Genomic DNA, 48,206 nt, shown 5'->3' on the forward strand with positions numbered 1-48,206 from the left:
CTGAAAAAGCGCCACTCTGCGTTGCTCGTCACTTATTTAGAATAACTACAAAAACGTCAGGAACGTTTTTGAGCGCAAGCCCCAATGGGGTGAGATACATGGATGTATCTCACAAAAGGCGCTCCTCGTGCCTTGATTGACGCTTTTTCAGCTCACAACAGAGGCGGAGATGAAAGATAAACACGCCCTAGCCAGTTTATTGCAGCCACATTTGTCAGAACATAAATGTATTCGTCATATTTAACTGCATCGAAGATACCTAAAACCTAAGAACAAGCCATCAGGTGTTTGCTACAATAAGCCATTGATTTTTCGCTGTTGTTGATCTGAGGTTGTATGCAAGCCGCTCCCGATATTTTTTCTTACCGCAAATTCTGGGCTCACCGCTTTGGTGTTGCGCCACAATTGCCAATGTCACGCAGTGAAATGGAAGCTCTGGGTTGGGACAGTTGTGATGTGATCATCATTACCGGGGATGCCTATGTGGATCATCCCAGTTTCGGCATGGCATTAATTGGTCGATTACTGGAATCGCAAGGTTTTCGGGTCGGAATTATTTCGCAGCCCGACTGGAACAGCACTGAAGATTTTCAGCGATTAGGTAAACCGAATCTGTTTTTTGGCGTCACTGGCGGCAATATGGATTCGATGGTCAATCGTTACACCTCAGATAAAAAAATTCGTCGTAATGATGCTTACACTGCCGATGGAGAGGGTGGTAAACGCCCTGATCACAGTGTTGTTGTATACAGTCAGCGTTGTCGTGAAGCTTACAAGGGTGTGCCAATCGTTATTGGGGGTATTGAAGCCAGTTTACGTCGTATTGCTCACTATGATTACTGGTCCGAAAAAGTACGCCGCAGCGTGATTATGGATTCCAAAGCCGATTTACTGGTTTACGGAAATGGTGAGCGGCAGGTAGTTGAAATAGCTCATCGTCTCGCGCAAGGTGAAGCGGTTAGTGAACTGATCGATGTTCGAGGCACGGTTTATACAAGGCGTCATGGGCGACGTGATGACTGGTGGGAAAAAGATTCCACCAGTATTGATAAACCGGGTCAGCTTAATCCTCCTATTGATCCATACCAGATGCAGACAGAAGAAAGCTGCGAGCAATCAAAGGCTGAAACTGCTGAGCAAAATGCTGTGCCAGTTGAACCCGCTACCAACGTAATCAAAATTCATCGCGTTTCTCCGCGTAATGCTGAGAAAACCGTTATTCGCCTGCCGCGTTACGAAACCGTTAAAGACGATCCAATAATCTATGCACATACCTCACGGATCCTGCATTTAGAGACTAATCCGGGTAATGCATTGGCGCTGGTTCAACAGCATGGTGATCAGGATGTCTGGCTCAATCCGCCACCGATTCCTTTGACCACCAAAGAGATGGATGCGGTATTTGATCTGCCTTATAGCCGTTTGCCGCATAAGGAATATGGCCAGGCCAATATCCCGGCTTATGAGATGATCCGTTTTTCGGTGAATATCATGCGTGGCTGCTTTGGTGGCTGTACTTTCTGTTCGATTACCGAACATGAAGGTCGCATTATCCAGAGCCGCAGCGAAGATTCGATTATTCGTGAGATAGAGGCCATTCGCGATACCACGCCCGGCTTTACCGGCATTATCTCGGATCTAGGTGGTCCGACCGCCAATATGTATCGACTGGCTTGTAACAGCGAAGAAATCGAAGCCAGTTGTCGTCGTCTGTCCTGTGTTTTTCCGGGTGTCTGTAAAAACCTGAATACTGACCATACGCCATTAATTAATTTATATCGTCGTGCCCGCAGTCTGCCGGGTATCAAGAAGATCCTGATTGCCTCTGGTTTGCGTTATGACCTCGCGGTTCTGTCACCGGAATATGTCAAAGAACTGGTCACTCATCATGTGGGCGGCTATCTGAAAATTGCACCGGAACATACCGAAGATGGTCCACTGTCACAGATGATGAAACCGGGCATTGGAACCTACGATAAATTTAAGGTCATGTTTGATAAATATTCCAAGCAGGCTGGCAAAGAACAGTATTTGATTCCGTATTTTATCGCTGCCCATCCGGGTACGACGGATAAAGATATGATGAATCTGGCGTTATGGTTAAAACATAATGGCTTTCGAGCCGATCAGGTTCAGGCATATTTGCCCTCACCGATGTCAGCTGCAGCCGCAATGTATCATTCGGGCAAGGATACCTTACACAAAGTACGTCGTCAGGGCGGCGATATTACCGTTCCGAAAGGCTTGAAAGTCAGGCGTTTGCATAAAGCGTTTCTGCGTTATCACGATCCGGAAAACTGGCCGATGTTACGTGAAGCACTGAAAAGTATGGGCAGATCTGATTTGATCGGTAATGGCAAAAAACATCTTATACCGAGCTTTCAACCCAAAGGCACTGGCGAAATGGGTGAAGGCAAACGTATTACCCGTAAGGCAAAAACGCCTTCAACAAAACCGGCTTTCCGTACCCAGCATGTTCGCTCCAAAAAGGTAAAAAGTGGAACGCAACGTTCCCGTAAACGATAGCATTTGAATGGAACCCAGCCGGTAAAAGCTGGGTCTGAAAACCATCTCAAGAGATTCCTATGGAGAGGAGTGCATGCGTTTAATCAACAGCAAAGATCACTACGGTTTAATCAGCATACTGCTGCATTGGTCGGTCGCACTACTCACCATCGGCTTGTTCTTTCTTGGCATATGGATGGTCGACCTTGGCTATTATGACGACTGGTATTACCAGGCACCCTGGTGGCATAAAGGTTTGGGATTTATTGTTTTTCTATTGGTAGTGTTGCGCTGGATCTGGCAACCCATTGCAGGAAAACCAAAAGCTATTTCATCTTCCCCCGTTTGGCAGCAACTGGCAGCCAAAGTCGTTCACCAATTAATGAACCTGGCCATTGTCCTCCTGGCAATAACTGGCTACCTGATTGTCACTGCAAAGGGGGAATCTTTGGGGATTTTCGATTGGTTCAGTATTCCAGCTATTTCCAAATTATCGGTTGAAACCAGTGATCTGGTCAGCAAACTGCATTTATGGTCTGGCTATTTCATTATTACATTGGCTTCGTTTCACGCCCTGGCGGCATTGAAACATCATTTCATCAATAAAGATGCAACGTTGCGTCGCATGCTTAATCTTTAAACCAACAGGAGTTACCATGAAAAAAACCATCTTTGCCTTGGCTATGAGTACGGTGTTTACATTGCCTGCTCACGCGGCTGACTATGTTATTGATACCCAGAAAGCCCATGCATTTATTGATTTTCGGATTCAGCATTTGGGGTTTAGCTGGATGAGCGGTCGCTTTAATGATTTTGAAGGGACTTTCAGTTATGACTCGGAAAACCCGGAAGCGTCAAAAATTGATGTGAAAATTGATGTTGCCAGTGTAGATACCAATTTTGCTGAGCGTGATAAACATTTGCGTGAACAATTTCTTGAAACGGCGCAATATCCCGATGCTCGCTTTACTTCCACCAGCTTCGAACAGCTGGAAGACGGTACATTATTGATGAAAGGCGATTTCACGTTGCACGGTGTTACCAAACCGATGACCATTCCAGTTGAGAAAGTCGGTGAAGGTGATGATCCATGGGGTGGTTATCGAGTCGGTTTTTATGGCGAAACCAGCTTTATCATTGAAGATTATGACATTGATGTCAGCAAGTTGGGACCAAGCTCGCAGGAAGTCTTTCTGATTTTGTCTATTGAAGGTATCAGACAGTAGTTGATTTGATTAATCTTGTCGGGCGAGTTTAAACAAACGTTTTAGCTCGTCCTCTAGACTGTTTGCTGGTACAGCCTCTTGACCACGGTTGTACCAGTAAGCAGCGTTAGAAAGATCCCCTTCAATTCGATGCAGGTAACCATGGATTAAACAGGCCAGTGGATCACTGTACTGCTGGATAAGTTGATGAGCGCCATGCCAATCCTGTTCGCGAATTTTATCCAGTGCTTGCAGATGTATGACGCTCATTGGTTTCCTCAATATTTATGACTGCCAGGTAACACTACCCAGCATCAACAAACTACCCACGACGGCGAAAGGTGATGTTACTACCACAAATAGCAGCTTCATCAATTCGCGGAAAATATAGATGGTATCAACGATATAACCCATAGCAAAACTCCTTTGTAGTGCACGGTTGAATTATAATGCGCGACTGTGACGGACAAATGACATGATGATGACCAACCTATGAATTTGCTTGCCCTTGATACCAGTACTGAAAGTTGTTCTGCTGCAATCACCATAAACGGTGTGTTGTATCAGCAACAGCAAATGACTCAGCGAGGGCATTCGACCCTGATCTTGGGGATGCTCGATCAACTTTTCAAGCAAGCCGACGCCTCAATTGCCGATATCGATGCATTGGCATTTGGCAGGGGCCCTGGTTCGTTTACCGGTGTGCGCATTGGTGTCGGAGTTGCGCAGGGAATTGCGTTTGCCCGTGAACTTCCAGTCATCCCTGTTTCAACACTTGCTGCTGTCGCGCAGGCTGCTTTTGATGCTTTTGGTCATCAAAACATAGCCGTGGCCATGGATGCCCGTATGGATGAAATCTATGCAGGCTGTTTTCAGGTGAAAGATGGTTTTGTGACGCTAATCGACGAGGAAAAAGTGTGTACTGCTAAACATTTTTTTCCAGCAAATGCCGAAAAGTGGTCAGGTGCAGGAAATGGCTGGCAGGTTTATGCTGAGATGTTGCAAGCCAACTTTTTTGAACAATTGATTGACCAGCAAGCCGATATTTATCCTGGTGCAGCAACGATTCTTAAACTTGCTGAGCAGTTTTATCTGCGTGGTGAGTTTGTCAGTGCTGATAAGGCGTTACCAGTGTATCTGCGGAATAATGTTGCTAAAAAGAAGGCACAACAGGGATGATTAAAAAAGCCGATAACATATTCGCTTCTCCGCTGGAACAGATGGTGGACTTTCGTTTTGATGAACGCGTGGTGGACGTGTTTCCCGATATGATCCAGCGTTCGGTGCCTGGCTATGGCACCCTGATCTCCAATATTGGCATTCTGGCCGCTCGTTATGCTCAGGGAAACAGCAGTTGCTATGACCTGGGTAGTTCCTTAGGGGCGATTACCTTGTCAATGCGTCAGCGTATTAAGGCGGAAGGTTGTCAGATTATTGCTGTTGATAATTCTCTAGCGATGATTGAACGTGCGGAGAAAATCATCGCGGCGGATAACAATCGAGTGCCGGTTGAGCTTCGCTGTGAAGATATTAACCAAACGTTTATTGAAAATGCCTCGGTAGTGGTGATGAACTTTACCTTGCAGTTTATTGCACCAGCGTTACGGGATGAGTTGATTGATAAAATCTATCAGGGCCTGAAACCGGGTGGCGTATTTATCCTGTCGGAAAAATTGGCTTTTGATAGTCCTGAACGACAGACATTTTTCACTGAAGCGCATCACGATTTCAAACGGGCCAATGGCTATAGTGATCTGGAAATCAGTCAGAAACGCAGCACGCTGGAAAACGTATTAATCCCCGAAACTCTGGCAATGCACCAACAACGCCTTAGCCAAGCCGGTTTTTCCCGCAGCGAATGCTGGTTTCAATGTTTTAACTTTGCCTCTTTGATAGCGTTTAAATGACAGTATATGACCCGTTTTATCGTTGGCTTGAATCCGTTGGACAAGCTGACTGGGCCAAACAATTGGCCAAATTTACCGATCAGCGACTGGCTGATGATTTTCATGGCAAGATGCCGTTATGGCAAAAAGCGTTGGCGGATTTACCTTCCATACAGCCCTCTGCTATAGAACTGCAACAACAGGTGGCTATTGGCACAAAAGAAGATTTGGCGGCTTATGACACATCTTCGTTTATTGATCTGATTAAAACCTTTCATCCCTGGCGCAAAGGCCCGTACCAATTATTTGATATACACATTGATACTGAATGGCGATCGGATTGGAAATGGGATCGCGTATTACCGCATCTCAGCCCTTTGCATGGACGAAAGGTTCTGGATGTTGGTGGTGGCAATGGCTATCACGGCTGGCGCATGGTGGGTGAGGGTGCCCAGATGGTAATGGGGATCGATCCAACATTGGTATTCAGTATGCAATATCAATTGATGCAGCACTTTATTCAAAGTGAAAAGCATTTTGTTTTACCGATTGGTATTGAACATATGCCTGAAAAATTGCATCTCTTTGATACGGTCTTTTCCATGGGCGTTTTATACCATCGCCGTTCACCGCTAAGCCATTTGATGGAATTACGTCATTGTCTTCGTAGCGGCGGTGAACTGGTATTGGAAACTCTGATTATTGATGGGGAAGAGGGCATGAGTCTGATGCCAGAGGAACGTTACGCCAAAATGCGCAATGTCTGGTTTATTCCATCAATTCCAACGATGCTGATATGGCTGCGTAGATGTGGTTATAAAAATGTGCGCTGTGTGGATGAAAATCTTACGTCACTGGAAGAACAACGAGCAACAGAGTGGATGACATTTGAATCGTTAGCCGATTTTTTGGACCCTCAGGATATGCATAAAACCATTGAAGGCTACCCGGCACCAAAACGAGCGATATTTATTGCTGATGCACCATAGCTGAGATTGAGGTTTGGAATCGTTAGAGGATGTTTTTAGAAAGCCATTGAACTGGGTGAAACCGAAATCCACTTGCCACTACGATGCTGGCAGGCATCCAGCGATTTTTCCTGTAAGTCATCACCGTTTTTGATTTTTAACTGATAGGCAAGGCAGGGGTAGTGCCCATAAGAATAACTTCGCAACAGCTGGATTTGATATTGGATGCCAGTATGGTGATTAATCCAGCCATGTTCGGACTCGAAATCATTAGATGAAAGGATTTCCTGAGTTCTATCAAGATCAATCGTGGTCATCGCGGTGTCGGTTTCAATACCTGCTTCGACGCCTGCTAAAAGATCCAATGAGGCATGAGCAGTTGGTATTAAAAGCGCCACAATGAGTAACGGGTAAAAACTATTATGCCAAATACGATTCAATGTGCATTCCCATCTTTGGTAGAAGTCCATTAGAAACCGAAATATAACATCCTTCAATAAGTAAACTATCCTTGTTTAAGCAGGATATTTTTCCTTTAAATCCATGGGTTTATTTTTTTCGTGCTTAAAATCTACTTAAAAATCGTTATTTAATTTAACGCCATGGTGGATTTTTTCAGCAATAAGACACTGTGTTTACGCAATAAGCTCCAGTGAAACTTTAATTTTATGCATTTTCATCAACCGCTACGACATTGAATGAACCATCTGCATTTACACTCACTGAAAATTCGATTGGGCGGCAACAGACAAAGCAATCCTCAATATATTGTTGGTATTCCACACTGGCATCCAGTAAAACTTCAATAGTTTCACCGCAATAGGGACACATTACGGATTGTTCCTGTAAAGCTTGCATCGCCATGCTCCAAAATTGTTTATTATCGTTAAGAAATGTTTAGGCATGCATTAGTTCAATCTGTCATTCATTAAATATATTTTTGTGTAAGACATAGGGCATTTTGATCTTTGATAGCCACCATAGCTGGAGGCTATCAAAGATCAAAATGCCAATAGATAAACTTTGGGAACAGCACGATGCAACAGGCAATAAAACAAACCCTTTCTGCTTTTTTTATAAGTTGGCGTACACAATTCAATAGTCGTCCAGTAATTTCTATCCTACTGCTGGTATCAATCGCTGGGCTTACAATATTGTTTCTGATGAATTTGCTGTATCGGCAGTCCACTGTTGACCCACAGTTTTTAAAATGGGCACTTATCGGTGGAGGCGTTGGGGCCTTGTCAACGGCTCTGGGTGCTGCCCCGGGCTTAATTGTGAAAAAACTTCCGGCGGTGACTGAAGATACTATGCTGGGCATGGCTGCAGGTATGATGTTGGGTGCCAGTTTTTTTTCGTTGATTTTGCCGGGGATTGAAGTAGGTACTGCATTGACGGGAAATGCTGTCAGTGGAGTAGTTATCATCATTTTTGGCATGATTGGCGGAGTGGTGTTGATGCTAGGGCTGGATTATTATCTGCCGCATGAACATCAACATCTTGGTCCGTGCGGGGCAGGGCATCAACAGGTAGGTCGGGTTGGACTGTTTGTTTTGGCGATTGCCTTGCATAACTTTCCGGAAGGCATGGCAATTGGGGTAAGTTACACCAATGGTAATCTGGCGGTGGGTATTCCGTTAACCGCAGCGATTGCCTTACAGAATATCCCTGAAGGTCTTGCTGTGGTATTGGCATTGCGACGTATCAATATCTCTTCCGGCAAAGCCGTAGCGATTGCTGCAGCAACCGGTCTGGTCGAGCCGGTTGGCGCCGTGATGGGTATATTCCTGTCCAGTGGTTTACCGGTTTCCTATCCTTTGGGATTAGGCATTGCCGCCGGGGCAATGATATTTGTGGTTTCGCATGAAGTCATACCGGAAACGCATCGTAATGGACATCAGACAAGAGCGACAGTGGGATTGATGGGCGGCTTATTTGCCATCATGCTGATAGATACATTATTAGGTTGAGTGACTGTACTCAAACAAATAACGACGATCTCCGAGACCAATGCCTTCGGCAATTTGTTTAAAGCCAGACTTTCGATAAAATTCAAGTAATTGAGGATAATGCGCTACTGCATCCAAATGCAGGGTCCGATCACTGATTAACCCTAAACAGTGCTGAAGCAGTAGTCGTCCATAACCCGCTTGTTGGTGTTGGGGATGCACGGCCAATTGCGTCAGATAGAAGTCAGACCGCGGGGCCTGTGGCCAACAGTCTGCATAATAATCGGCTGGTTTAAGCCCTAAAGCGACACAACCTATAACCCGGCAATCCTGCTTGATGACATAGACTGTTTTTTGTAGCAGATTCTGTCTGACAGACGCTTCGTCATAAACATTCAGCCAATGGGACATACCTTGCTGATGCATATGATTGGCACACTCCGTTAACAGTGTGACTAACGCTGGGATATCTTGCTCACAAGCGAGCTGTATTGGCGTATTAGCTATCAACATTTAGTTTAATGGCCAAATCAACATAATGACTGCCAGGGTTACGGCACCAATAAAGAAATTCATCGGCACACCTACTTTTAAAAAATCACGAAAATGATAACCACCTGGGCCATACACCATTAAATTGGTTTGATAGCCCAATGGGGTTGCAAAACTGGCTGATGCCGCCATCATAATGGCAAACACGAATGGTTCATTATGCAGTTCGGCTTTGGAGGTTAATTCCAATACGATCGGCAACATTAATACCGCTGCCGCATTATTGGTAATTACTTCGGTCAGTACAGATACAGCAATATATGTCATCACCAGCATTAACCAGGCTTGATTCTGACTTAATGAAACTATACCGGTGGCAATCACATCGGCAACACCGGTTTGCTGTAATGCCACACCTAATGCAAATGAAGCGGCAATGGTCAAAATCACTGTCAGATCCAGACTACGTTCAGCCTGGCTCACCGAGCAGCAGCCGGTTAATATCATCATTACAGCCCCAATCAACGCCGCATTAAGCATGCTGATTACCCCAAAACCAGCGGCGGTAACCAGAGCAATTAAAATAACCCAGGCAATGCCAGCCTTATCATGATTCGGTGATTCCTTTCCGAGGTCGTTAATCAGCAAGAAGTCTTTATTATAGCGTTGCCGACTGACAAAAGCCGGTCTGGCTTCCAGCAGTAATGTATCCCCGGCTTTTAAAACAATATTGCTCAAATTGCCTGGGATACGCTCTCCATTTCGCGCGACAGCCATTATTACCGCACCATAACGTTGACGAAATTTTGCATCGCGAATAGTTTCTCCAATCGCGGCGCAATGTGGAGAAACGACTGCTTCAACCAGACTACGTTCGGGACGATCAGCAGAAAAAACACTACTTTCTGAATCTGAAGTGGAAGCGACAATGCCCCTGATTCTCAATAAATCTGTAATGCCCTGCGTGTCACCAGCAAATACCAGACGATCGCCACTTTGCAGACGTTGTTCTGGTGTGACGGCGGTCAGCAATGTCCCATTGCGCTCGATTTCGACAAGATAAACACTTTTTTGCTCGCGTAAACCTGCTTGCTGAATGCTCTGTCCCACGAGTGGACCATTAGATTCAACCATCACTTCCAGCGTGAATTCCCGAACATTTTCGAATGCATGACTTTTACCAATATCCGGTAACCATTTAGGAAAGAAAAGCCACATAAACACTAGTCCACAAATCGCAACAGGCAGTCCAATAATGGTAATCGAAAATATTGAAAACCCGGCTTCACCAGTTAATGTCTGGTATTGCCCATTCACTACCAGATTGGTACTGGTTCCAATCAACGTTATAGTGCCTCCCAAAATAGCGGTATAACTCAACGGAATCATGATCTTTGACGGGCTGATGTTGATGCGTTTGCTCCAGGCCAAAAGGCCAGGAATCATGGTAGCCACAACAGGAGTATTATTTAAAAACGCACTGAGGAAAACGACCGGAGTAAAAATACGTAAATAGGACCTACGTACCGTTTTGGGTGACCCCAGAAACGATTTCACCATAATGTCCACACCACCAGACGCATGCAGACCGGCAGCGACAATAAACATGGCAGCGACGGTAATCAAACCACTGTTACTGAACCCTGCTAGGGCTTGTTCGGCATTTAGAATGCCGGTTGCCAGTAATACAGTCAGGGCAGTGATCATAGCAATATGTGGGCGAACACGACTGAATATCAACACGAGTAACACACTAGTTGTTACGATTAACGTAAACCATGCTTCCAAAGACATTTTTATCGCCCAAGCCATATTCAAGGCGACTATCATCGCAAGAAATCGATATAAACAGAATTAATAAATATGTATTTACATATGATGTTTACATATATTAATTATCCCATTGCTGAGGGACTTTTTTAATCTGCGAAATATCATAACCCTGCTCAGCAAGCAGTTTCAGCATTTGCAGGTAATCCTGTTCAGGAATTTGCGGTGTTCTGGCCATTATCCAGACATAATCGCGTTTTTCACGACCTATAATTGTCTGGGTGTAATCGTCATTTATGTAAACAATTCGGTAGTCGGCTTTGATAGGCCAGATAAACTGCATTCCCCAGACGGCGTTAGATTCGTCATCCAGAATAAAGCCTTTGGGATGATATTGTTTTAGTTCGCCATCAAAGCTGTCTTTATTGAAAGTAAAGGTCGTGGCAATCGTGCCATCTTCATTTAATTCGTAAGATTCCACAGCATTGTGTGCACCTTTTTCAATAAAGGTGGGAATATTGGCGATCACATACCAATCACCCATAAATCGGTTTATATCTACATGGTTTTCGGTACGAATCGGTTTTGACATTGACTGACATCCTGCTAACAGCGTGATAAACAGCAACAGAGATAATTTACGACCAATCATCGACATCCCTCCTGAATTAGAGATGCTGATGATCGGATGTCTGTTGTGAATCAAATGTGAAGGCGGCTTGCAGAATGATGTCGCCGGATTACCTCAGGATCGGGTTTTGATGAGCGCTTTGAGTTCTTCAAGCTGTGCGGATAAATCTTCTATGGTCATATCATTTTTATGCGCTTCTTCATGCTCTTCGGCACGTTCCTGTTCCATCACATTGACGACAATACCAATCAGCATATTGAGGAAGGCAAAAGTATTGAGGAAGATAAACACCAGATAATAAATCCAGCTCAGTGGATACACTGCCATGGTTTCGTACATGACATCAGTCCAGTCCTCGAAAGTCATTACCCGGAACAACGTCAGCATCGAGACAGCAATATCCCCCCAAAGAAACTCATTTATCTCCTCGAACAGCGTGGTGCCGATAGCGGCAAAAATATAGACGATAATAAACATCATCAAGGCAACATAACCCAGCTGTGGTAACGCTTTGAGCAGAGAGTTGAGCAAATGGCGGAGTTCGGGTATTACCGATACCATCCGTAATACCCGAAAGATACGTATTAACCGGGCCACATAAGCCAGTTCACTATCATTGACCGGTATCAAAGAGACCGCGACGATAATAGTATCGAACACATTCCAGCCACTTTTGAAAAAATCGCGCTTATTGGGTTCTGCCAGAAAACGAACGCTTATTTCAACAACAAAAAACAGGGTAATCGCATAATCCAGCCAGTCGACTAAGCGCAGAATTTGCAGGGGGATTTCATAGGTTTTAACCCCGGTGACCATGGCAGAAAATAAAATAACGCTGACCACGATAATTTCGAACAAACGATTTTGTCGCAGGCGTTCTAACTTATGTTGAAAACTGAGCGGAGAGGGTGCGGTGGTTTGCATGTATCAGGGCCAAAAAGACAATCAAGGCCGCGATCATAATCGGAATTTCTAACGGGGCAAAGACGTTTATTTGAATAAATGAGACAGCCTGTCAATCATTATCCGTAAGATTGTTGATTAACGTCATTATGACTTTTTTATTAGCCTCATTCAGACCGCGAAATAAACAGAGTAATCGTTGTTCGGAATCGGAAATAGTAAATTGTTTCTCAGCAACTGCGCGGTAACCACCCCGGTTGAAGTTTGCAGCAACAGAATGCTGGCGATGTTTTTCATAATCCTGAAACAATCTCATGACAATTTCCAGGTTGAGACTGATTTCATGCTGATGGCTGAAATCACGCAAACGGTCTTTCAAATCATCCGGAATGCGCAACCCAAAAGACTCCGTATAGGTACTGGTAGGGTGTTTCAGCAGAAATTCTCGCACAGCTGTTTTGCCGAAGCGATGCGTCAGGCTGTTTTGTAATAAAAACAATGCCTCACTGGTCGTGCTCCGATTGTGTTGTGTTGCCTCAGAACGTAGCCAAGACATAAGCTCAGCAGGCAGTCTAAGGCCAAAAGGTCCTTTTCTCGCGCTCATTATTTAAAGAGTGTAAACAGTTGTTATTGACATAGTTAGTTACCATCTGTAGTTTCATTACCACTGGTATCTACCACCAGTGGTATTTGATAAGGCCAGTGTTGCTCAGTACACGTCAAAGACCAGTGAACAGGAGTTGTTCAGCTGACGGAACGGAATGGCTAAAGATCAACGTTAAGGACAAGGCACGTAGTGTGAGAAACACATTATTAGAAAATGCTTTCAAATTTGCACATGAAGGCATCGTCATCACGGATGAGCATCAGAAAATTGTTGATATCAATGAAGCGATGCAACATATCACTGGCTACTCCCGTTCTGACCTTATCGGCAGCAAACCGCAAATCCTTAGTGCTGAAAGCCAAAATAAAGTATTTAATCAGTCTCTATGGCAGTCATTGCAGCGCAATGGTTTCTGGCAAGGCGAAGTGTCCAATAAACGCAAGGATGGATCGCACTACATAGCCCGGTTTAGTGTGAAACGAATCAATGCCCACGGCAAAGTGTTTTACTTGGGTCATTTAAGTGATATCACCACCGACAGGAAGTATCGAGCTGTTCTTTCTGATCTTGTTCTAAATCGAAATTCACATCAGATCCTCAATAAAAACCGGCTGGAAAATGAATTCAGTCATATGAGTACCCTGGCAGACCAGAAGGATGAAAAACTGGTTGTGGCCTTTATGGATCTGGATGAGTTCAAAAGTATTAATGATATTCATGGCAAGGTCACCGCTGACCAATTGTTGGAAAAGGTTCCCGAACGTGTTCGAACTGCTCTGAAGGAAAGCGATAGCATCGTGCGCTACGGAGGCGATGAATTTGTGCTGATTATCGGTGGTATTTCCAGTCATGCTGCTGCTACAGACACCATTAACAAAGTGCTTTCAGCCATATCACTCCCCTTTATCATTAATGATGTGTCGATGATGATTACAGCTTCAGTAGGCTATACGCTCTATCCCGAAGATAAAGGCAGTCTGGACACATTAATCCGCCATGCTGATCAATGTATGTATAAAGCCAAGCTGGATGGCAAATCTACCGTGGTTGCCTACGATCCAGGTGAAGAGGTCCAGATTACCGAGCGTAACCAGCAGCTGCGAGAAATTGCGACGGCAATAAGTGAAGATCAATTTGTTTTGTTTTATCAGCCCAAGGTGACATTGAGTACCGGGCATATCTTTGGCTTTGAAGCCTTGATTCGCTGGCAACATCCCAAACGCGGCCTGCTGTCACCGGATAAATTTATTGATCAGGTTTACGATACAGAATTGGAGGTCAGTCTTGGCCAGTGGGTTATTCGTCAGGCATTAAAACAGCTCGCAGCCTGGCAACAGGACGGCCATAACTATCAGCTGAGTATTAATCTCACCGCCTATCACTTATCGACAGCAGATTTTTTTGACTGGCTGCAATATCAGATTCAGCATTATCCTGGCCTTGACACCAGTCGCTTCCAGATTGAAATACTGGAAAGTAATCGGTTAAGCGATTTGAGCCTTATCAGTAATGTGGTCGAATTCTGTAAATCAGAGTTCGGCATTACTACGGCACTGGATGATTTTGGCACCGGCTATTCATCGTTGACTCATATCCGTGTGTTACCGGTAGATGTTGTCAAAGTAGACCAGACATTTGTCAGACGAATGTTAAGTGAGCCTGAAGATTGTAAGATTGTAGAAGGTGTCATTGCGTTGGCACAGTCGTTCAATATTCAGGTCATTGCCGAAGGCGTTGAATCAATTGCCCACGGTGAAGTGTTATTGGCGATGGGCTGTAATCAAGCACAGGGCTATGCGTTAGCCAAGCCTTTGCCGATTGATCAACTGATGAAGTTTTTAAGCTCATATCAGCCCTTCAGGCAATGGTGTTCACAATCGGGTCTATTGAAAAACCATAAGCAGGCACGACTCAGTCTGTTTTATTTTTATCTTAAATACTGGTTGCATCAACTTCAGGAAAGACTGTTTGCTGAGCCTGAGATTAAAACCGAGTGGCCGATAACCCAATTATCTGATACTCATTGCGGAATCTGGCTTGAAAAGGCCCGATACCATCATTATCTGGACAATGCCACGCTTGACCAGATCAGCCAATTTCATCATTACATCTTTCAATCTGGAAATGATTTACTGGCCAGTTATCTAGCAGGGGACGTGCATGCCAGCCGGGCAGGATTTAATGCCCAGGAAACCACGTTCCAAACCACACTTTATGAATTACATGTCCTGATCAAACGGATGTCTGAATAAGAATTCTGTTTTAAATTGTTGACAGTTGCCGCGGTTATTGAAATGATATGATATATCATAATTTGTGAGGTGACTGAAAAATGAAAGATGATTTGGCCGTGGCCTGTTCAGGTGCATGCATGATCCATTGCTTAGTAACACCGATAGTCATTGGATTTGGCACAGCGGGACTGTTAGGTAATTGGTTTACTTCTGAATGGGTGCATAAGGTAATGCTTGTTCCGGTGATTCTTCTGGCGATTCTGAGTTTACCGGGAGCTTATCGCAGACATAAAAATCATTGGCCTTTATTACTCGGTGGAATTGGACTTTCCACCATGGTTTCAGCATTAATCGGTCCGGAATATCTGGAGACATGGATCACATTGAGTGGCGGACTGCTGGTGATTACCGCCCATCTCTGGAACCGAAATCTGTCACTTCGACTTCTTCCAGCTCCGCAAGGAAATGCAAATGGATGAAAAGGATTTATTAACTGCTTCAGAGACGGAGTATATGAATGCTGAACAATTGGCATTTTTTGATCATCGTTTGCAGCAACTCAGAACTGAAACCCTGGATGAAATATCTGCAGTAAAAACCCAAATGCTGGGTAACAGTCAAGTCAGTGATGTACTGGATAGGGCCCAACAGGAAGAGGAGTCACAAATAGCTTTGCGTATTGCCGATCGTAAACGTCAGTTGATTCCAAAAATTGATGCAGCGCGGCAACGCATTCGCAGTGGTGAATATGGTTATTGTCTGCAAACCGGTGAGCCAATTGGCATTGCTCGTTTGCTGATACGACCAACTGCCGAATATTGCACTGACGCCAAAACCATTAATGAACAAAAAGAAGGTCTCTATGAAGTTAAATCCAGATAAACGTTTGCCAGTTACCGTGTTATCAGGCTTTCTTGGGGCAGGTAAAACGACCGTTCTCAATCATATTCTGAATAATCGCGAAGGTCGAAAAGTGGCCGTTATTGTCAATGATATGAGTGAAATCAATATCGATGCTCAACAAATTCAGCAGGATGTGCAGCTTAATCGCGCCGAAGAAAAGCTGGTGGAAATGAGCAATGGCTGCATCTGCTGCACCTTGCGGGAAGATCTGTTGATTGAGGTCCGTCAGCTGGCAGCAGAGCAACGCTTCGATTATCTGGTCATTGAATCAACCGGTATTTCCGAACCTTTGCCAGTGGCTGAGACGTTTACCTTTGCTGATGAAGAAGGAGAAAGTCTGTCACAGATTGCTCGTCTCGATACCATGGTAACGGTGGTGGATGCAGTGAATTTTCTACGTGATTTTAATGAAGCCAGACAACTGCAGGAAACCGGTGAAAACCTTGGTGAAGATGATCTGCGAAGTGTGGCTGATTTGTTGGTGGATCAGGTTGAGTTTTGTGATGTCATTTTGATCAGCAAAACCGATTTATGTACCGCTGAACAATTAACCGAACTGACTGGCATTTTGAAAAGCCTTAACACTGAAGCAGAGATAATTTCGATAGAAAATGGCCAGATCCCGTTAGATAAAGTATTGGGGACGCAGAAGTTCAGTTTTGAAAAAGCCGAACAGGCAGCTGGATGGCTGAAAGAAATGCGGGGCGAACATATTCCGGAGACTGAAGAATATGGCATCAGCAGTTTTACCTATGTTGCCAGACGGCCTTTTCATCCACAAAAATTCTTTGAGTTTCTGCATCAGGATTGGCCCTGTGGCAAGTTGATTCGCTCCAAAGGCTATTTCTGGCTAGCCAGTCGTCCCCAGTTTGCCGGGCAGTGGAATCAGGCTGGTGGAATTGCCCGCTATGGTTTTGCCGGTATGTTCTGGAAAGCTATTCCCGAAAATCGCTGGCCCCAGGATGAGGAGAGTCAAAAGACTATCAAGGAAAGCTGGCAGGAACCCTTTGGTGATATGCGTCAGGAGCTGGTGTTTATTGGTCAGAACTTAAATGCTGAAATGGTGACAGCAGAACTGGATGCCTGTTTATTAAATGACAGTGAATTATTGGCCGGGAAGCAGCTCTGGGAAACATTGCCCGATCCTTTTCCAGCCTGGGAGGCAGCTTAAAATGAATCAGAGTGCTATTGCCTTCAATCCATTATTTGAGCATGTGCAGAAAGCAGCTTCAGCTTTAGTGATGACCTCAATTTATCAACCGCATATCAATCTGGTTATCTGGCAGCGACAGTTGCAAAAGACACTGCAGGACTATATTGATGCATTAACGCAAGGACTCAATGCGTTACAATTACGCACAATAATTGCTCCGGCTGAAGTCAGTGCGTGGCTTGGTGGATTATTACCAGAGGATCCTCAACGACATTTATTTATTGAGGATGTCAGTCAGTTAGTGGAAATGTATGCAGATCTGTTCGATTTAAACGTTGTAGGCTTGCGCCTCAGCCTGATAAACGAGACTATGTGCCCCAGATTTCATACTGATCATTTAGCTTGTCGGTTGGTAACGACCTATCACGGACAGGGTAGTGAATGGTTGCAAGAAGAAAATGTCGATCGTTCAAAACTGGGTGCTGGTGCTAATGGATTACCTGATCATTTGTCAGGAATATATCGACATCATCAGTATATTCAACAACTGCAGCAAGGAGAGGTTGGATTGTTCAAGGGTGATGGCTGGATTAATAGTCAGGTGAATGGCATTGTGCATCGTTCACCGCATATTAATAAGACCGATAAAAGATTATTACTGACCCTGGATTTTGCCGAGTGAGTAGGAGAGTGTTGGACATGCGAGCTGCAGTATATTTAGTAACCCTGTTTTGTGGCTTGAGCCTGAGCGCTATTGTCTATGCTCAGGATGAACATCATGATCATGAGGCAGGTCATCGCCATCATGGTGCCCATGTGCATGGAATGGCTACACTGGATTTAGTGATGGATGATGACGAATTAATGATGCATTTAAAATCACCATTAATGAATTTTCTCGGTTTTGAACACCAGCCGGAAACAGAACAGCAAAAAGCCATTTATCAGGATATGCTGCAACAGCTTGAAATGCTTGCTACCCTTATAGAAGTTAAGGGATCGAGCTGTAAAGCTGAATCAATAGAAGTTGAAGAACCTTTTGCTGACTCAGACGAAGCAGGACACGCCGATGTAGATGTCAGCTATTTTTTACGCTGTGAAGAACCTGAAAATATTACCGAATTGAAAATCAACTTATTTGATGTTTATAGTAATCTGGAAACTATGCAAGTACAGATGGTTTTACCGACCGGCCAGCAGCAATTAAGACTTAATCAACAACGAACCTCTATCCGGATCCAGTAATGGCGAAAGTCGATACCCATAAAGTAATGCAACAAGCTGAACGAAGTTGTGCTGATCATGGTGTGCGGTTAACCAGCAAACGCAAACATATTCTCGAAGTGTTATTAAATGCACAGGCACCACGTTCAGCCTATGAAATTGCTGAGCTATATCGTCAGAAAACCGAGGAAAATATTCCAGTCATGTCGGTCTATCGAATGCTGGATTTTCTAATGCAGAACAGTCTGGTGCATAAACTGGCCTCCAATAATAAATTTATTGCCTGTGCTCATATTGCCTGCTCGCATTCACACCAGACACCACAGTTTTTAATTTGTGACAACTGTCAGCAGGTAAGAGAAATAGGAGTGGATAAGCAACTGATTCATGCACTCGAAGAGAGTATTGAACATAATCATTTTCAACTTAACAGTCCGCAACTTGAACTACATGGATTATGTGAAACCTGCCAGCAGGAAAGTTAACTCTTTTTTTGGCTTAACAATGATGTGATATATCGTATTTTAATATTGCCATTCAACCATTTTAGATAATTAAATCCAGGAGAAATCATGCTGGAAGTAAACCAGTTAACCAAATCATTTGGCAATCGAATTGCCGTTGATCATCTCGACTTTAAAATCGCTTCTGGCGAAGTTTTATGTTTATTGGGTGCAAATGGCGCAGGAAAAACTACCACCTTAAATATGTTGTTAGGCTTTACCTCACCAACCAGTGGCAGCGCCACTTTAGAAGGTCAGGACCTCTATCAGCAGTCATCGTCTTGTCGACAAAAAATCATGTATGTGCCCGAAAACGTCAATCTATATCCCCGGTTTGATGCAATTGAAAATATTCACTATCTGGCGGTATTGGCCAAAATGAAATTAACCGATCAGCAAATCCATGAAGCGTTAATCAGTGCAGGGCTTAAACAGGCAGACTTTTCCAAGCAGTTAGCTGAATACTCCAAAGGCATGCGACAGAAAGTAGCCATTGCATTTGCTTTGTTAAAGCATGCCCGTTTGATTTTGATGGATGAGCCGACTTCTGGTCTGGATCCGGTTGCCACTCAGGATTTTATTCAAGTAGTGAATACGATTAAATCTCGCGGAGCAGCAGTGTTGATCGTCACACATGATCTTTTATGTGCCCATCAACTGGCTGACCGGATTGGCATTATGAAACAAGGCCATTTAACCGATCTCATTACCACGCAATCGTTAACACTGGATCAGCTAACGCAACGTTACTTTGATCAGTTTGCTGCATAAAAAAACAAAAGGACTTTACCGTGAAAAAAACTTTTATCAGCAGCCTGATTGTGTCTGCTCTGCCGTTATCTGTTGTTATTGCCGAGACCGATAATGAACCCGCTGCTCGTATTGATCCCCTGGTGGTGTTGGGTACGCGTCCGGATTATGCCGATGAAAATCTGGCCGGTTCACAGGATATTATCTCGCGTGAGGAGTTATCCATCAGTCACGTGAACAATACCATGGAGCTGTTTACCAAAATTCCCGGTGTTTATTTTGCCCGCTACAATCAGGGCATCATTAATACTGATATCGGTATTCGCGGTTTTGCTGCTGAGGGAAGTACTCCTCATGCAAAGCTGTTAATCGATGGCATTCCATCTAATCTGCACAATGGTTACAGCGAGATGGATCAACTGTTTCCAGGCAACATTGACACTATTCAGGTTTACAAGGGTAATAGTGATCCACGCTACGGCACATTTAATGTGGCGGGTAACTACAATATTACTACCCGTTCAGATGTTGGCCGTGACGTTGAAGTAACCCTCGGTAGTTATAACGCACGTGAGATTCAGGGGTATTGGGGAGAACAGACCGGCGCATTGCAACACAGCTATTTTGCTGGTTACCGCGAGTCAGAAGGCTATCGGGATAATTACGATATCGATAAATACAGTGTTGGTGGACGCTGGTTTTATGACTTATCAGACGATACCTCACTCGGTTTTATTGCACGAATGGCTGAGTACGATGCTGATGCGCCCGGTTATTTAACCAAGGAAGAAGCCCGCAAGCATCCGACCCGATCAGCTGCATATGCAAGCCAGGATGGTGGTGATAAGGAAACCCAATCTTACAGCCTGCATTTTGATACCGCGTTACGTGATGATCTTACGTGGTCAGCCAAAGCGTATTACAACTATTACGAGCGTGAGCGCTGGGTGAGGTTTAGTGAAGCTGGTTCATTGGGCAATCGTTATGACGAGCAGGATCATTATGGTTTTATCTCGACCTTGTCCTGGGATATTAATGAGCAGTGGGCACTAAACTGGGGGCTGGATATCGAGCACCAGGATGTATTGGAGCAGCGCTTTGGCACCATTGGCAATATGCGGCAACGTGATACAAGTAATGTGTCGCGTAACTTTGATTATGATTTTGTCAGCAAAGGCACCTATCTGCAGGTATCTCACGCACCGAATGAGTTTATCGCCTGGAATGCCGCCATCCGTGCTGATCGAATTGATGGAGATTTTAAACAGCGTAACGCGGCGGATGAGGTGATCAGTAATCAGGATAGTTATGACTATGGCACCATTGTGCAGCCTAAATTTAATCTGTTCCTCTACCCAACTGATCAAGTGACTTTGTTTGCCAATGCAGGACGCAGTTTCCAGCACCCGGTCAGCAGTAGTGCCTATACCGATGGTGACCGTTCTGCACGTGATGTTTCAATCAATGATGGCTGGGAACTGGGGGTGAAATGGATGCCAACCTATAGCCTAGAATTCCGTTTGTCTTATTGGGAGCAGAAGGCTAAAGACGAGTTTGTTTTGGTTGATGGCCTGGCTCGAAATGTGGGTGAAACGCTGCGTCAGGGCGCGGATTTTGGCATGAGTTGGATGGCAACTGACAAACTGACTCTTTGGGGTAACTTCAGCACTGTGGATTCAGAGATTCAAAGTCCCGGAGCTGACAAAGGAAATGAATTACGCAGTATTCCTTCCTATACCGCTTCAACGGGTGTTAGTTATCTGTTTACTCCGGCGCTGACTGGACGTTTACATTACGATGCTCAGGGGGCATCTTATATTAACGAAGCAAATGCTGGCGGCAAGTTTGGTCAATACAATCTGGTCAATGCCAGTCTTGATTACGAGACAAGCTGGGGCAATATCAACTTTCAGGTTAATAACCTGTTCAATGAATATTACGAATACGTATATGACTTTGGGAATGCAGGCGATCCGGTTGACACCATCCATTCACCTGGTGATGGCGTTAATGCCAGTGTTTCAGTGGCTTATAAGTTCTAATCATGATGCAGACTATTATTGAAATTGCTCGTCATGAGTTGATCACCCAGTGGCGCAGCCAGACCTTGAAAATCCTATTGCCATTATTATTGGTATTAACGTCATTAATTGCGTTTTCCCATTGGCAACAGCAACAGGATTTTATTGAAGCGCAAACCCTCTGGCAGCAGCAGAATGATGCTAACTGGGATGCTCAGCCAGATCGGCATCCGCATCGGGCAGCGCATTACGGTACCATGGTGTTTCGCATCATTTCACCCCTGAGTTTTATTGATAGCGGAGTGAATCCGTTTGTCGGAAATGCGTTGTTTCTGGAAGCACATAGGCAAAACAGCAGCAGCTTTAAACAATATGTCAGCAGTACGGCCTATATGGGGCTGGGCTATCTGTCAGGTGCGACGGTCATACTGGTGATCTGGCCTTTGGTATTGATTGCTTTGGCATTTAATAGTGTCAGTGGTGAGCGTGTACAGGGCACTTTGCGCCAATTGGTCTCACAAGGTATCAGCGTCAAACAGTTGTTATTCGGCAAAACGTTGGCATTCAGCCTGATATCGCTGGTATTTCTATTAGTGATATTTGTTATTGCAACTGGCTTTATGCTGCAAACGCCAGTACATGGCGGTGATGTATTACGAATGGGCGCTATGTTTGTTTTGTATTTGTTTTACTGCCTGTTATGGACCTTCACAGTGGTGCTGTTCTCCAACTGGTGTCGTACCAATCAACAAAGCTTGTCTGCATTGCTGTTGTTCTGGCTGCTCACCGTGATTGTGATGCCGAAAATGGCTTACAGTCTGGCTGATATGCAATATCCAATGCCTGATCGGGCGGTGTTTGATATTCAGACAGCGCAGGAAATTGCCAAAGTTGGTAATTCACATGACCCCGATGATCCTTACTATAACGAGTTTCGTGAGCAGGTATTGGCAGAATACGGCGTTTCACGAGTTGAAGATTTACCAGTGAACTGGCGCGGCGTGTTGATGCAAGAGGGCGAGCGAATTACCAGCGAAGTGTTTGGCAAACAGTATGAAAAACTGATGCAACTTGCTGAACAGCAAAATCAACTGGTCAGCCAGGTGGCGTGGTTTTCACCTTATTTATTAGCCAATAAATTGTCGTCCATTTTCGCGGCGACCAACGCGGATAGTTTTTTGCATTATGAAAACGCTGCTGAGCAATTTCGCTTTAATTTCATCAAGCAGCTGAATCAGATGCATGCAGAACAAATCGACCATGCCCATGACCGTGAACAAAAGGTCTCGAATGAGCATTTGGCAAATCTGCAGCAATTTGATTATCAATCTCCTACCTTGCAGGCCGAACTGAATCTGATTTACCCGCCTTTATTAATATTATTGGGGTGGTTAATCATCGGTGTGTTGTTACTTTCCCGTAGTCGGAACGAGGTTTGATTAGGTGAGATTTATTCAATTTGAATTACGCTTGTTATGGCAGAACAAGCTTTTTAAATGGCTGATTGCAGCTTATCTTCTAGCAGCTTTCTTAGCCATTATCTGGGGCCAGATGGGACTGCAACGTGAATATCAACAGCGGGCTATCAGCGAAGCAAATTACCAGGCAGAATTGGCAGACTATAAGAAGGATGCTCCGTTAGCTCCATACGACTCGGGTTATATGAGTTATTACCAGTTTCATCCTGTCTGGCAAAAACCTTCTGCCTGGTCGGCATTGATAAATGGTGAACGAAGCGAAGCGGCCACCCACACACGGGTTCGTTTATTAGGTTTGCAAAGCCAATTGAGCAATACGGCGACGGGCAATATTGCTGCTATGCCAATTGGTAAGCTGGACTTAAGTTTTATCTGGATTTATCTGATGCCGCTATTAATCGCTGCACTAAGTTTAAATTTACTGGCCGAGGAAAAAGCCAGTGGCAGATGGTCGTTATTGGCCTCCCAGGTGGCTAATAGCGGATTATTATTAACTAAAAAAATGCTCATTGCAGCAGGCTTACTGGCGATGGTGAACGTACTGATTCTATTGGCGGCTGTTGTGCTGACAGATATCAGATTGGATGGATTATGGTGGCAGATTGCAGCCATATTATTGGCATATCAACTCTGCTGGTTTGTGATCACAGGCTGGATTATCAGTTTGCAACGTAGCGCCATTTTTAACAGTTTATTATTTATCAGTCTGTGGATTGTGTTTGCATTTGTGCTGCCAGGATTGGCTTATCTGTATCAAACGCAACAACAGCAACCGGCTGAGCATGTGTCAATGGTGTTTGATCAACGAGAATACATGCATGATAGTTGGGATAGGGACAAGCAGGCAGATTTTGATGTTTATTTGCAGGACTATCCTCAGTGGCAAACTACAGAGTCGATCTTGCAAAAGCCTTTCGACTGGCGCTGGTATTACGCGATGCAACATATGAGCGATGTGATTGTAGCGGATGCAGTGAATCAATTTCGTGATAGCCGGATACATTCCCACCGGTTCGGAGAAAATTTTGCATGGCTATCCCCGGTGATGCGAGTGCAATACAGCATGAATCGACTCGCTGATACCGATATGCTGGCAAGTCAGTCTTTTCTGGATCAGGTTGCTGACTATCAACAGCAGTTACGCGATTATTTCTTTCAATTCTATTTTTTTGACAAGCCGTTCACTGCGGCAGATTTCACTAAAATTCCAGTATTTGACTATCGACCAATTGTTCCTAACAACGCGCTTATAACTCTGATTAATTTAGTGATCGTCGGGTTATTTTTTATCGGGTTAATTTTGCTACAAACGCGCCGAAATCGTGGTTGAACAAACTTTCAGGCTTTTTCAAAAAGCGATACCGACTAATGTGATTACCGGTTTTCTGGGTGTTGGCAAAACCACGGCAATCCAACAGCTATTAAAATCTAAACCGGCAGGGGAACGCTGGGCAGTATTGATTAATGAATTTGGCAAAGTGGGTATTGATAGCCAGCTGCTGCAAACCGATGACCATTCTCTGGGAGAGCTCACGATTCGCGAAGTACCCGGAGGCTGTATGTGTTGTGCTGCGGGGTTGCCGATGAAGGTCGCACTCAATCAGCTTATAGGCAAAGCCAAACCCGACAGATTATTGATTGAACCTAGTGGCCTGGGACACCCGAAAGAAGTGATTGCCGTGCTGTCAGGTGAGTTTTATCGATCGATTATTGATTTACGCGCAACGCTGACATTGGTTGATGCGCGTCATATTGCTGATGCGAAATATCGTGAACATGAGACTTTTCAGCAGCAGTTACAGATCGCCGATCTGATCGTGGCGAACAAGTCAGATATGTATGGTCAGAGCGAAGTTGCTGCGTTAAATGTTTACCTGAATGAAATGCATCTTCAGGAACTACCTTTACACATCACTCAGGACGCAAAAATTAATCCTGAATGGCTAAAACCAAACGCTAAATTTAATCAGGCTATCTGGCAGGAGCAGCCAACGGTTTTTAATCTTGAGAACGAAGAACAGGTTATTCCAGATTGCGGCTATCTAGCCGCAGCACAAAAGTTAAGCGGCTGGTATAGCTATGGCTGGCGGTTCAAATCAACATTCAGTTTCGATTACCAATCTCTAATGACGTGGCTAGAGCAATTTAAACAGTTACGTCTTAAAGCTGTTTTTCGAACCGGCAAAGGCTTTATTACTATCAATCAAGCTGATGACAATTTGACGATTCAACGACTGGACACTCAAGCAAAAGAAAGCCGTATTGAACTCATTACAGATAAGCCACTTGATGCAAAAAAAATGGAAAGCCAATTATTACAGATGTGTGGGATAAATCATGTTAACCCGTCTTAAAAACGCTCGAGTATATGACCCGGTACAAAAACTGGATGGTGAACTCATGGAGCTATGGATTCGAGATGATCGAATCGTTGATCCGAGTCAGATCACAGATAGAGAGTCGGCCATCACCCATGATTTGGACGGTGCCATTACCATGGCGGGCGGTGTGGATATTCATAGCCATATTGCAGGGGGCAACGTAAATACCGCACGTTTATTACTGCCCGATCAACATCGAAATCATCTACAAAGACAGGAAAATCTGCCGTTTTATAATGCCCGCTGGTCCAGTTTTGAAACTGGCTATCGCTACACCGAAATGGGATACAGCATGGTGGTTGAACCGGCAATGTTGCCAGTGAATGCGCCGCAGGTACATCGTGAAATGGCGGATATCCCGATCATTGATACGGCTGCGCTGGCGATTCTCGGCAGTGATGATTTGCTGGTCTCCATGTTGCGAAGCGGTGCTTCGCAGGATCAGATTAATGACTATGTCAGCTGGACGATTAACACCACACAGGCATTAGGGTTGAAAGTGATTAATGCCGGTGGTTCGCAGGCGTTTAAAGCCGGGGTTGAACAGTTTGGTCTGGATGATGAAGTGCCGGATTATGGCATCAGCTCTCGGCGCTTATTAACCTCACTGCAGACTGCTGTACATCAGCTGGGTATCCCACATCCGGTACATGTGCATTGCAATAATCTAGGTGTTCCTGGCAATGTGCAAACCGCCATTGATACTATGGAGGCTGCCCAGGGTTTACCGATGCATCTGGCGCATGTGCAGTTTTATGGTTATGGCGCAGAGGGTAATCGTGGTTTTTCTTCAGCTGCGGCACAGCTAATGGAAGCATTTAATCGACATCCCAATATTACAATGGATGTCGGGCAGGTGTTATTTGGGCAGACGGTGACAATGTCTGGCGATATCATCGCTCAGTTCTCCCGTCGAGGTGATGCCAGCCCGCACAAATGGGTGATGTGGCATGCCGAAGATGAGGGTAGTGGTGGTATCGTGCCTTATCAATATAAAAAGGCCAGTTTTGTTAATGGTTTGCAATGGGCCATTGGTCTGGAGATTTTCCTGTTATCCGGCGATCCCTGGCGTTTGTTTTTCACCACCGATCATCCTAATGGTGCTCCGTTTACCCGTTACCCGGATTTGCTGCATTTATTGATGGACTATGATTTTCGCATGGCCTGTCTGGCAGAACTGGATCCGGAGATCATGGAGTTAACCCTGCTCAAAGATCTGAAACAGGAATTCAGCTTATACGAGATTGCCATTATGACGCGGGCAGCACCGGCAAAATTACTGGGACTCAATGACCGTGGACACCTTCAACCTGGCGCTTTGGCCGATATTGCGGTTTATCATGAGCAAGATGATAAAGCGGCGATGTTCAGAAAGGCGCAATGGGTATTCAAAAATGGTCAGCTGATTATTGAACGCGGAGAGTTTGTGAAGCGTCAGTTTGGCCAGACTATGACCGTTAAACCACATTTTGATCGGCAGATTGAAACCACAGTAAAAGACTACTTTGATCGGTTTTATTCGATGAAATTATCCAACTATGGGGTACAAGACGATTTGTTATTTGATCAGCCGGAGCGTTTTTCTGCTATCAACTTATAAAGCACTATTCTTTATACAGCTCAATGTTATCAGCTGCCATCGAATAGGCTGAAACGGCCACTTCATTTTCGGTGATAGTCGTGGTCAGCGTGCCCTCGACCCAATAGGGATCATAAAGATTCTGTTGAGCAACGCCTTCTTTGGAGGTCACATAAATAATCTGATTCGGCGGTGGTGGGGGATAATGGATGCAGGCGCCAAAAAAAGGCACCAGAAAGAACTCGGTCACCAGCTGTTGTTCATTCATTTCGACGGGAACGATAAAACCAGGTAGGCGGATGGGGCGTTGATCATATTCAGGCTTGACCTTGGCAGAGGTTAATGCCTGTTGATAACGGTCATCTGCGGAATTTTCCAGTGCCCCGAGTAATTGACTACTGATTTGATCTTCCATCGAACCATCTTCAATTTCATCAAGATATTCTGGTGGATTCATCAATGCTTCGAGATCGTCATCAGGCATTAAATCAACCCAATCAACAAGTTCGTAATTTTCGTCAGCTAACAGTGGCTGAGTCATTGTCAGGCAGGTGATTATTAATAGTGGAAGCCAGAATTTTGCAGATGCCAGTTGTGTCATATGACTCCAGAGCGTTAAATTTCGAGCGAAAATGTTATGTTATAACAATTTATAAGCTCTCAACATGATCCATTTTTCAAGCCGGTAAAAAAATGACTAATCGTTATGCTATTCAGATTGATGACTGTCAGTTCCGTTATCAGCAAAACTCAGACAGTGTTGTATTACAAATAGCTCACTGGGAAATCAGAAAAGGTGAAACGGTGTTTGTCTACGGACCTTCTGGTTCGGGTAAATCCACTTTATTAAATTTACTGGCCGGGATTTTGTTGCCTCAGCGGGGTACCATCAAGTTGGATGAGGTAATTCTCAACCAGCTCAGCCATCGCAAAAGAGATGCGTATCGGGCAAGACATATAGGCATGGTGTTTCAACGATTTAATCTGATTCCGTATTTAACGGTGGACGACAATATTAAGCTGGCCAGTCATTTTTCCAAACAGGATAAACAGCATCTGCAACAACGCTCTCTGGAATTGATGAATGCTTTGCAACTGGATGCCAAGTTATTGGAACGACCGTCCTCGCAATTGAGCGTTGGTCAGCAGCAACGGGTAGCGATTGTTCGTGCTTTGGTTAATCAACCTGAGTTATTAATCGTCGATGAGCCCACCTCAGCTTTAGATAGTGATGCACGCGATAGTTTTGTTGATTTGTTACTGGGCCAGGTCCAAGCAGCAAAGGCCACCCTAATCTTTGTTAGTCATGATCGCAGCTTGGCACAGCATTTTTCCAGACAGCTGGATATACAGTCGTTTGTGGTCGCAGGAGAGAAACATGCTGTTTAAACTGGCCTGGAAAAGTCTGCTGGCAAGACATGTTAGCGTGTTACTGACTATATTGATGATGACGGTGAGTATTTTTGTTCTGCTCAGTGTTGAAACCATCCGTTATCAGGCCAAAGACAGTTTTACCAAAACCGTTTCGGGGGTGGATTTAATCGTTGGTGCACGAACCGGACAGGTCAATCTTTTACTATATTCAGTCTTTCATATCGGTGTACCAACCAATAATATTTCCTGGCAGAGTTATCAGGAAATTGCTTCCCAACCTGCTGTTGCCTGGACCATTCCAATTTCTTTAGGTGATTCACATAAAGGATATCGGGTCATTGGAACCAGCACCGACTTTTTCGAGTTTTTTCGCTTTGGTAATAAACAGCCACTCGAATTTCAACAAGGGAAAGCATTTGATGATCATTTTGATGCAGTAATTGGTTCAGAAGTCGCCAAGCAACTTGGATATCAAGTCGATGATGCTATCGTGCTTTCTCATGGAATTGCCAATACCAGTTTTAGCAATCATGATGATAATCCATTCAAAATCACGGGTATTCTGGCGCCAACAGGAACGCCGGTAGATCAATCTATCTATGTCAGTTTGCAAGGTATTGAAGCCATTCATGCCAACTGGCAGGGAGGGGTGCAAATACCAGGTAGAGCTACGCCAAATGTTAAAGATCTGCAGCCGCAAGCCATAACGGCATTTATGCTGGGACTGAATTCGCGGATACAGACCTTTAATTTACAGCGGCAGATCAATGAATATCAGCAAGAACCCTTACTGGCCATTCTGCCTGGCGCCACATTGATGTCGTTGTGGTCAATGTTGAGCAGTGTGGAACAGCTATTGTTATTAATTGCTTCACTGGTGCTGTTAGGTGCGCTGATTGGGATGGCCAATATGCTATTGGTTTCAATGCGTGAACGGCGCCATGAATTATCCGTTCTCCGAGCATTGGGTTATCGGCCAAGCTTCTTGTTTGCATTGCTACAGATTGAAGCGTTATTAATCAGTCTGGCTGCGGCATTCACCGCATTTATCAGTTTACAACTAAGTATGTATGTATTGAAAGATTGGTTATTGCAGGAATATGGGATTTTGCTTACCCGATTATCCATCATTAATGAGTTTATGTTTATGCTGCCGATGGTGCTTATCGCCAGTTTTGTGGTCGCTTTAATTCCGGCTATCACCGCTTATCGACAGGGGCTACATCAGCAATTAAATCTGTAGCTTAAATACGTTGTAGCTTTGGAAGATGCTGTTTCAGATGTGATTTAATATCTTCCACACTAGCTGAAAAAACCAGTGCATAAATCTCGCGTTGCATGGTGTCGGTAATAAACGGGTAAATTTCATAGCCTTCAGCATAAAGTTCAGCGCGGGCGCGACATACTTTACGAATTCCCTCAGCAAATGATTGATTCTCTACAGCAGGTAAATTGGTTTCCCCCAATGTCCATTGCTGCTCTGTCCAATGCTGAAAACACCAGTCAGTTAACTGAATCACCGGATCGACTCTGTCCTGCTCAACTTTGTCAATTTGCTCACCGCAGCCAATCAGGCAGAACAGACCGAGTAGCAAAAAATGTTGACGCATATCTAACCCCTCCAGCGTTATTTCGCTATCAATATTGCCTGTTTTTGTTTTCAAATACCAACTATTGCATACACAATAATAGCCGTCAGCAGTGGTGGAGATGAAAGATAAACAAGCCCTGGGAAAAAATGACAAAAAACGCTTACAGCGTCATTATTAAACTGTAGCTATCAGAATTTAGGTTTGTAATGGATAGATTTTCAACGATTGGCATCATTCTGTTATTGATTCTGGCAATTGTCGGTGGATATATGACAGGCCTCTTTGCCGGCTATCTGTTTGACTTGGGAAAACGTCGTCTGGGAAAAACGCTAACGGTTTTGCTCAATTTAGTATTTTATGTGGTGCCGCTCTGGGCGTTATTGGGTATAGCGTCTGAAGATGGCCTACTGTTTTTTTATCTGTTACTACTGGTTTTTTATTATCTGGGTATTCGTGATTCAAAGCACCCAGCTGTAAAAGACGATAAACCGGATAAAAACTATGAACCTTATGATTAGGGCTTGTTTATCCTTTTCTTAAATCTTGCCTTTTTCTTCTGAGACTATGACAATCAAATAGAATTGCTTTTTGTATAGAGATGCTTTCAAGGTGAATAATTACTTGAAAGGGGGAGGCAGGGTGAAAACAACGATTTTTCCCGGCACTATCAATGGTCTGTTGAATCTGCTGTTGACCACCTCGCTCTATTATTTATTTGCCCGACTGGGTCTTACCTGGTTTTCATTTCCCCCTGGCAATATCAATTTATTATCGCTTTCATCCGGTATCGGGCTGGTAATGTGCCTTTTGTGGGGAGTGCGTGCGTTTCCGTTTATTGTCATGGCAACATTTGCAGCCCATTTTCCACTCATAGTAGAAAACACGTTTCACCACAACTCGCTGTATATTATTGTCGCTTCATTGATCATGGGGGGGGAGAGTGTTTTGGGAATGTTGCTTATGCGTCGATTTCTGCCCTACGGCGTAAGCAGACCCCATCATTTACTTAAATTTCTGTTGTTACTTTGTGTCCTTGTTCCGGCGTTATCAGCGTTATTGATAGGCACCAATCTGCTGTTAAATGGATATATTGAAGCTGAAAAGTTTATAGACCTTTATATTACTCTGCTAATTGCCCATGCCTTGGGGATACTGCTGATTTATCAGGTCTTTACAGGGTTTGCACATAGCCCGGCGGTGCAGCTAAGCGAATTAAATAAGCTGTGGTCAGGGGCAGCGATAATCGGATTAATCGTAATATTGGCTGCTACCGTTTATGGGCCATTAATATTTTTGCTGTTACCAGTTATGGTGATGATGGCTATTTATTTGAAACTGGTTTTTATCAACTTGTTCAGTAGCCTGTGCTTTGTGATTGTTATCAGCATTATGGCTTTTGATAACAGTGTGTTTTTAACAAATAATTATCAATTTACTTTGACCGGTTTGATTGCTTACATATTTTCCAGTGCATTGGCTGTATTTGTTATCGCTATACAACAAAACCAAATTAATCTGACGATGGCTTCACGTCAGGCCTGGAAAAAAGCGGCTGAGCGTGATCCGTTAACTTGCCTGTCAAACCGGCGTGCCTTTATGCCCAGATTGAAAACTGAACATGCCAGAGCCGTGCGTACAGGGAGAAGCTATTGTCTCGTTATCTGGGATATTGATGATTTCAAATTAATTAACGATACCTATGGTCATGATTATGGGGATGTCGTTTTAAAGAAACTGGCTGACATTCTGCGTGACAACTGTCGTGATATTGACTTCCCCGCTCGGATCGGCGGCGAGGAGTTTGCGGTAATTCTTCCAGAGTGCAGCAGTGAGGAGGGTGAGTTGGCGCTGGAACGTTTTCGCAGTGAGGTGGAATCTACCCGATTTATCGCACCAGATGGAAAATTATTACAGATAACTATCAGTATTGGTATCGCAAGCTTCAAAAGGTCGTATAAGTCTGAAATGGCTTTAATGTCGGATGCGGATAAGGCATTGTATCAAGCTAAATCACAAGGAAAGAATCAAATACATGTATTTTGATATACGGTCCTATAGACAACGGAGTTATTCTTGAAAACGATATTCCATCGAACACAGATTATTGCTGTACTGCTAATGCTTTTGTGTTTGATTCTGGCGCTGATACCTTTTGAGTCAAATGCGGGGGCTCAGTTAGGCCATATGCTCAGGATCACACTTACCGTCTATGCGATTGCCCGCGGATTAAATGCGGTTATTTCAGCGGCACAAGGCACTGAATTATCGATCGAACCAATGGGGGTTGGTCTGACATTGACTCCAGGCGAAATTCTGGACCCTCTGAATGATTTGATCGAGCAGTTTTCAAGCGTTTTATTAGTGGCTTCTGCATCGCTGGGCATTCAGAAAATCCTGTTAGCAGTTGGTGATATTGACATTTTGCGTTGGGCACTAGCGGGTTTTGCTGCCATCGTTTTACTTCTGCTGTTATGGCAGAAACTTCCTGACCGATGGTCTTCTATGCTGTTTAAGATGGTGTTGATCATGACCTTATTACGTTTGGCAATTCCGGTCACTATAGTCGCTTCCAATCAATTACAGCTCTGGCTGGAGCAAGATAGACAGGATGCCATTGCTATTTTGTATAGCACACAGCAGGAAGTCGCTGAGATTCAGCCTGAGTCAGATGATTCCGAACGTGGCTGGTATCAGGGATTCAAAGATAACCTGGACATTAAAAACAGATTGCAAAGTATTGAGACCAAAGCAGAACAGGGGATAAATGCGGCCATCTATTTGTTGGCTGAATTTGTATTGATAATGCTGATTTTGCCTATTGGTTTTTTATTTATAGCCTGGCGATTAATAGGCCGAATAACCAGCTAACAGATGAAGCAGTTATTTCAGAAAGCCGAGTGCTGAAGCAACCTTTAATTGTCTCTCAAGACAACGTCGTGTCCGCTCGTACATTGGAGTGTTATCGGTAAGCCAACAGCAAAAAGTCATCAAATACACCCCGGTTAGTGCTGTTTCATCCACTGCTCGCCATGGTAATGTTGAGTGCTGATCTGATGCTTCACGCAGCCATTGCACAGTACGACTGATTCGTAGCAATGCAGGAATCTGAATATGCAGATGCCCCGGTTCCAGTTTATTTAAAATCATTTGCCGGGTTACTTTTTGATTGATTGCAAGTGGTTCCAACCATGCCATCATCAAGCGATGAAATTTTTGCTGATTATTTAATGTTGCAAATACACTGGATTGCATCACCTTCAGCATATTCTGATCGGCACGATCAAACCAGGCGTCACCGATTTGTTCTTTTTCAGCAAAACAATAATAAATATCGGCAAGTGAAATATTGAGTTGGGCAGCAATTTCGGACAACCGTACTGACTCCCATGAAGAATGAGAAGCCAGGCTGACAGCAGTGTTAACAATAGCTTCATACAATTCGGAGTCTTGGTTCATCATGTTTTCCTTCCCGCTAACAGGATTTAACAAACACGCTCAGCATAACGCATAAAAACTATAGGCAAAAAAAAGCCCCGAACTTGTCGGGGCTTCTTAGGTTTCGCTTAACTGCAAATTAACGGTTGCAGATGTACATTGTTACTTCAAAGCCGAAACGCATATCTGAGTATTCTGGTTTAGTCCACATGTCGATTTCTCCTGTTAAAAGTGAAATTACTTTTTACAATTCAAATAATACACCTGTACTAATGTAATCAAATAAGCATTTACCCCGTTGCCACTCAGGATTTTCCTGAATCAACGAATCGCTTCACCACTGGCATTAAGAATTTTAACTTCACGTTGTGGAAATGGGATTTCAATTTCATGCTGTTTTAACGCATCCCAAATCATTAACAATAAGTCGGCACCCACACGGTTAACACCATCATCGATGCCTTCCATCCAGAATTCAATCAGAATATCGACACCAGAGTCCCCAAATCCCGCAATTTCTGCATCCGGACGTTCTTCTATGGGCACATCGTCACCACTTATCACCCGAGGATGGCTGGCGACAACCTGTCGTAATAAATCAAACAGAAAGTGCAGGTCGGTTTTATAGGCGACTTGAAATTCCAGGGAATAGCGTTGCTTGAGATTTTTATGAGTCCAGTTGGTAAAACTGGTGGTGATGAACTGTTCGTTCGGCACCATGATATCTTTTCCGTCGAAGGTCTCCAGCGTAGAGGAACGCATATTCAACTCACGAATAATACCTTTGCGTCCATCCTCCATCTCAATGTAGTCGCCGACACTCAAAGAACGTTCGAGCAGCAGGATGATGCCAGAGATAAAGTTGGAGGCAATTGACTGTAAGCCAAAACCTAAACCCACACCCAGAGCACCACCAAACACCGCCAGTGCAGTTAAGTTAATACCCATGATCTGCAATAGCAGAATAAAGACGATAAAGAACAGGGCGATCTGAAACAGTTTGGCAAATACTTCACGGGTACCAATATCCAGATCTTCCTGGCTACGGATAATCTGTTGCCCGGCATTACTGGAAATACGTCCTAGCCAGAATAAAATCGAGCCGAATATCAGCACACGAATAATGCCATAAGCGGAAATCTTGATATTGCCTAATTCAAATGACAGAGATTCAAGATAAACGATAACTGCATCCAGCCAGCCAAAAAGATGTAACACCGCGATGGGTAAAATAAGAAAGAGAGCAAGCTTTTTAAATAATGCTTTATGAACAACTCGATTTATCAGTTTGTAGAGCATATAAATGACAGCCCAGCTCATACAAATTTGAATTAACCAGCTTTGGCCTATCCATAACTGACTGATGTCTGCAGCAATCGAAAATGCCAGAATGATCATTAACGGAAAAATAAGATCCCGACTACGATAAATGCTGTTACGGAATTTAAGTAAAGGACCAGAAGCGGGGAGCTGTCTTAATAGTGGTGAGCGACTCTTTAAAAAACTGGCAATTGAAAAAGCCAGTAGACCGCCTAATACTATCAGTCCGATTTGAGAGTAAAATTTTGGACTACTGGCCCAGTCCATCACGATGTGCAGAGATTGAAAGAAAAGGGTTTCAATTTGCTGGATATCCATTACGGTTCCGAATAATTTACTAAAAAGACTGCTAATGTAGGTGAGCACAAGCATTGGATCAAGCTGGTCTGAATATGATTTTGGATGTCAGGGCTGATGATGTGAAATAGTGGGAGTGTTTTAGATGAATGAAACCTATGACATAACAGGTAAAATAGCCTTGGTGACAGGGGCTAACCGGGGTATTGGTAAAGCGATTGTCGAGGCTTTTATCCATGCGGGTGTCAGCAAAATTTATCTGGCCGTGCGTGATGTCGCAACCGCTGATGCATTATTGGCGCAATATCCCGAACAGCTTGTTGCCATTGTAGTGGATTTATCGAAGCCAGAAACCATATTTTCTGCTGCCAAGAAAGCCAATGATGTTGATCTGGTAGTAAATAACGCAGGTATTTTGCAAATGGCAATGCCGTTAGATGAGCATGCGGTTGAAGCCCTACAAACTCAGATGGCGGTTAATGTAAACGGTTTGCTCTATATGGCTCAGGCTTTTGCACCGGTATTGAAATCAAATGGTGGTGGAGCCTTTATCCAACTCAATTCAATTGCTTCATTAAGATCATTCCCGGCCTTTTCAGGCTATGCCGCCTCTAAAGCTGCAGCCTATTCATTAACTCAGGCCTTACGAGAGCAGTTTGCTGAACAAGGCACCAGAGTAATGAGTGTGCATCCTGGTCCAATAGCAACTGATATGGCAAAAGATGCCGGGTTTGGTGATATTGCAGAAACCGCTGATACAGTTGCAAAAGCTATTATTGATGGTCTCAAAGCTGGTCAGTTTCATGTGTTTCCTGATGCGATGGCACAGGAAATGTGGGGTAAATATCAGAGTTTTGCCCGTTATGTTGTGGAAGCTGACAGTGTTTAATAACACGCAGATACAAAAAAGCCCCGGAAAACGGGGCTTTTTCGTTTCACCCGAAGGTGAAAATCAAACTGTTATCGTAGCAATTATGCAGGAACGATGTTTTCAGCTTGTGGACCTTTTTGACCTTGAGTAACATCAAATGTTACACGTTGGCCTTCAGTCAATGTTTTGAAACCGTCACCTTGGATTTGACGGAAATGTGCGAAAACGTCAGGGCCATTTTCTTGTTCGATAAAACCAAAGCCTTTAGCTTCGTTAAACCATTTAACTGTTCCAGTTGAAGACATAAATCATCCTATTTTTTGTAAATCTAAAATGCCCAATTTGGGCGGGTATGCTGTAAGTGGAGCGGGTATTTTGAAAACAGGACGAGTACTCTTTGGATCTAACATTAAAGCGGAAACATCGAACTTGAAAACAAATATCTGTCGTACTTGCAAGCACAATCGAATATATAGAGATTATATGTAAAGGTCAAACTCTATTTGATAAATAATCAAAATATATCTGCATTGGCTCCACAGGTACTCCTTATAGCCACTCATAAGTCAGAAATCATTGGCTTAGTTAATTCATCGCAACTAACGGGGCAGTTTTATAACGTCTTTCGCGAAACCAATTCATCGCAGGCTTTTCTACGTGAAGGTGAATCAATATGGCCAGTAGAAATGACACTCCAATGGCAATAGCAACTCCGGTGACGCCTGATAACCCAATTGCATAACTGTGATTGATGATTCCGTAACCAATATTTTGGTGGACCAGATAAAGAGAATAGGAAAGGCTGCCCAACCATAAGGTAAGCCGATTGACAATAAAATCCAGATAACCGCTTATTGCCAGCACAAAAACAGCGTAACAACCTAAAACAAAAAGACTGAATGGTGCGGGGTAGGCAATGAGCGCATGGCTCATCGACACAGCGAGGAACAGCACCTCACTGGCGGTCAAATTCCCCGAGTTGTACCAGCGGTATAGCAACATCCCACTGATAAACAGAGGGGCATACATGGCAAATAATAATTCATGGGTCAAAAACAGTAATGATGGGGATAGATTTTCCAGATTAATCACCGCTATGTAACTGATAAGCAGCCAACCAAACAAAACCATTCGAAGCTGCTGCCAGCTTTTCAATGCATAAAAAAAAATGGCCATCCACAGATAAAATGTACCTTCAATCACCAGGCTCCAATAGACGCCATCGACATGGGAATAATCCAGGTAACTATGTAAAAGCGTGAAGTTTATTAATGCTGTGCTGAACGAGACAGAGCGATCAGCCGGGCCAAGCACTTGAACCATAAAGAAAGTCAGCAGAATACAAACCCATAAAGCCGGTAACAATCGAAAAGCCCTGGCCAGACCAAACCAACGTGCATTGTCGGTTCGTTCCAGTGTCATCAAAATCACAAATCCACTCAGCATAAAGAACAGGTGAACGCCATAGCGGCCAAATTCCAGCACATCAGGTGATGAGAAAGTGTGACCATAAAGTTCATCGTAATAAGGCAGGTAATGAAACAGTACTACGCCGAGTGCGGCAATACCTCTTAAGGCATCGAGTGCCTGTAATCTGTTTTTGGCTTTCGCCATCTAACGCTCCTGAGGATTTAGCTCGGCCAGGACAAAGTGATTAATTAAACAAACTAAACCGAGTTAAACTTTGAAAGTTGATATAAACGCTTTCACGTATCAGGCGACTACGCAGTTTTTGCCCTGATGTTTTGCTTCATAGAGTTTACGATCCGCCCGATAGAGCAGTGCAAAAATACCATCATCTTCTTCACCATATTCTGTCAGACCTATGCTGACAGTGAACGTCACGTTTTCACCACTGACTAATGGCAGGCTCAATTGGTCTACACATTCACGCATCCGTTCGGCTAATGCCAGTGCTGAGTCAAGATCGGTTTCAGGAAGAATCATGGCAAACTCTTCGCCACCAATGCGACCAAAAATATCGTAAGCACGCTTTGAATTCATAATGCATTCTGTAAATAATTTGATGGCTTCATCGCCAGTGTTATGTCCGTGCAAATCATTGATGCGTTTAAAATTATCGATATCAAACATTAAAAGGCATAATGTTCGATTATGCCGAGAAGTTCGCTGCAGTTCTGTTTCTGCTTGAGCAATAAAAGCCCGTCGATTCCAGATACCGGTTAAATCATCTGTATTGGCAAGATATTCGAGTGTTTTGGCCACTTCTTCCAGCTCAAGATTTTGTTCCAGAATATCCAGATGGGCTTCAAAAATATTGCGTAACTGCACCATCATTTTGAGTTGTAACTCGCTGTAATAATGCGTTTTTGTGTCGAGAACACATAATGTGCCAAACGGGTCACCATTCGGCCAGGTGACAGGCACACCCAGGTAATTAATCATACCTAGCGTCGGGTCATATTTGTTCTTCCATGCCGTATCTTCATATGCATTGGCAACAAACAGCGTTTTCTGTTCCCGAATGACAAATTCGGAATATGTTTCTGAACCAGTTAAATCGAATTTCTGATTACTCTGATATGGGTTGGTCGACGCCCGGTTTTTAACCATGACCGCAAGCTGATTATTCTCATCTACATGTGTTAGAAGTGCAGCAGGCACTTGCATGAATTCGGCTAACAGATCAATAAGATCCTGCCATTGTTGAAAATATTCATCACTCACCATTGGATGAGATGTATCTGTCGTAATCGTCAAGATACCTAACCTATTTGTTTAGTCTGTTATGGAGCATACAATAAATTTATAACGAGTCTTTAACCTATTTAAAGTGTCACAGTCAATTCTCTGATTTTCAGACCCTTTCGACCAGCCATATTAATGAATATTCCATCTCGAATTTTAGTTCTGTTCAGCCTTGTGTTGTTGCTTGGTGCCTGCGACCCGTTGGCAAAACCGGAAACCATGATGGATGAATATGTGAAGCGGTTAGCCAATGTTTTGGATGTGGAACCGGTCTATTCAGATCTGATTGATATAGAGCGAATTCCCCGACCACGAGAGCGTCGATTATCCATACCCGAACACGATATCAATATGTTGGACTTTTTGTCTTTATATGGCTGTGAACTGCAATTTGTGGTGGGAGAGAAAAACTCGATACTGGGACGAGTGATGCAGCCTTTAAATAATTTACGTTACGAATTACGGTTTATAGAAGCGTCACAACAATGTCTGGTCGAGATTAAAAGTGACTCATTAAGAACAAAGCTGGCGCAAGTCATTGAAATAAAAAAACAGTATTTACCACGTGTGATTTGGAATGCCACCTGGGGAACGGATGAAATCGCGCAGCTAATGAGTTTGTCATCAGGACTTTATGATCCTGAGCAAAGCCAATACGAAATCAGCAGCTATAGTCAGGATATTGTTTATGTAAACAAACGGGTTCAGCGACTGCTTCAAGGTCAGTATGAACAGGATCTTGAGTATATGGGCGAGATTCAACAACGTTGGCAATATGGAAGCCGGGCAGGGCAATTACAGAATAGTGCGAGATTACTGATAAGTCGGCTGGATGATGGAACTCAGATTCTGAAGCAACGCATTGAGCAAAAACCACTATGTGTACAGGGAAGACTGAATACTCAGGCAAAGATTCTGGAATCGATGTTTTTCAAGGTTTATATTGAAAAAGTCCAACCCTATATGTCTGCTGTAAACAGTGGGGCTGATCAGCTGTTTCAGCCCTTAGCCAGACTGGCACAGATGCAAAAAGAGGTCATGCCGCAGACGTTTAATGCGTATTATCAACAAACGTTAAATGTGGATAATAAGCAGAATATCTGGACGCTATATCAACAACGTATCAAAGAACACACTGAAGCCTGGCAGGATTTGCTGGAACAGTGCGGTCTTCGACCCACTCCCGACTAACACTAAACTTTAAAGCGGCTCATCATTTGTTTCATGCTTTCAGAAAAACGTCTGATTTCCTGTGATAACTCTTCACCCGTTTCAGCTACTTCACTGGCAGCTTCTGTCTGTTGGTTTAGACCGTGCAGGTTTTTACTGATTTCTTCAGCGACACAGGTCTGCTCTTCAGTTGCCTGAGCTGTTTGGGTCGCCATATCATTTACCCGGTTAGAGGACTGCTGAATTTCATGGAAAACTTTATCGGCTTCAACAAAGGTATTTGCTGTTTCATCAGCATTTACCTTACCTTCAGAAATAGCCTTTGAAGATGCGCCGACAGACAATTGTAATTTCTGGATAATTTCATCTATATCATTGGTACTTTGCTGAGTTCGGGTTGCCAGAGTTCTGACCTCATCAGCCACGACAGCAAAACCTCGTCCATGTTCACCTGCCCGAGCGGCTTCAATCGCGGCATTCAGTGCCAGCAAATTAGTTTGTTCGGCCACGCCACGAATAACTTCCAAAACGGTAACGATATTGTTGGAGTTGGTTTCAAGCTCCTGAGAGGAGTTCAATACCAAATCCATATTGCGAATCAATGCGGCGATTTTTTCATTCGACGTTCTGACTACGGCCATACCGCGATCAGCTAAACCAGCGGTTTGATCGGCCTCAGAAGCGGAATTGGTTGCAACTTGTGCCATTTCCTTGTTGGCCAGCGTCATTTCATGAACAGCACTTACAATGGATTCTGTCGATAAATTCAGTTTATCGTTAATATCTTTGGTATGAACTGATGCATCCGACAGGCTGGCAGTGAGATTGCCGAGGTTGGCAACCTGGGACAGAATATTTTTGATTAAATCCTGCAGGTTAGAGACAAAAACATTAAACGCCTGAGCAAGATTACCGAATTCATCTTTAGACGACACATCAATTCTAGCGGTGAGATCGCCATCACCTGAGGCAATTTCATTAATCCGTTTTACCAAATAATTGATGTCGTTAGTCAGTTTTTTTGGAATGAGATAACTGAAAATCATCGCGATTATCAAAACGATCGCGACAGCAATAAATGTGATCGTCATTTTAGTGCGGATATCAGCAGCAAGTTGCTTTTCAATGACCTCAAAACCACTAATCACTGCCTCGCCGGACTTATCCAGAATATCTCGTAATTCAGCAAACTCCTGATCTTCAGTTTGCTTAAGGAGATTTAAAGAAAGCCCATTGTTGTAGGCTTGGACCAGCGCATCCGAGGAGGCTACCCATTCTTGATAGGCCTGATTAAACACCGCCGGGTCACCGGATATTTCAGGAAATTCTTTCAAGTATTCCCTGTATTCAGCGTAACGTGCCGCCACCTGTTGGATATTTTCCTGGCGATTTATTTCTTCTTCATCGGCTGCGTTGCTTTGACCCGAAAGGATGTTGAGTTGGGCTAGTTTGGCCTGGTACAGATCCCGGTCAGCATTAAGAATGACTTCACTGGCAGGCATAAAGCTGCGCGACTGAATTTCAATCAGATTATTCTGTAAGGACATCATCCACCAGAACATCGAGATGACGATAATAATGGTTAACCCCATCACCATTACCGGTAAAGAGCTTTTGGTACGTATGCTATGCATGTTCATTGAATTGTCCTTAAAGATCGCAACTTGGTATTGCCAACTTTTTTTATTTAGCGCTATTGTTCAGTCTTGTTGTCGACAATTCATGACGGATCTTTAACAAAAAATATCCAGTTATCAGCTGAGACAAAGTAACGTTGCATTAGGCTATATTTTTTAGAATTATTTGGTACAAAAAAAACAGGCACTAGAAAACGCCAGAGCGCTGGATAATTTTAATTATCGTTTAGCAGAGCGGGGAATATAGTAGAGATTGCTTAAATAATAGTGAAAAGCGTGGTGATGAACACTATTCAAAGGTTCCAGCCGCCCGATTTCATTGGGACTCGGCAACTGCGGCTGGATGTGAATAATTATTTAGACTTGGTTTTTTTACTTTTCTTTTTATTCTTTTCTGATTTTTTGGGTTTATCTTTAGCTTTCTTGTCAGCTTTTTTTGCTTTTTTGGGTTTGTCTTTTTTCTCTTTCTTGGGCTTGGTATCAACAGCCACAGGAAAACAATCAATTCCATTTGCCCGGTAGCGTCCCAGCCAGTAGCGAATCTGACCTAAACTCAATGCTGTTTTTTTAGCCGCTTCTTCTTGAGTCGCCCCTTCAGATAAAAGTAATAAAGCCTTGGCTCTCCCACTATTTACCGAAGTTTCTTCACTGATTTTATAAAGCTGTTTTTGAGCCTTTTTCTTTAAATCCAACAAAGCTACCGAGTCGTTCATGTGAGATCCTTAGAAGAATGAATCAATCGAAAAGCATATAGATAAACATTTCCACATTACTACAACTATATTTCTAAATTATGACAATCAATTATTGAGGCAGTTGATGCATAGTCTTATGTAACTGCTTGTCAAATTCAGTGTTAATCACTTTTCCGTTATCAGTATCAAAATTATCATAAAAAGAGGGGAGCGACATATTCCCTTTTATCTCGGCAGCAAAGCGGGGCATTGAGTTGAGGGCAATTTCCATAACTGTTGCCCCACCGCGCTCACCCGGAGAGGTTGAGAGCAGGATAGTGGGTTTTTTCTGAAAGACTTTTTGTTCGATTCGTGTGCACCAGTCAAACAGGTTTTTCCATGCCGCCGAATAATTTCCGTTATGTTCGGCCAGTGAAATAACCAAGGCATCAGCGTTGCCCAGTTTATCCAGAAAGGCTTGAGCCAATGCGGGTTGACCAATTTCTTTTTCAATATCAACGCTAAACAGTGGGAGTTCATAATCATTCAAATCCAGCACTTCTACATCAGCATTCTCAAGCAGACTCGCTGCATAAGTGACTAATTGCTTATTGATAGAGTGTTTACTATTGCTGGCTGCAAAAGCGACGACTTTCATAAAATCTCCCTTGTTAAAAGTATTCAGTGTTTACTGACACATAGCGTGGCGAAAAGTTGTACGTATTGCAAAAGTAAAAAAGGCATCCGAAGATGCCCTTAAATGTTACTGATTAATCGTAGCTGTAATGTTTTTTCAGCTGTTTGGTAACTTGCCACATGCTTTTCAAGCCTGTTGGGAAAATCGCATAATCACCTGGAACGATTGTGACTGGCTCGCCGCCGTCTGGAGTGACGACAATTTCACCTTCAAGAATGTAAGCTTTTTCGGTTTCATCAAAATCCAAACGGAATTCGGTGACCGGGCAATCCCAAATTTCCCAACCGGCAACGCCCAGTTCTTTTAAGCGTGCTTCACTTGGGTTTTTTTCAATAATAATCTCTGGCATAAAAATCCTGAATATATAAGAGGGTCAATCATGGCTGTCATGCGACAGAACCATTGCTTCTTTTTGTCAGCCATGCGCGTTTACACAGCGACATGTCAGTATTTGACTGGCAAATAATAGCAAAACTGAAAGGGTTAAGTTGAACTGTATCTTTCATACTTAAATTTGCACGTGTTATTTGCATCTAAATAACAACGATTTGTATTTACATTAATCTGTTCGATGCGTAGCATATGATTTTTTCCTTTTCTTCCCCGGAGAAGTTTCATGTGTATCAAATTATCGCCGCTAGCGATATCGATTGGCTTAGCCTTATTAGCTTCACAAACTGTATCCGCTGCTGAAAGCGAAACGGATTCGGCAGAACTGGAATCGATTACGGTCACAGCCAGTGCGGATGCTTCGGCTGAAGGGTTGTCTCCTGCTCATAGTGGAGGTCAAGTAGCGGTAGGTGGCAGGGCTGGGATACTCGGAACGCTGGATCATTTGGATAGCCCTTTCAGTATCACGGCTTATACAAATGAGTTTATCCAAGACCGTCAAGCTCGCAGTGTAGGGGATGTTTTACTAAATGATCCATCGGTGCGTGTAGCAAGAGGCTTTGGCAATTTCCAGGAATCGTATTTTATTCGTGGCTTTGTTTTGAGTTCAGATGATATTGCTTATAACGGGCTTTATTCACTGTTACCTCGTCAGTATATAGCTACAGAACTGTTTGAAAGGGTAGAGCTTTTGCGTGGAGCTTCATCATTTCTAACTGGTGCTTCGCCAAGCGGTGGCGGCATAGGTGGTAATGTTAATCTACTGCCAAAACGTGCGCCCAATGAGCCTTTGAATCGAATAACTGTGGGGACAGAACATGGGCAGCAGGGATTGGTATCGGCCGATATTGCCAGACGTTTTGGTGAAGAAAAGCAGTTCGGTGTACGGGTGAATACTGCTTACCGTGATGGTGGCACAGCAATTGATGATGAAGAAACACAATTAGGTTTGTTTTCTGTTGGCCTGGATTGGAGAGGGGACAGAGCCCGCTTATCAGCGGATGTTGGTTATCAGGATAATCAACTTGATGAAACGCGCACCAACGTAACTTTACAAGGGGTTGATCGGATTCCTTCTGCCCCAGATTCTGATAGCAACTGGGCTCAACCATGGTCATATTCTGATGAGCAAGACTGGTTCGGAACTATGCGTGGTGAGTATGATCTGACTGAAACGACAACAGCATGGGCTGCATATGGATTACGTCGTACAGACGAAGAAAACTCTCTGGGAAATATTCGAGTATCAGATGCGAATACTGGTCAAGGAAGTGCCTTTCGTTTTGATAATGTACGAAAAGATGAAGTTGATACGGGTGAATTAGGTCTTCAAGGATTATTTAATACCGGAAATGTGGGGCATGAGTGGGTTATTTCTGCTTCCTTTTTTGAATTGGACTCAAAAAATGCTTATGGTACGGGAGCAACTTTCGACACCAATTTGTATAACCCATTTAATGTGGAACAACCACCAATTGGGTTCGAGAGCAATGCAGGTCTGGAGCCAAGATTGACCAATTCTGTTCAACTCCAAAGCTATGCAATTGGCGATACGTTGTCGTTCTATGACGAGAAATTACTATTAACATTGGGAATTCGCAGGCAGACGATCGAAGTAAAAAATTATGATTTCATCACGGGCAGTAAAACCACTGACTATAAAGAAACAAAAAATACTCCTGTAGTAGGCGTGGTTTACAAGTTAACACCTCAATTGTCTCTATATGGAAATTACATCGAAAGTCTACGCCAAGGTGAAACAGCACCACTCAAATTTGCTGGAACAGACTTGGTTAATGGTGGAGAGGCGCAGTCTCCGTACATTGCAGAGCAAAAAGAAATCGGATTGAAATATGACTCTGATTATTTAGGTTGGGGACTGGCATATTTCACCACTGATATGCCGCGTTCTTTTACTGATACTTCAGATCCTGCCAATCCAGTATTTGAGACTTCAGGCGAGAATAACCATCAGGGTATTGAGTTAACCACGTTTGGTTTATTAACGGATGATATTAAGTTACTTGGCGGTGTGACCTGGTTGGATGCCCAACAGGATAAAACGGGTTCTGACGACTTAGATGGCAACCGTGTTGTAGGCATCCCGGAATATCAGGCAAATATGGGAGTTGAATGGGAAGTACCCCAGATCAGTGGTTTAGCACTTGATAGTCGAGTTATCTACACGGGATCTAATTATGCGGATTCTGCTAATGAACTGAAATTACCAAGCTGGACCAGGGTGGATATCGGTGCAAGATATTTAATGCAGGTAAATGGTAAAGATCTCACATTACGCGCCAGAGTGAATAATGTTTTTGATAGAGACTACTGGGCTTCGGCAGGTGGATATGTAGGTGCTAATGGAACAGTCGGTACAGGATATCTTGTATTAGGAGCTCCTCGCACTGTTACGTTAAGCGCGACGATGGATTTCTAATCCAATCACTGGCTATTTAAAAACGGCTTGCAGTTACTCACTGCAAGCCGTTTTTTTATGTTTACAGTTTAGACATTTACCCGTTGATACTCACGATAACGTGGTAACCAGAAATTATCTTCAATCGCCTGTAATAAAGCGCTATCAGTCATTTCTGGGGCAAGTTTTTTTTGCTGAGCGAGTTTAGCCACTTCAAAGGCAATCTTTTTACTGAGTGTTGCCGAATCGGTAAGTGGTGGGAGAAGTTCCTGGTTACCTGGGGTAGTCATTGGTGAAGCCCCAGCCAGCACCTCGCTTGCGGTCATCAACATATCATCGGTAATACGTTCTATTCCGGCAGCCACAACAGCAAGGCCGAGACCCGGGAAAATGTAACTGTTATTGCATTGGGCAATAGGATAAAAACTTCCTTCATACACAATGGGCGTGAAGGGGCTACCAGTAGCAATAAGTGCATTACCTTCTGTCCATTCAATAATCTCTTGTGGGTGGGCTTCTATCTGTTTGGATGGATTGCTTAACGGGAAGATGATCGGTTTTGGACAATGTGAATACATGGATTTAATTATTGCTTCAGTAAATATTCCCGCCTGACCGGAAACACCAATCAACACCGTCGGTTTTGCGTTATCAATGACCTCAGCTAAATTGGCATTGATACCCGAAATATTCCAGGTAGCACACACCAGATCCAGCTGAGCCAGTTTTTGTTGAAAAGCCGGTAATCCAGGCAATGATTGGGTGAGAAGTCCCGGTCGATCAATCATAAAAATGCGTTTGCGGGCATCCATTTCGCTGGTGCCTTCAGTCATCATTTGCGACACAATTTGTTCCGCTATACCACAACCTGCAGATCCCGCTCCGACAAAGACAATAGTTTGCTCGGAAAGCGTTTGCTGTTTGGCACGACAAGCGGCCAATAATGAACCCACGGTCACTGCAGCCGTGCCTTGAATATCATCGTTAAAACAGCAAAGTTCATCACGATAGCGAGTTAACAACGGTAATGCTTTGCGTTGTTCAAAATCTTCAAACTGTAACAGCGCATTGGGCCAGCGCTTTTTGATAGCGCTAATAAATAAATCAATAAATTCATCATATTGCTGAGCATCAATACGTGGATGTTGCCAGCCAATATATTGAGGGTTATCCAATAAATCAGCATTATCTGTTCCGACATCTAGCATGATGGGCAGAGTATAGGCCGGGCTGATGCCTCCACAGACGGTATATAAAGAAAGCTTGCCAATGGGAATACCCATACCACCAACGCCCTGATCACCCAAGCCAAGAATACGGCTGCCATCGGTTACCACAATGACTTTTACATTGCGTTTGGTGGCATTAAGCAGAATCTCATCAATGTGATGGCGGTCGGGATAAGAGATAAACAATCCTCTGGCCCGACGATAAATTTGCGAAAACCGCTCACAGGCATCGCCTACGGTGGGTGTATAAATTATCGGCATCATTTCCTGCAGATGATGTTCCAGCAGGTAATAGAACAAGGTTTCGTTATTGTCCTGAATGGTACGCAGATAGATGTGTTTGTTTATTGGTTCTATAAAACTGGAATATTGCTGATAGGCACGTTCAGCTTGTTGTTCGATCGTTTCAAATCGCTGAGGTATCAAACCTTTGAGATTAAATTGCTGCCGTTCCGTTTCGCTGAACGCAGTGCCTTTATTAAGCAATGAAGTCGCCAGTAGGGTCGGACCAGCGTAGGTGATATAAATAGGTTTGGGCGACATCGCTATAACATTCCGGTTAAGTGTTTAACCCGCAGTATAAACATCTGTTGCAGTCAAAATTCAAATCATCCTGCAAAGAAAAACACATTTATTGAACGGAACTACGAATAAAATAGTGAATAAATAGGCCTTTTTGAACGATTGGAAAGCAGATGGGTTGACGAGCAATGCATTAAGGTCGCATATTGTCCCGAAATTAGTGAATCAATGACCGTTTTGTGAGGATCGTTATGCGTTTATCAACCTTGTTAGTATCAGTGGCGACACTACTGCTTTCTGCCAATATTTTTGCTGGCAGTGCATCATCCCATGAAGAAACCATGGCGTGCGGCTCAAACAGTATCAAAATCGGTATGAGAACTGATGATATTAAAGCAATTTGTGGTCAATTCTGGGAACCGGCTTTTATCAGCAAACATACCCGCCCGGTGCTAAGAAAAGTAGCCGATTCTGACGTAGAAAATGATTATTTTGAAAAATGGCTATATCGCATGGTGGAAGATCAGGAAACCCATGTAGTGATTAAAAATGGACAGATCGTAAAAATCTTTAATACTCCCCAGCCTTAGGGTCTATTGATCTTTCAAAGCCGCCTCTGTTGTGAGCTGAAAAAGCGTCAATCAAGGCACGAGGAGCACCTTTTGTGAGATACATCCATGTATCTCACCCCATTGGGGCTTACGCTCAAAAACGTTTATCTCCATGGA

General features: G+C 43.7%; 51 protein-coding genes. 29 read left to right on the plus strand and 22 right to left on the minus strand.

The annotated features are described in order from the left end of the window. The first annotated feature begins 336 nt into the window (after positions 1–336). The 3 genes from B3S93_RS13060 to B3S93_RS13070 all read left to right on the plus strand — a co-directional run bounded on the left by B3S93_RS13060 (position 337) and on the right by B3S93_RS13070 (position 3,731). A complete protein-coding gene (locus B3S93_RS13060; protein WP_292400619.1) occupies positions 337–2,526 on the plus strand; it encodes a YgiQ family radical SAM protein in 2,190 nt (729 codons plus the stop codon). A gap of 73 nt (positions 2,527–2,599) precedes the next feature. Further along, a complete protein-coding gene (locus tag B3S93_RS13065; protein ID WP_292400622.1) occupies positions 2,600–3,145 on the plus strand; it encodes a cytochrome b in 546 nt (181 codons plus the stop codon). 16 nt (positions 3,146–3,161) lie between these two features. Beyond that, complete coding sequence (locus B3S93_RS13070) at positions 3,162–3,731, plus strand: YceI family protein (RefSeq protein ID WP_292353415.1); 570 nt, start codon at positions 3,162–3,164, stop codon at positions 3,729–3,731. Positions 3,732–3,740: 9 nt separating this feature from the next. Here the strand turns inward: B3S93_RS13070 and B3S93_RS13075 are convergent, their stop codons facing one another. Together B3S93_RS13075 and B3S93_RS13080 are read right to left on the minus strand one after the other, a co-directional pair. Continuing rightward, positions 3,741–3,980 carry a hypothetical protein gene (locus tag B3S93_RS13075; RefSeq protein WP_014706879.1) on the minus strand — a complete coding sequence of 80 codons (240 nt, stop codon included), beginning with the start codon at positions 3,978–3,980 and terminating at the stop codon, positions 3,741–3,743. Between the two features lie 15 nt (positions 3,981–3,995). Continuing rightward, positions 3,996–4,124: a hypothetical protein gene (locus B3S93_RS13080; RefSeq protein ID WP_292353414.1), complete on the minus strand. Its 129-nt coding sequence runs from the start codon at positions 4,122–4,124 to the stop codon at positions 3,996–3,998. Between the two features lie 78 nt (positions 4,125–4,202). Between B3S93_RS13080 and tsaB the strand changes: the two genes are divergently transcribed. Genes tsaB through cmoB form a run of 3 tightly spaced genes read left to right on the plus strand, consistent with a single transcriptional unit; the run spans position 4,203 to position 6,585 of the window. Then, the gene (gene tsaB, locus B3S93_RS13085; protein ID WP_292400626.1) at positions 4,203–4,889 is read left to right on the plus strand and encodes a tRNA (adenosine(37)-N6)-threonylcarbamoyltransferase complex dimerization subunit type 1 TsaB; all 687 of its coding nucleotides are present in this window, start codon (positions 4,203–4,205) and stop codon (positions 4,887–4,889) included. After that, positions 4,886–5,617: a carboxy-S-adenosyl-L-methionine synthase CmoA gene (gene cmoA, locus B3S93_RS13090; RefSeq protein WP_292400629.1), complete on the plus strand. Its 732-nt coding sequence runs from the start codon at positions 4,886–4,888 to the stop codon at positions 5,615–5,617. The genes tsaB and cmoA overlap by 4 nt, the downstream gene beginning before the upstream one ends. After that, positions 5,614–6,585, plus strand: coding sequence for a tRNA 5-methoxyuridine(34)/uridine 5-oxyacetic acid(34) synthase CmoB (cmoB, locus tag B3S93_RS13095; RefSeq protein ID WP_292400632.1), 972 nt, complete (start codon positions 5,614–5,616; stop codon positions 6,583–6,585). The genes cmoA and cmoB overlap by 4 nt, the downstream gene beginning before the upstream one ends. A gap of 35 nt (positions 6,586–6,620) precedes the next feature. Here the strand turns inward: cmoB and B3S93_RS13100 are convergent, their stop codons facing one another. Both B3S93_RS13100 and B3S93_RS13105 read right to left on the minus strand, forming a co-directional pair. After that, positions 6,621–7,004, minus strand: coding sequence for a hypothetical protein (locus tag B3S93_RS13100; RefSeq protein WP_292400635.1), 384 nt, complete (start codon positions 7,002–7,004; stop codon positions 6,621–6,623). A 226-nt stretch (positions 7,005–7,230) separates the two neighbouring features. Then, complete coding sequence (locus tag B3S93_RS13105) at positions 7,231–7,422, minus strand: CPXCG motif-containing cysteine-rich protein (protein ID WP_292353409.1); 192 nt, start codon at positions 7,420–7,422, stop codon at positions 7,231–7,233. A 179-nt stretch (positions 7,423–7,601) separates the two neighbouring features. Here B3S93_RS13105 and B3S93_RS13110 point away from each other — a divergent pair, with 179 nt between their 5' ends. Next, the gene (locus B3S93_RS13110; RefSeq protein ID WP_292400639.1) at positions 7,602–8,534 is read left to right on the plus strand and encodes a ZIP family metal transporter; all 933 of its coding nucleotides are present in this window, start codon (positions 7,602–7,604) and stop codon (positions 8,532–8,534) included. Here B3S93_RS13110 and B3S93_RS13115 read toward each other — a convergent pair. From B3S93_RS13115 to B3S93_RS13135, 5 genes are all read right to left on the minus strand, one after another. After that, on the minus strand, positions 8,526–9,026 hold the full coding sequence (locus B3S93_RS13115; RefSeq protein WP_292400643.1) for a GNAT family N-acetyltransferase: 501 nt from the start codon (positions 9,024–9,026) through the stop codon (positions 8,526–8,528). The genes B3S93_RS13110 and B3S93_RS13115 overlap by 9 nt on opposite strands. After that, the gene (locus tag B3S93_RS13120) at positions 9,027–10,799 is read right to left on the minus strand and encodes an SLC13 family permease (protein WP_292400646.1); all 1,773 of its coding nucleotides are present in this window, start codon (positions 10,797–10,799) and stop codon (positions 9,027–9,029) included. It lies immediately after the preceding gene. Between the two features lie 97 nt (positions 10,800–10,896). Then, a complete protein-coding gene (locus B3S93_RS13125) occupies positions 10,897–11,427 on the minus strand; it encodes a lipocalin family protein (RefSeq protein ID WP_292400649.1) in 531 nt (176 codons plus the stop codon). Between the two features lie 93 nt (positions 11,428–11,520). Then, positions 11,521–12,330: an ion transporter gene (locus B3S93_RS13130; RefSeq protein ID WP_292353404.1), complete on the minus strand. Its 810-nt coding sequence runs from the start codon at positions 12,328–12,330 to the stop codon at positions 11,521–11,523. Between the two features lie 91 nt (positions 12,331–12,421). Next, positions 12,422–12,913, minus strand: a complete 492-nt coding sequence (locus tag B3S93_RS13135) for an Arc family DNA-binding protein (protein WP_292400652.1) — start codon at positions 12,911–12,913, stop codon at positions 12,422–12,424. Between the two features lie 194 nt (positions 12,914–13,107). On the opposite strand from B3S93_RS13135, the gene B3S93_RS13140 reads away from it, so the two are divergent. The 13 genes from B3S93_RS13140 (at position 13,108) to B3S93_RS13200 (ending at position 27,163) form a co-directional block, all read left to right on the plus strand. Next, the gene (locus B3S93_RS13140; RefSeq protein WP_292400654.1) at positions 13,108–15,168 is read left to right on the plus strand and encodes a sensor domain-containing protein; all 2,061 of its coding nucleotides are present in this window, start codon (positions 13,108–13,110) and stop codon (positions 15,166–15,168) included. Between the two features lie 80 nt (positions 15,169–15,248). After that, positions 15,249–15,629 (plus strand): MerC domain-containing protein, encoded by a 381-nt coding sequence (locus tag B3S93_RS13145; protein ID WP_292400657.1) that lies wholly within the window; start codon positions 15,249–15,251, stop codon positions 15,627–15,629. Next, positions 15,622–16,032, plus strand: coding sequence for a TraR/DksA C4-type zinc finger protein (locus B3S93_RS13150; protein ID WP_292400659.1), 411 nt, complete (start codon positions 15,622–15,624; stop codon positions 16,030–16,032). Before B3S93_RS13145 ends, B3S93_RS13150 begins: the two co-directional genes overlap by 8 nt. Further along, positions 16,013–17,224 (plus strand): zinc metallochaperone GTPase ZigA, encoded by a 1,212-nt coding sequence (zigA, locus tag B3S93_RS13155; RefSeq protein ID WP_292400662.1) that lies wholly within the window; start codon positions 16,013–16,015, stop codon positions 17,222–17,224. Before B3S93_RS13150 ends, zigA begins: the two co-directional genes overlap by 20 nt. Position 17,225: 1 nt before the next feature. After that, on the plus strand, positions 17,226–17,888 hold the full coding sequence (locus B3S93_RS13160; RefSeq protein ID WP_292400664.1) for a DUF1826 domain-containing protein: 663 nt from the start codon (positions 17,226–17,228) through the stop codon (positions 17,886–17,888). Between the two features lie 17 nt (positions 17,889–17,905). After that, entirely contained in the window at positions 17,906–18,451 is a 546-nt protein-coding gene (locus tag B3S93_RS13165) for a ZrgA family zinc uptake protein (RefSeq protein ID WP_292400667.1), read from the plus strand. Further along, entirely contained in the window at positions 18,451–18,915 is a 465-nt protein-coding gene (locus B3S93_RS13170) for a Fur family transcriptional regulator (protein WP_292353397.1), read from the plus strand. The genes B3S93_RS13165 and B3S93_RS13170 overlap by 1 nt, the downstream gene beginning before the upstream one ends. An 87-nt stretch (positions 18,916–19,002) precedes the next feature. Beyond that, positions 19,003–19,704, plus strand: a complete 702-nt coding sequence (locus B3S93_RS13175; protein ID WP_292400670.1) for an ABC transporter ATP-binding protein — start codon at positions 19,003–19,005, stop codon at positions 19,702–19,704. A gap of 20 nt (positions 19,705–19,724) precedes the next feature. Next, entirely contained in the window at positions 19,725–21,725 is a 2,001-nt protein-coding gene (locus B3S93_RS13180) for a TonB-dependent receptor (protein ID WP_292400673.1), read from the plus strand. A gap of 2 nt (positions 21,726–21,727) precedes the next feature. Next, positions 21,728–23,143, plus strand: coding sequence for a DUF3526 domain-containing protein (locus tag B3S93_RS13185; protein ID WP_292400676.1), 1,416 nt, complete (start codon positions 21,728–21,730; stop codon positions 23,141–23,143). Between the two features lie 4 nt (positions 23,144–23,147). After that, complete coding sequence (locus B3S93_RS13190) at positions 23,148–24,512, plus strand: DUF3526 domain-containing protein (RefSeq protein ID WP_292400679.1); 1,365 nt, start codon at positions 23,148–23,150, stop codon at positions 24,510–24,512. Next, positions 24,505–25,536, plus strand: coding sequence for a CobW family GTP-binding protein (locus tag B3S93_RS13195; RefSeq protein ID WP_292400682.1), 1,032 nt, complete (start codon positions 24,505–24,507; stop codon positions 25,534–25,536). The genes B3S93_RS13190 and B3S93_RS13195 overlap by 8 nt, the downstream gene beginning before the upstream one ends. Beyond that, complete coding sequence (locus B3S93_RS13200) at positions 25,520–27,163, plus strand: formylmethanofuran dehydrogenase subunit A (protein WP_292400686.1); 1,644 nt, start codon at positions 25,520–25,522, stop codon at positions 27,161–27,163. The genes B3S93_RS13195 and B3S93_RS13200 overlap by 17 nt, the downstream gene beginning before the upstream one ends. 4 nt (positions 27,164–27,167) lie before the next feature. Here B3S93_RS13200 and B3S93_RS13205 read toward each other — a convergent pair whose 3' ends face one another. Further along, a complete protein-coding gene (locus B3S93_RS13205; protein WP_292400688.1) occupies positions 27,168–27,743 on the minus strand; it encodes a DUF3299 domain-containing protein in 576 nt (191 codons plus the stop codon). Between the two features lie 92 nt (positions 27,744–27,835). Here B3S93_RS13205 and B3S93_RS13210 point away from each other — a divergent pair, with 92 nt between their 5' ends. Together B3S93_RS13210 and B3S93_RS13215 are read left to right on the plus strand one after the other, a co-directional pair. Beyond that, the gene (locus B3S93_RS13210; RefSeq protein WP_292400692.1) at positions 27,836–28,531 is read left to right on the plus strand and encodes an ATP-binding cassette domain-containing protein; all 696 of its coding nucleotides are present in this window, start codon (positions 27,836–27,838) and stop codon (positions 28,529–28,531) included. Next, positions 28,521–29,759: an ABC transporter permease gene (locus tag B3S93_RS13215; RefSeq protein ID WP_292400696.1), complete on the plus strand. Its 1,239-nt coding sequence runs from the start codon at positions 28,521–28,523 to the stop codon at positions 29,757–29,759. Before B3S93_RS13210 ends, B3S93_RS13215 begins: the two co-directional genes overlap by 11 nt. 1 nt (position 29,760) lies before the next feature. On the opposite strand, the gene B3S93_RS13220 is transcribed toward B3S93_RS13215, so the two are convergent. Then, the gene (locus tag B3S93_RS13220) at positions 29,761–30,126 is read right to left on the minus strand and encodes a hypothetical protein (protein WP_292353386.1); all 366 of its coding nucleotides are present in this window, start codon (positions 30,124–30,126) and stop codon (positions 29,761–29,763) included. A 188-nt stretch (positions 30,127–30,314) separates the two neighbouring features. Between B3S93_RS13220 and B3S93_RS13225 the strand changes: the two genes are divergently transcribed. The 3 genes from B3S93_RS13225 to B3S93_RS13235 all read left to right on the plus strand — a co-directional run bounded on the left by B3S93_RS13225 (position 30,315) and on the right by B3S93_RS13235 (position 32,976). Continuing rightward, positions 30,315–30,626: a hypothetical protein gene (locus B3S93_RS13225; RefSeq protein WP_292357103.1), complete on the plus strand. Its 312-nt coding sequence runs from the start codon at positions 30,315–30,317 to the stop codon at positions 30,624–30,626. Positions 30,627–30,747: 121 nt separating this feature from the next. Beyond that, positions 30,748–32,151: a sensor domain-containing diguanylate cyclase gene (locus B3S93_RS13230; RefSeq protein ID WP_292749014.1), complete on the plus strand. Its 1,404-nt coding sequence runs from the start codon at positions 30,748–30,750 to the stop codon at positions 32,149–32,151. A gap of 30 nt (positions 32,152–32,181) precedes the next feature. Beyond that, the gene (locus tag B3S93_RS13235) at positions 32,182–32,976 is read left to right on the plus strand and encodes a hypothetical protein (RefSeq protein ID WP_292749017.1); all 795 of its coding nucleotides are present in this window, start codon (positions 32,182–32,184) and stop codon (positions 32,974–32,976) included. 12 nt (positions 32,977–32,988) lie between these two features. Here the strand turns inward: B3S93_RS13235 and B3S93_RS13240 are convergent, their stop codons facing one another. The 3 genes from B3S93_RS13240 to B3S93_RS13250 all read right to left on the minus strand — a co-directional run bounded on the left by B3S93_RS13240 (position 32,989) and on the right by B3S93_RS13250 (position 35,181). Beyond that, on the minus strand, positions 32,989–33,567 hold the full coding sequence (locus B3S93_RS13240) for a TetR/AcrR family transcriptional regulator (RefSeq protein WP_292400704.1): 579 nt from the start codon (positions 33,565–33,567) through the stop codon (positions 32,989–32,991). A gap of 115 nt (positions 33,568–33,682) precedes the next feature. Continuing rightward, positions 33,683–33,754, minus strand: a complete 72-nt coding sequence (gene pqqA / locus B3S93_RS13245) for a pyrroloquinoline quinone precursor peptide PqqA (protein ID WP_081443609.1) — start codon at positions 33,752–33,754, stop codon at positions 33,683–33,685. Positions 33,755–33,864: 110 nt separating this feature from the next. Next, the gene (locus B3S93_RS13250; protein ID WP_292400706.1) at positions 33,865–35,181 is read right to left on the minus strand and encodes a mechanosensitive ion channel family protein; all 1,317 of its coding nucleotides are present in this window, start codon (positions 35,179–35,181) and stop codon (positions 33,865–33,867) included. Between the two features lie 124 nt (positions 35,182–35,305). Between B3S93_RS13250 and B3S93_RS13255 the strand changes: the two genes are divergently transcribed. Then, on the plus strand, positions 35,306–36,049 hold the full coding sequence (locus tag B3S93_RS13255; protein WP_292400709.1) for an SDR family oxidoreductase: 744 nt from the start codon (positions 35,306–35,308) through the stop codon (positions 36,047–36,049). A gap of 83 nt (positions 36,050–36,132) precedes the next feature. Here B3S93_RS13255 and B3S93_RS13260 read toward each other — a convergent pair whose 3' ends face one another. From B3S93_RS13260 to B3S93_RS13270, 3 genes are all read right to left on the minus strand, one after another. Then, positions 36,133–36,336 carry a cold-shock protein gene (locus B3S93_RS13260; protein WP_014706925.1) on the minus strand — a complete coding sequence of 68 codons (204 nt, stop codon included), beginning with the start codon at positions 36,334–36,336 and terminating at the stop codon, positions 36,133–36,135. 280 nt (positions 36,337–36,616) lie between these two features. Further along, positions 36,617–37,645 carry an acyltransferase family protein gene (locus tag B3S93_RS13265; RefSeq protein ID WP_292400713.1) on the minus strand — a complete coding sequence of 343 codons (1,029 nt, stop codon included), beginning with the start codon at positions 37,643–37,645 and terminating at the stop codon, positions 36,617–36,619. A 99-nt stretch (positions 37,646–37,744) separates the two neighbouring features. Beyond that, positions 37,745–38,752 carry a sensor domain-containing diguanylate cyclase gene (locus B3S93_RS13270; RefSeq protein ID WP_292400717.1) on the minus strand — a complete coding sequence of 336 codons (1,008 nt, stop codon included), beginning with the start codon at positions 38,750–38,752 and terminating at the stop codon, positions 37,745–37,747. A 123-nt stretch (positions 38,753–38,875) separates the two neighbouring features. On the opposite strand from B3S93_RS13270, the gene B3S93_RS13275 reads away from it, so the two are divergent. Further along, on the plus strand, positions 38,876–39,931 hold the full coding sequence (locus tag B3S93_RS13275; RefSeq protein WP_292400719.1) for a DUF3080 family protein: 1,056 nt from the start codon (positions 38,876–38,878) through the stop codon (positions 39,929–39,931). Positions 39,932–39,933: 2 nt separating this feature from the next. Here B3S93_RS13275 and B3S93_RS13280 read toward each other — a convergent pair whose 3' ends face one another. From B3S93_RS13280 to B3S93_RS13295, 4 genes are all read right to left on the minus strand, one after another. Further along, on the minus strand, positions 39,934–41,550 hold the full coding sequence (locus B3S93_RS13280) for a methyl-accepting chemotaxis protein (protein WP_292749023.1): 1,617 nt from the start codon (positions 41,548–41,550) through the stop codon (positions 39,934–39,936). Positions 41,551–41,900: 350 nt separating this feature from the next. Continuing rightward, positions 41,901–42,260, minus strand: a complete 360-nt coding sequence (locus B3S93_RS13285) for a helix-turn-helix domain-containing protein (protein WP_292400726.1) — start codon at positions 42,258–42,260, stop codon at positions 41,901–41,903. Between the two features lie 91 nt (positions 42,261–42,351). Then, on the minus strand, positions 42,352–42,879 hold the full coding sequence (locus tag B3S93_RS13290; protein WP_292400729.1) for an NADPH-dependent FMN reductase: 528 nt from the start codon (positions 42,877–42,879) through the stop codon (positions 42,352–42,354). A 112-nt stretch (positions 42,880–42,991) separates the two neighbouring features. Next, positions 42,992–43,267, minus strand: coding sequence for a cupin domain-containing protein (locus B3S93_RS13295; protein ID WP_292357081.1), 276 nt, complete (start codon positions 43,265–43,267; stop codon positions 42,992–42,994). A gap of 267 nt (positions 43,268–43,534) precedes the next feature. Between B3S93_RS13295 and B3S93_RS13300 the strand changes: the two genes are divergently transcribed. Next, positions 43,535–45,748, plus strand: coding sequence for a TonB-dependent receptor (locus B3S93_RS13300; protein WP_292400732.1), 2,214 nt, complete (start codon positions 43,535–43,537; stop codon positions 45,746–45,748). 68 nt (positions 45,749–45,816) lie between these two features. Here B3S93_RS13300 and B3S93_RS13305 read toward each other — a convergent pair whose 3' ends face one another. Beyond that, positions 45,817–47,499, minus strand: coding sequence for an NAD-dependent malic enzyme (locus B3S93_RS13305; protein WP_292400735.1), 1,683 nt, complete (start codon positions 47,497–47,499; stop codon positions 45,817–45,819). Positions 47,500–47,729: 230 nt separating this feature from the next. Here B3S93_RS13305 and B3S93_RS13310 point away from each other — a divergent pair, with 230 nt between their 5' ends. After that, positions 47,730–48,068 carry a DUF2845 domain-containing protein gene (locus tag B3S93_RS13310; protein ID WP_292400738.1) on the plus strand — a complete coding sequence of 113 codons (339 nt, stop codon included), beginning with the start codon at positions 47,730–47,732 and terminating at the stop codon, positions 48,066–48,068. The last annotated feature ends 138 nt before the right edge of the window (positions 48,069–48,206 follow it).

Origin of the sequence: Methylophaga sp. UBA3613, assembly GCF_002375415.1 — a bacterium.
In the GTDB taxonomy this organism is placed as follows: domain Bacteria; phylum Pseudomonadota; class Gammaproteobacteria; order Nitrosococcales; family Methylophagaceae; genus Methylophaga.

Bases quoted from the DNA above. Each gene is read 5' to 3' on its own strand.
- B3S93_RS13060 (WP_292400619.1), top strand. From the start codon at position 337: ATGCAAGCCGCTCCCGATATTTTTTCTTACCGCAAATTCTGGGCTCAC.
- B3S93_RS13065 (WP_292400622.1), top strand. From the start codon at position 2,600: ATGCGTTTAATCAACAGCAAAGATCACTACGGTTTAATCAGCATACTG.
- B3S93_RS13070 (WP_292353415.1), top strand. From the start codon at position 3,162: ATGAAAAAAACCATCTTTGCCTTGGCTATGAGTACGGTGTTTACATTG.
- B3S93_RS13075 (WP_014706879.1), bottom strand. From the start codon at position 3,980: ATGAGCGTCATACATCTGCAAGCACTGGATAAAATTCGCGAACAGGAT.
- B3S93_RS13080 (WP_292353414.1), bottom strand. From the start codon at position 4,124: ATGGGTTATATCGTTGATACCATCTATATTTTCCGCGAATTGATGAAG.
- tsaB (WP_292400626.1), top strand. From the start codon at position 4,203: ATGAATTTGCTTGCCCTTGATACCAGTACTGAAAGTTGTTCTGCTGCA.
- cmoA (WP_292400629.1), top strand. From the start codon at position 4,886: ATGATTAAAAAAGCCGATAACATATTCGCTTCTCCGCTGGAACAGATG.
- cmoB (WP_292400632.1), top strand. From the start codon at position 5,614: ATGACAGTATATGACCCGTTTTATCGTTGGCTTGAATCCGTTGGACAA.
- B3S93_RS13105 (WP_292353409.1), bottom strand. From the start codon at position 7,422: ATGCAAGCTTTACAGGAACAATCCGTAATGTGTCCCTATTGCGGTGAA.
- B3S93_RS13110 (WP_292400639.1), top strand. From the start codon at position 7,602: ATGCAACAGGCAATAAAACAAACCCTTTCTGCTTTTTTTATAAGTTGG.
- B3S93_RS13115 (WP_292400643.1), bottom strand. From the start codon at position 9,026: ATGTTGATAGCTAATACGCCAATACAGCTCGCTTGTGAGCAAGATATC.
- B3S93_RS13120 (WP_292400646.1), bottom strand. From the start codon at position 10,799: ATGTCTTTGGAAGCATGGTTTACGTTAATCGTAACAACTAGTGTGTTA.
- B3S93_RS13125 (WP_292400649.1), bottom strand. From the start codon at position 11,427: ATGATTGGTCGTAAATTATCTCTGTTGCTGTTTATCACGCTGTTAGCA.
- B3S93_RS13130 (WP_292353404.1), bottom strand. From the start codon at position 12,330: ATGCAAACCACCGCACCCTCTCCGCTCAGTTTTCAACATAAGTTAGAA.
- B3S93_RS13135 (WP_292400652.1), bottom strand. From the start codon at position 12,913: ATGAGCGCGAGAAAAGGACCTTTTGGCCTTAGACTGCCTGCTGAGCTT.
- B3S93_RS13145 (WP_292400657.1), top strand. From the start codon at position 15,249: ATGAAAGATGATTTGGCCGTGGCCTGTTCAGGTGCATGCATGATCCAT.
- B3S93_RS13150 (WP_292400659.1), top strand. From the start codon at position 15,622: ATGGATGAAAAGGATTTATTAACTGCTTCAGAGACGGAGTATATGAAT.
- zigA (WP_292400662.1), top strand. From the start codon at position 16,013: ATGAAGTTAAATCCAGATAAACGTTTGCCAGTTACCGTGTTATCAGGC.
- B3S93_RS13160 (WP_292400664.1), top strand. From the start codon at position 17,226: ATGAATCAGAGTGCTATTGCCTTCAATCCATTATTTGAGCATGTGCAG.
- B3S93_RS13165 (WP_292400667.1), top strand. From the start codon at position 17,906: ATGCGAGCTGCAGTATATTTAGTAACCCTGTTTTGTGGCTTGAGCCTG.
- B3S93_RS13170 (WP_292353397.1), top strand. From the start codon at position 18,451: ATGGCGAAAGTCGATACCCATAAAGTAATGCAACAAGCTGAACGAAGT.
- B3S93_RS13175 (WP_292400670.1), top strand. From the start codon at position 19,003: ATGCTGGAAGTAAACCAGTTAACCAAATCATTTGGCAATCGAATTGCC.
- B3S93_RS13185 (WP_292400676.1), top strand. From the start codon at position 21,728: ATGATGCAGACTATTATTGAAATTGCTCGTCATGAGTTGATCACCCAG.
- B3S93_RS13200 (WP_292400686.1), top strand. From the start codon at position 25,520: ATGTTAACCCGTCTTAAAAACGCTCGAGTATATGACCCGGTACAAAAA.
- B3S93_RS13205 (WP_292400688.1), bottom strand. From the start codon at position 27,743: ATGACACAACTGGCATCTGCAAAATTCTGGCTTCCACTATTAATAATC.
- B3S93_RS13210 (WP_292400692.1), top strand. From the start codon at position 27,836: ATGACTAATCGTTATGCTATTCAGATTGATGACTGTCAGTTCCGTTAT.
- B3S93_RS13215 (WP_292400696.1), top strand. From the start codon at position 28,521: ATGCTGTTTAAACTGGCCTGGAAAAGTCTGCTGGCAAGACATGTTAGC.
- B3S93_RS13220 (WP_292353386.1), bottom strand. From the start codon at position 30,126: ATGCGTCAACATTTTTTGCTACTCGGTCTGTTCTGCCTGATTGGCTGC.
- B3S93_RS13225 (WP_292357103.1), top strand. From the start codon at position 30,315: ATGGATAGATTTTCAACGATTGGCATCATTCTGTTATTGATTCTGGCA.
- B3S93_RS13240 (WP_292400704.1), bottom strand. From the start codon at position 33,567: ATGATGAACCAAGACTCCGAATTGTATGAAGCTATTGTTAACACTGCT.
- B3S93_RS13250 (WP_292400706.1), bottom strand. From the start codon at position 35,181: ATGGATATCCAGCAAATTGAAACCCTTTTCTTTCAATCTCTGCACATC.
- B3S93_RS13255 (WP_292400709.1), top strand. From the start codon at position 35,306: ATGAATGAAACCTATGACATAACAGGTAAAATAGCCTTGGTGACAGGG.
- B3S93_RS13260 (WP_014706925.1), bottom strand. From the start codon at position 36,336: ATGTCTTCAACTGGAACAGTTAAATGGTTTAACGAAGCTAAAGGCTTT.
- B3S93_RS13265 (WP_292400713.1), bottom strand. From the start codon at position 37,645: ATGGCGAAAGCCAAAAACAGATTACAGGCACTCGATGCCTTAAGAGGT.
- B3S93_RS13275 (WP_292400719.1), top strand. From the start codon at position 38,876: ATGAATATTCCATCTCGAATTTTAGTTCTGTTCAGCCTTGTGTTGTTG.
- B3S93_RS13280 (WP_292749023.1), bottom strand. From the start codon at position 41,550: ATGAACATGCATAGCATACGTACCAAAAGCTCTTTACCGGTAATGGTG.
- B3S93_RS13285 (WP_292400726.1), bottom strand. From the start codon at position 42,260: ATGAACGACTCGGTAGCTTTGTTGGATTTAAAGAAAAAGGCTCAAAAA.
- B3S93_RS13290 (WP_292400729.1), bottom strand. From the start codon at position 42,879: ATGAAAGTCGTCGCTTTTGCAGCCAGCAATAGTAAACACTCTATCAAT.
- B3S93_RS13295 (WP_292357081.1), bottom strand. From the start codon at position 43,267: ATGCCAGAGATTATTATTGAAAAAAACCCAAGTGAAGCACGCTTAAAA.
- B3S93_RS13300 (WP_292400732.1), top strand. From the start codon at position 43,535: ATGTGTATCAAATTATCGCCGCTAGCGATATCGATTGGCTTAGCCTTA.
- B3S93_RS13305 (WP_292400735.1), bottom strand. From the start codon at position 47,499: ATGTCGCCCAAACCTATTTATATCACCTACGCTGGTCCGACCCTACTG.
- B3S93_RS13310 (WP_292400738.1), top strand. From the start codon at position 47,730: ATGCGTTTATCAACCTTGTTAGTATCAGTGGCGACACTACTGCTTTCT.